This window comes from Soonwooa buanensis, assembly GCF_900167905.1.
In the GTDB taxonomy this organism is placed as follows: domain Bacteria; phylum Bacteroidota; class Bacteroidia; order Flavobacteriales; family Weeksellaceae; genus Soonwooa; species Soonwooa buanensis.
Genome location: NZ_FUYZ01000001.1, coordinates 576,716 through 634,386 on the forward strand (window position 1 = coordinate 576,716; position 57,671 = coordinate 634,386).

General features: G+C 35.1%; 52 protein-coding genes (2 of these 52 running past the window's edge). 26 read left to right on the plus strand and 26 right to left on the minus strand.

Going from position 1 to position 57,671, the window contains the following annotated elements; translation table 11 throughout:
* Positions 1 to 929, plus strand: the 3' portion of a protein-coding gene (locus B5X62_RS02740) for a DUF7948 domain-containing protein (RefSeq protein ID WP_079665839.1). It extends 3,022 nt beyond the left edge of the window; the window shows 929 of its 3,951 coding nt (coding positions 3,023–3,951); its start codon lies off the left edge, out of view; its stop codon occupies positions 927 to 929.
* Positions 930 to 971: 42 nt separating this feature from the next.
* Here the strand turns inward: B5X62_RS02740 and rluF are convergent, their stop codons facing one another.
* The 5 genes from rluF to ggt form a co-directional block, all read right to left on the minus strand.
* The gene (gene rluF / locus B5X62_RS02745) at positions 972 to 1,694 is read right to left on the minus strand and encodes a 23S rRNA pseudouridine(2604) synthase RluF (RefSeq protein ID WP_079665840.1); all 723 of its coding nucleotides are present in this window, start codon (positions 1,692 to 1,694) and stop codon (positions 972 to 974) included.
* A gap of 2 nt (positions 1,695 to 1,696) precedes the next feature.
* A complete protein-coding gene (locus B5X62_RS02750) occupies positions 1,697 to 2,260 on the minus strand; it encodes a hypothetical protein (RefSeq protein WP_079665841.1) in 564 nt (187 codons plus the stop codon).
* Complete coding sequence (gene truB / locus B5X62_RS02755) at positions 2,261 to 2,962, minus strand: tRNA pseudouridine(55) synthase TruB (RefSeq protein ID WP_079665842.1); 702 nt, start codon at positions 2,960 to 2,962, stop codon at positions 2,261 to 2,263.
* A 246-nt stretch (positions 2,963 to 3,208) separates the two neighbouring features.
* Positions 3,209 to 4,036: a 50S ribosomal protein L11 methyltransferase gene (gene prmA, locus B5X62_RS02760; RefSeq protein WP_079665843.1), complete on the minus strand. Its 828-nt coding sequence runs from the start codon at positions 4,034 to 4,036 to the stop codon at positions 3,209 to 3,211.
* Between the two features lie 196 nt (positions 4,037 to 4,232).
* Positions 4,233 to 5,924 carry a gamma-glutamyltransferase gene (gene ggt / locus B5X62_RS02765; protein ID WP_079665844.1) on the minus strand — a complete coding sequence of 564 codons (1,692 nt, stop codon included), beginning with the start codon at positions 5,922 to 5,924 and terminating at the stop codon, positions 4,233 to 4,235.
* A 189-nt stretch (positions 5,925 to 6,113) separates the two neighbouring features.
* On the opposite strand from ggt, the gene B5X62_RS02770 reads away from it, so the two are divergent.
* Positions 6,114 to 7,091, plus strand: a complete 978-nt coding sequence (locus B5X62_RS02770; RefSeq protein WP_079665845.1) for a T9SS type A sorting domain-containing protein — start codon at positions 6,114 to 6,116, stop codon at positions 7,089 to 7,091.
* A 34-nt stretch (positions 7,092 to 7,125) separates the two neighbouring features.
* Here B5X62_RS02770 and B5X62_RS02775 read toward each other — a convergent pair whose 3' ends face one another.
* Entirely contained in the window at positions 7,126 to 7,686 is a 561-nt protein-coding gene (locus tag B5X62_RS02775; protein ID WP_079665846.1) for a pentapeptide repeat-containing protein, read from the minus strand.
* A gap of 117 nt (positions 7,687 to 7,803) precedes the next feature.
* Here B5X62_RS02775 and B5X62_RS02780 point away from each other — a divergent pair, with 117 nt between their 5' ends.
* Positions 7,804 to 9,114, plus strand: coding sequence for a glycosyltransferase family 4 protein (locus B5X62_RS02780; RefSeq protein ID WP_079665847.1), 1,311 nt, complete (start codon positions 7,804 to 7,806; stop codon positions 9,112 to 9,114).
* Between the two features lie 246 nt (positions 9,115 to 9,360).
* On the opposite strand, the gene tpiA is transcribed toward B5X62_RS02780, so the two are convergent.
* The 4 genes from tpiA to B5X62_RS02800 are packed head-to-tail and all read right to left on the minus strand — an operon-like array spanning position 9,361 to position 12,139.
* Positions 9,361 to 10,122 (minus strand): triose-phosphate isomerase, encoded by a 762-nt coding sequence (tpiA, locus tag B5X62_RS02785; protein ID WP_079665848.1) that lies wholly within the window; start codon positions 10,120 to 10,122, stop codon positions 9,361 to 9,363.
* A gap of 22 nt (positions 10,123 to 10,144) precedes the next feature.
* A complete protein-coding gene (locus B5X62_RS02790; protein ID WP_079665849.1) occupies positions 10,145 to 10,495 on the minus strand; it encodes a tellurite resistance TerB family protein in 351 nt (116 codons plus the stop codon).
* A gap of 5 nt (positions 10,496 to 10,500) precedes the next feature.
* Positions 10,501 to 11,589 (minus strand): BT_3928 family protein, encoded by a 1,089-nt coding sequence (locus tag B5X62_RS02795; protein WP_079665850.1) that lies wholly within the window; start codon positions 11,587 to 11,589, stop codon positions 10,501 to 10,503.
* 13 nt (positions 11,590 to 11,602) lie between these two features.
* Positions 11,603 to 12,139, minus strand: coding sequence for a DUF1599 domain-containing protein (locus tag B5X62_RS02800; protein ID WP_079665851.1), 537 nt, complete (start codon positions 12,137 to 12,139; stop codon positions 11,603 to 11,605).
* Between the two features lie 124 nt (positions 12,140 to 12,263).
* Between B5X62_RS02800 and folP the strand changes: the two genes are divergently transcribed.
* From folP to rplI, 7 genes are all read left to right on the plus strand, one after another.
* Entirely contained in the window at positions 12,264 to 13,097 is an 834-nt protein-coding gene (gene folP / locus B5X62_RS02805) for a dihydropteroate synthase (protein ID WP_245797122.1), read from the plus strand.
* A gap of 3 nt (positions 13,098 to 13,100) precedes the next feature.
* Positions 13,101 to 14,462 (plus strand): chloride channel protein, encoded by a 1,362-nt coding sequence (locus B5X62_RS02810; protein WP_079665852.1) that lies wholly within the window; start codon positions 13,101 to 13,103, stop codon positions 14,460 to 14,462.
* Between the two features lie 169 nt (positions 14,463 to 14,631).
* Positions 14,632 to 16,269, plus strand: a complete 1,638-nt coding sequence (locus B5X62_RS02815) for a T9SS-dependent choice-of-anchor J family protein (protein ID WP_079665853.1) — start codon at positions 14,632 to 14,634, stop codon at positions 16,267 to 16,269.
* 318 nt (positions 16,270 to 16,587) lie between these two features.
* Complete coding sequence (locus B5X62_RS02820; protein ID WP_079665854.1) at positions 16,588 to 19,008, plus strand: GEVED domain-containing protein; 2,421 nt, start codon at positions 16,588 to 16,590, stop codon at positions 19,006 to 19,008.
* Between the two features lie 127 nt (positions 19,009 to 19,135).
* A complete protein-coding gene (rpsF, locus tag B5X62_RS02825; RefSeq protein ID WP_079665855.1) occupies positions 19,136 to 19,477 on the plus strand; it encodes a 30S ribosomal protein S6 in 342 nt (113 codons plus the stop codon).
* 26 nt (positions 19,478 to 19,503) lie between these two features.
* On the plus strand, positions 19,504 to 19,806 hold the full coding sequence (rpsR, locus tag B5X62_RS02830; protein ID WP_027382072.1) for a 30S ribosomal protein S18: 303 nt from the start codon (positions 19,504 to 19,506) through the stop codon (positions 19,804 to 19,806).
* Positions 19,807 to 19,991: 185 nt separating this feature from the next.
* Positions 19,992 to 20,510, plus strand: coding sequence for a 50S ribosomal protein L9 (rplI, locus tag B5X62_RS02835; protein ID WP_079665856.1), 519 nt, complete (start codon positions 19,992 to 19,994; stop codon positions 20,508 to 20,510).
* A gap of 46 nt (positions 20,511 to 20,556) precedes the next feature.
* Here rplI and B5X62_RS02840 read toward each other — a convergent pair whose 3' ends face one another.
* Positions 20,557 to 21,357 carry a helix-turn-helix domain-containing protein gene (locus B5X62_RS02840; RefSeq protein WP_079665857.1) on the minus strand — a complete coding sequence of 267 codons (801 nt, stop codon included), beginning with the start codon at positions 21,355 to 21,357 and terminating at the stop codon, positions 20,557 to 20,559.
* 136 nt (positions 21,358 to 21,493) lie between these two features.
* Here B5X62_RS02840 and B5X62_RS02845 point away from each other — a divergent pair, with 136 nt between their 5' ends.
* The 3 genes from B5X62_RS02845 to B5X62_RS02855 all read left to right on the plus strand — a co-directional run bounded on the left by B5X62_RS02845 (position 21,494) and on the right by B5X62_RS02855 (position 25,624).
* Positions 21,494 to 22,825 carry a TolC family protein gene (locus B5X62_RS02845; RefSeq protein ID WP_245797124.1) on the plus strand — a complete coding sequence of 444 codons (1,332 nt, stop codon included), beginning with the start codon at positions 21,494 to 21,496 and terminating at the stop codon, positions 22,823 to 22,825.
* A gap of 3 nt (positions 22,826 to 22,828) precedes the next feature.
* Positions 22,829 to 23,878 (plus strand): HlyD family secretion protein, encoded by a 1,050-nt coding sequence (locus B5X62_RS02850; RefSeq protein WP_079665858.1) that lies wholly within the window; start codon positions 22,829 to 22,831, stop codon positions 23,876 to 23,878.
* Positions 23,879 to 24,058: 180 nt separating this feature from the next.
* Positions 24,059 to 25,624 (plus strand): MFS transporter, encoded by a 1,566-nt coding sequence (locus B5X62_RS02855; RefSeq protein WP_144038279.1) that lies wholly within the window; start codon positions 24,059 to 24,061, stop codon positions 25,622 to 25,624.
* A 2-nt stretch (positions 25,625 to 25,626) separates the two neighbouring features.
* Here B5X62_RS02855 and B5X62_RS02860 read toward each other — a convergent pair whose 3' ends face one another.
* The gene (locus B5X62_RS02860; RefSeq protein ID WP_144038280.1) at positions 25,627 to 26,196 is read right to left on the minus strand and encodes a hypothetical protein; all 570 of its coding nucleotides are present in this window, start codon (positions 26,194 to 26,196) and stop codon (positions 25,627 to 25,629) included.
* Between the two features lie 95 nt (positions 26,197 to 26,291).
* A complete protein-coding gene (locus B5X62_RS02865; protein WP_079665861.1) occupies positions 26,292 to 27,098 on the minus strand; it encodes an SDR family oxidoreductase in 807 nt (268 codons plus the stop codon).
* Between the two features lie 91 nt (positions 27,099 to 27,189).
* On the opposite strand from B5X62_RS02865, the gene B5X62_RS02870 reads away from it, so the two are divergent.
* Positions 27,190 to 28,551, plus strand: coding sequence for an aldehyde dehydrogenase (locus tag B5X62_RS02870; protein WP_079665862.1), 1,362 nt, complete (start codon positions 27,190 to 27,192; stop codon positions 28,549 to 28,551).
* 4 nt (positions 28,552 to 28,555) lie between these two features.
* On the opposite strand, the gene B5X62_RS02875 is transcribed toward B5X62_RS02870, so the two are convergent.
* Positions 28,556 to 29,755, minus strand: coding sequence for an oxygenase MpaB family protein (locus tag B5X62_RS02875; RefSeq protein ID WP_079665863.1), 1,200 nt, complete (start codon positions 29,753 to 29,755; stop codon positions 28,556 to 28,558).
* A 108-nt stretch (positions 29,756 to 29,863) separates the two neighbouring features.
* Positions 29,864 to 30,418: a thioredoxin family protein gene (locus B5X62_RS02880; RefSeq protein ID WP_079665864.1), complete on the minus strand. Its 555-nt coding sequence runs from the start codon at positions 30,416 to 30,418 to the stop codon at positions 29,864 to 29,866.
* An 89-nt stretch (positions 30,419 to 30,507) separates the two neighbouring features.
* Between B5X62_RS02880 and B5X62_RS02885 the strand changes: the two genes are divergently transcribed.
* From B5X62_RS02885 to B5X62_RS02895, 3 genes are all read left to right on the plus strand, one after another.
* On the plus strand, positions 30,508 to 31,395 hold the full coding sequence (locus B5X62_RS02885; RefSeq protein ID WP_079665865.1) for a lysophospholipid acyltransferase family protein: 888 nt from the start codon (positions 30,508 to 30,510) through the stop codon (positions 31,393 to 31,395).
* On the plus strand, positions 31,392 to 32,354 hold the full coding sequence (locus B5X62_RS02890; protein ID WP_079665866.1) for a glycosyltransferase family 2 protein: 963 nt from the start codon (positions 31,392 to 31,394) through the stop codon (positions 32,352 to 32,354). The genes B5X62_RS02885 and B5X62_RS02890 overlap by 4 nt, the downstream gene beginning before the upstream one ends.
* A gap of 76 nt (positions 32,355 to 32,430) precedes the next feature.
* A complete protein-coding gene (locus B5X62_RS02895) occupies positions 32,431 to 32,985 on the plus strand; it encodes a 3'-5' exonuclease (protein ID WP_079665867.1) in 555 nt (184 codons plus the stop codon).
* On the opposite strand, the gene apaG is transcribed toward B5X62_RS02895, so the two are convergent.
* From apaG to pyrH, 10 genes are all read right to left on the minus strand, one after another.
* Entirely contained in the window at positions 32,982 to 33,368 is a 387-nt protein-coding gene (gene apaG / locus B5X62_RS02900) for a Co2+/Mg2+ efflux protein ApaG (protein WP_079665868.1), read from the minus strand. The genes B5X62_RS02895 and apaG overlap by 4 nt on opposite strands.
* A gap of 75 nt (positions 33,369 to 33,443) precedes the next feature.
* A complete protein-coding gene (gene odhB / locus B5X62_RS02905; RefSeq protein WP_079665869.1) occupies positions 33,444 to 34,676 on the minus strand; it encodes a 2-oxoglutarate dehydrogenase complex dihydrolipoyllysine-residue succinyltransferase in 1,233 nt (410 codons plus the stop codon).
* A gap of 60 nt (positions 34,677 to 34,736) precedes the next feature.
* Positions 34,737 to 37,532 (minus strand): 2-oxoglutarate dehydrogenase E1 component, encoded by a 2,796-nt coding sequence (locus B5X62_RS02910; protein ID WP_079665870.1) that lies wholly within the window; start codon positions 37,530 to 37,532, stop codon positions 34,737 to 34,739.
* Between the two features lie 128 nt (positions 37,533 to 37,660).
* Positions 37,661 to 38,698 (minus strand): SRPBCC family protein, encoded by a 1,038-nt coding sequence (locus B5X62_RS02915; protein WP_079665871.1) that lies wholly within the window; start codon positions 38,696 to 38,698, stop codon positions 37,661 to 37,663.
* A 108-nt stretch (positions 38,699 to 38,806) separates the two neighbouring features.
* Positions 38,807 to 41,281: a tetratricopeptide repeat protein gene (locus B5X62_RS02920; protein ID WP_079665872.1), complete on the minus strand. Its 2,475-nt coding sequence runs from the start codon at positions 41,279 to 41,281 to the stop codon at positions 38,807 to 38,809.
* A gap of 150 nt (positions 41,282 to 41,431) precedes the next feature.
* Positions 41,432 to 45,121, minus strand: a complete 3,690-nt coding sequence (locus tag B5X62_RS02925; RefSeq protein ID WP_079665873.1) for a phosphoribosylformylglycinamidine synthase — start codon at positions 45,119 to 45,121, stop codon at positions 41,432 to 41,434.
* 125 nt (positions 45,122 to 45,246) lie between these two features.
* Positions 45,247 to 46,674 carry an adenylosuccinate lyase gene (gene purB / locus B5X62_RS02930; RefSeq protein ID WP_079665874.1) on the minus strand — a complete coding sequence of 476 codons (1,428 nt, stop codon included), beginning with the start codon at positions 46,672 to 46,674 and terminating at the stop codon, positions 45,247 to 45,249.
* 102 nt (positions 46,675 to 46,776) lie between these two features.
* Positions 46,777 to 48,285: an FMN-binding glutamate synthase family protein gene (locus B5X62_RS02935; protein WP_079665875.1), complete on the minus strand. Its 1,509-nt coding sequence runs from the start codon at positions 48,283 to 48,285 to the stop codon at positions 46,777 to 46,779.
* Positions 48,286 to 48,515: 230 nt separating this feature from the next.
* A complete protein-coding gene (gene frr, locus B5X62_RS02940) occupies positions 48,516 to 49,070 on the minus strand; it encodes a ribosome recycling factor (RefSeq protein ID WP_079665876.1) in 555 nt (184 codons plus the stop codon).
* A gap of 101 nt (positions 49,071 to 49,171) precedes the next feature.
* Positions 49,172 to 49,876 carry a UMP kinase gene (gene pyrH, locus B5X62_RS02945; RefSeq protein ID WP_079665877.1) on the minus strand — a complete coding sequence of 235 codons (705 nt, stop codon included), beginning with the start codon at positions 49,874 to 49,876 and terminating at the stop codon, positions 49,172 to 49,174.
* Positions 49,877 to 50,041: 165 nt separating this feature from the next.
* Here pyrH and porQ point away from each other — a divergent pair, with 165 nt between their 5' ends.
* From porQ to B5X62_RS02970, 5 genes are all read left to right on the plus strand, one after another.
* Complete coding sequence (porQ, locus tag B5X62_RS02950) at positions 50,042 to 51,061, plus strand: type IX secretion system protein PorQ (RefSeq protein ID WP_245797126.1); 1,020 nt, start codon at positions 50,042 to 50,044, stop codon at positions 51,059 to 51,061.
* Positions 51,062 to 51,152: 91 nt separating this feature from the next.
* Entirely contained in the window at positions 51,153 to 51,824 is a 672-nt protein-coding gene (gene cmk / locus B5X62_RS02955) for a (d)CMP kinase (protein WP_079665879.1), read from the plus strand.
* Between the two features lie 108 nt (positions 51,825 to 51,932).
* Positions 51,933 to 52,310 carry a YtxH domain-containing protein gene (locus tag B5X62_RS02960; protein ID WP_079665880.1) on the plus strand — a complete coding sequence of 126 codons (378 nt, stop codon included), beginning with the start codon at positions 51,933 to 51,935 and terminating at the stop codon, positions 52,308 to 52,310.
* Between the two features lie 87 nt (positions 52,311 to 52,397).
* Positions 52,398 to 52,706, plus strand: coding sequence for a phage holin family protein (locus B5X62_RS02965; protein ID WP_079665881.1), 309 nt, complete (start codon positions 52,398 to 52,400; stop codon positions 52,704 to 52,706).
* A 2-nt stretch (positions 52,707 to 52,708) separates the two neighbouring features.
* Positions 52,709 to 53,203, plus strand: a complete 495-nt coding sequence (locus B5X62_RS02970) for a phosphoribosyl-ATP pyrophosphatase (RefSeq protein ID WP_079665882.1) — start codon at positions 52,709 to 52,711, stop codon at positions 53,201 to 53,203.
* Positions 53,204 to 53,216: 13 nt separating this feature from the next.
* Here the strand turns inward: B5X62_RS02970 and B5X62_RS02975 are convergent, their stop codons facing one another.
* Positions 53,217 to 53,954, minus strand: coding sequence for a TrmH family RNA methyltransferase (locus B5X62_RS02975; protein ID WP_079665883.1), 738 nt, complete (start codon positions 53,952 to 53,954; stop codon positions 53,217 to 53,219).
* Here B5X62_RS02975 and tamL point away from each other — a divergent pair.
* The 4 genes from tamL to rny all read left to right on the plus strand — a co-directional run.
* Entirely contained in the window at positions 53,940 to 56,555 is a 2,616-nt protein-coding gene (tamL, locus tag B5X62_RS02980; RefSeq protein WP_079665884.1) for a translocation and assembly module lipoprotein TamL, read from the plus strand. The genes B5X62_RS02975 and tamL overlap by 15 nt on opposite strands.
* A gap of 178 nt (positions 56,556 to 56,733) precedes the next feature.
* On the plus strand, positions 56,734 to 57,036 hold the full coding sequence (locus B5X62_RS02985) for a hypothetical protein (RefSeq protein ID WP_079665885.1): 303 nt from the start codon (positions 56,734 to 56,736) through the stop codon (positions 57,034 to 57,036).
* 3 nt (positions 57,037 to 57,039) lie between these two features.
* Positions 57,040 to 57,327 (plus strand): cell division protein ZapA, encoded by a 288-nt coding sequence (locus B5X62_RS02990; protein ID WP_079665886.1) that lies wholly within the window; start codon positions 57,040 to 57,042, stop codon positions 57,325 to 57,327.
* A gap of 232 nt (positions 57,328 to 57,559) precedes the next feature.
* Positions 57,560 to 57,671: the beginning of a ribonuclease Y gene (gene rny / locus B5X62_RS02995; protein ID WP_185116705.1), read on the plus strand. Its footprint extends 1,460 nt past the window's final position; only the first 112 of its 1,572 coding nucleotides appear in the window; the start codon lies at positions 57,560 to 57,562; its stop codon lies beyond the right edge, outside the window.

The following is a 57,671-nucleotide window of genomic DNA, read 5'->3' on the forward strand; positions in this document are numbered from 1 at the left end:
CTAGCAATTATGTTGAACCTACATTTTGTAATGATACAACGGATGATTTTAAACTTATTAATTTAAACGATTATAGAACTAAATTAATTACTAACATAACTGGTTTACAATTCACTTTTTATGATAGTAACAATCAATTGGTGCCTGATTTTACAAAAGCCAAACTCAATATTGGGCATAACCTTTTTAATGTCGAAATTAAAAACACAGTTGGTTGTTCGCAGTGGTTTACTTTAGAATTTAATTTAAATAAAAAACCAAAACTGAGCCTTCCTTCTGAAGTTGAATTTTGTAGTGGCATCGATGCAGAACTTAATGCTGGCGACTGTGCAGGCTGTACTTTCTTATGGAACACTGGAGAAACTTCTCAAATTATTAAAACCCAAACTGAAGGCACTTACACTGTTACTGTAACTACTGAAAAAACTTGTCAAAACTCGGCATCAGTCGTTGTTAAAAAAGCAAAACTTGCGACGATTAAGAACATCCAAATAGAAAATAATTTGGTAACAATTACGATGTCCGAAGCTGGCGATTATCTTTATTCTGATGATAATATCAACTGGCAGACCTCTAACCAATTTAAATTAGAAAACGGAAATTACACCATCTATGTCAAAACAAAAATGGGATGCCTAATCGACCAACGTACAATTAGTATTTTCGAAATTCCGAATAGTTTTTCGCCGAATGCTGATGGTATTAACGACACATGGAAAATCAAAGGTTTAGAAAACTACAAAGATTCTCAAGTCATTGTTTTGGATCGATTTGGAAAGAAGCTTTTCGAAACCAAAGTTAATGGCATTTTTGAATGGAACGGAAAAATCAATGGACATCCATTACCGACAGATACTTATTGGTATATCATTAATGTTAGTGATGGTCGAAGTTTCAAAGGATTTTTGGTTTTAAAAAATCGAAACTAATTTTTAGTTTTTAACAAAATTAATTTCTAATTCCTAAAAAATTTATTCAAAAGTTTTGGAAGAACCCTCGAGAAGTTGATTAAGTTCTGCTAATTCTTCTTTTGTTAGATCACGCCATTTACCGATCGGAAGATCGAGTTTGATATTAAGAACTCGAATACGTTTTAGTTTTTTAACATCGTAGCCAAGATACTCGCACATACGACGAATTTGACGGTTAAGACCTTGCGTCAACACGATTCTAAAGCTCATGGTATCGATTTGCTCGACCTCACATTTTTTAGTCACTGTGTCCAAAATTGGTACACCACTTCTCATTTTATTTAAGAAAGCTGGCGAAATTGGCTTATCCACTCGGACAATATATTCTTTCCCGTGATTGTTTTTAGAACGGAGGATTTTGTTAACAATATCGCCATCAGAAGTCAACAAGATCAAACCTTCACTAGGTTTGTCTAAACGACCAATTGGGAAAACACGTTTTGGATGTTGGATGTAGTCGATAATGTTGTCCTTTTCGCGCTTTGTATCTGTAGTACAAACAATGCCGACAGGTTTATTAAAAGCGATGTAGACATGTTCTTCTTCAGTTTTCCTGATTGAAACACCATCCACACAAATTTCGTCTTCGTCAGAAACTTTAGTTCCTAATTCTGGTTTTACACCATTTATTGTAATTCGTCCTTCTTCCAAAAGCTTATCAGCTGCTCGACGTGAGCAATATCCAACTTCTGACAAATACTTATTAATACGTGTTTTTTCCATTTTTAATATCTTTTATTCGAAAACAAAATCAAACCATAAGTTAAACCTACAAAAAAAGTTCCTTCGCCATCCAAAACTTGATTCTCCAAATTAACCGAAAAATATTGTCCTAGATTGTTAGTCATTGGTTCTATTTTTCCTAAACTTAAACCAATAAAACCTGCATTTTTCGCAGCCGTTTGATTGATTTTATTACCATATTTTGCACTGATAAAAAAGAAATCATCATCCGTTTTATCATTTACAAAAAAGTAAGGCTGAATTGTAAAATACAACAAATGATAATTGGGATCGATATAACTGTAACGTAAACCTCCCGCCAAAGCAAACCAACTTATCGGCTGATAACCAACTTGCGAAGAAAATCCATAATTATACTTCCCAGGTGGAACTTGACTCAATTCATAATCTGTTTTTGCTTGACTATTTCTAACAATGGAAGCCAAATCGAAACCGACACCAGCATCCAAAGTTGTAAAAAATCCCAACTTCTTCCTGGGCGGATAATCTTGCGAAAAAACAAAACTTGAAAATACAAGCAGTAAAAAAAATAAATGCTTTTTCATTTACAAATCTTCAAAATGATAGTCGTTGTCAAGGAATTTTTCGGAGGCATTTTCGATGCTGTAATCGCCGATTTTGGTACGACGCAATTGCGTGAGATATGCACCGACGCCCAAATCTTGACCAATGTCATGCGCTAAACTTCGGATGTAAGTCCCTTTGCTACATCCAACGATAAAGCTAACCAAAGCGCCATCAATTTTAATATCATTAATGTAATGAATCGTGGTTTTTCGGGATTTCATTTCGACTTCTTCGCCAGCGCGCGCGAGGTTGTACGCACGTTCGCCATCGATTTTTAAAGCTGAAAAAACAGGTGGTTTTTGGTCGATTTCGCCAACAAATTTTTCTAAAGTTTTATGAATATCTTCTTCTGTAATATGTGAAAAATCCTGATGTAGAATTTCGGATTTTTCCGTGTCATAAGATTCTGTCTGAACACCGATTTTTACTTCTGCCCAATATTCTTTAGGCGCATCTTGAATTTCGGGAATTCTTTTCGTAAACTTTCCTGTGCAAACAATCAAAAGTCCAGTCGCACGTGGATCCAAAGTCCCAGCATGACCAATTTTGAATTTCTTAGGAAGTTCTCTATATTCTCGTTTCAGTTTGTATTTTAGTTTGTTAACCGCTTGGAAGGAAGTCCAATCCAAAGGTTTGTCCACTAAAAATATATATCCTGATTGTAATTGTTCTGATGTCACAAAATTGTGTTTAGTTGATGGTTGACAGTTGTTGGTTTTTAGTTTTGGGTTTAAGGTTTAAGGTTTAAGGTTTAAGGTTTAAGGTTTAAGGTTTAAGGTTTAAGGTTTAAGCAAAGTTAATTCCTAATTCCTAATTCCTAATTCCTAAAATCTAGACCTAAACCCAAGCCGAATACTCTCGCTTTGATTAATTCAACGAACAAAAAAACGAAATTGTATCGCTCTTTTGTCAAGATTTGAAATTAACTATTTTCTCAAAAGAAGACTTACCCACTCTTCTCTTTGCAATTGTCTTTCTAAAGTTAAATTTTCAGCTTTACAAACTTCCAGAATATCATCAACATCAAAGAAGCAAAGTCCTGACAACAACAATTCGCCGCCATCATTCAAATCTTTAACATAAGTCGGAATATCAGAAATCAAAATATTTCGGTTGATATTCGCCAAGATAACATCAAATTTTTCTTTACCAAGATTTTCGGCAGTTCCTAATTCAATTTTCAAATCAACATTGTTACGTTCTGCATTCTCGTGAGAGTTTTCTACAGACCATTCGTCGATGTCAATTGCTAAAGTTTCGCCAGCACCACGTTGTTTAGCAAAAATCGCCAACACCGAAGTCCCACAACCCATATCCAAAACTTTTTTGTCCTTGAAATCCATATCATACATCTGCTGAATCATCAAATGCGTTGTCGCATGATGACCTGTCCCAAAAGACATTTTTGGCTGAATAATAATTTCGTAAGGAAGATTTTGACTTTCATGGAATTCTGCTCTTATCAACACTTTGTCATCAATATTAATAGGTGTAAAGTTTTTTTCCCATTCTTCATTCCAGTTGATATTTGGCATTTGTCGGTATTCATAAGAGATTTCGACATCTGGAGAATTAAGTAAGTTAAGCTCTTTAAGCGTTTCTTCACTATACAAATCCTCTTGGATATAAGCCAAAATCCCATCATGTTCTTCCGTAAAACTATCGAATCCAATACCGATAAGTTCTGCCATTAATATCTCGCTCCAAGGTTGTACCGGATTTATTTTGAATGTAAATTCTAAGTAAGAAGTCATATTTTAATTTTAATAATGCAAAAATAAGAATTATGCTTTTAAATAAGTTATGAGTTGTGAGTTATAAATCATGAATTTTAATAAAATACAAACATTAAACTTAAAACCCCTAATCTTGAAACTCATCGGAGTTTTAATAAAAAAAAGAGCTCAGATTTAAAATCCAAACTCCTTTTAAAAATATTTTTAAAAAAAACTATTCCACGCCAACAGAGTCGTCACCACGGCCATCAGCCACCGCATGAATGTTTTTATTATCGTCAACAAGGATAATTTCTGTTCTTCCGATTTGCTCACGACGTTCGATTTTGTAACCCATTTTCTCTAAAGATTTTACCGTTGTTTCTGGGAAGTTTTTTTCAACAGCCACAGTTTCTGGCAACCATTGGTGATGGAACTTCGGAGCATTAACTGCAAAGTTGGCATTTAATCCAAAATCTACAACATCTACAATCGCTTGGAAAACCGAGGTCGGAATTGTTGTTCCTCCAGGTGTACCAACTACCATTTTCACTTTGTTATCTTTCATTAGAATAGTTGGTGCCATGGACGATAACATTCTTTTCCCAGCTTTAATTGCGTTAGCTTCTCCACCAACTGCGCCATACATATTTGGCACGCCAGGTTTTACAGAAAAATCATCCATTTCATTATTTAAGAAAAATCCAGCACCCGAAACGACTGTTTTACTACCATAAAGTCCATTAAGCGTCGTCGTCACCGAAACCGCGTTTCCTTCTTTATCCAAAATCGAAATATGTGTCGTCTCAGTACTTTCCTTTCCTTGCTTTATGATTTTACCAACTTCACTACTCGGCGTAGCTTGATTTGGATTGTAGGATTTCCAACGGTTTTGCAAATACACGTCGCTTACTAACTTTGTCGTTTCATCTTTAATAAAATCTGGATCGCCCATATATTCGGCGCGATCCGCATAAGCACGACGCTCAGCCTCAACCATAGGCTGCACAGTTTCTATCGCATTTTGTTGCGGATTTTTAACATCAGCATAACTGTACATTTTTAACATTTGTGCTAACAAAATTCCACCACTTGATGGTAAAGGCATAGTAACAACTTCATGACCTTTATAGCTAAAAGTCATTGGTTTTCTTTCCTTGGTTTTATAATTTTTAAGATCGGCTTCAGTAATAATTCCGTTTCCGAGTTTCATCTCGTTAACAATCATTTTTGCCGTTTCACCTTCGTAGAATTCCTTTTCACCATTCTTTTGAATACGTTTCAAGGTTTCTGCCAATTCTTTCTGAATCAAAATATCACCAGCTTTCCATTTTTCATTTTTTATAAAAACGGGGATATTTTTGTTATGTTTCGCAAATTCTTCTTTATGCATATTAAGAAGTCCCGCTTCTTGCTCAGTAATCGCAAAACCTTTTTCCGCTAAATCTATCGCTGGTTGAATTAATTTATCAAAACTTAATTTAGCATAAGGCATCGTCGCAAACATCCCAGAAATACTTCCAGGAATACCAACCGCCAATCTTCCATTCTGTGACAAATCGGTATTTGCATTTCCTTTTTTGTCCCAATACATATCGAATGTAGACTTTGCTGGTGCCGTTTCGCGATAGTCAAGTGCTATTTTTTTTCCATTATTGGTTGTAGCAACTAAAAATCCACCACCTCCGATGTTTCCCGCTTGTGGATAAACTACCGCCAAAGCCAATTGTGTAGCAACAACCGCATCAAAAGCATTTCCTCCTTCTTTAAGGATTTTAGAACCAGCTTCACTGGCTAAAGGATGCGCCGAAACAATTACACCTTTTTGTTTGACCTTAACTTCTTTAACAATATTAATATCTGTGTATTGCGCCGTAATATTACCAAAAGCCAAAACTGTGGCAAGTGCGAGTAGTTTAATTTTCATAGTATAATTCAATAAAAAAGCAAAGTTAAAGATTTACTTCAGGTAAAATAAACAAAATATTAAAATAATATTTCACAAGCATTCCCATCAGCCATTTAATATTTTTACAAATTTTAATATTTTTTTATACATATTATTCAAATATTATTTACATTTGATAAACAAATAACAAAAACAAATTTTAACCGTATGAAAAGAAAATTATTCTCTGTGATGACTTTAATCACAATCGCTGCATCAGCTCAAACCTACGACAATGGCTCCATGAGTACAGGGTCAACTACTGCGAACGGATCGAATCCCGCACCAACTGGCTACAATTGGAGCGAATTACAAAGTGTAAATAATTTAACTAGCACTAGTCTTGGATTTGCTGCTATTTACAATAATGCAGGTACTACTAATTATACAATAGCGGACGACTTTGTCGTACCGAGTAATGAAAAATGGACAATAAGTTCGATAGATGTTTTCTTATATCAGACCAGTTATACTGGGACTGTACCACCTATTGACAATTTGAGGCTTAAAATCTATAACGGAGATCCTGAAACCGCTACGGCAGTATTAGGTAATATGACAACTAATACCTACAACGCAGCACAAAGCTCCGATGCTAAATTATACAGAATTGGAAACAATAGTGCTGGTACAACTAGAAAAATTTGGAAAGCTAAAGGTAATCTAAGTGGTGAACTACAGCCAGGTACATATTGGGTAGAATATCAAGTACATGCAACAAATGACTCTTCTATATTTTTTCCTCCTGTAACAACTGCAGGTATATTGGATAAACCAACTTACAATGCAAAACAATTCGCCTCATCAGGTTGGCTACCTTTAACAGATGCTGGTTCGGGTGCAAAAATTGACATGCCTTTTATTATAACCTATACAGCTACTAATTTAGGAACTTCAGAAACCAGACAGTACGATAGTAGAATTACGGTATATCCAAATCCAACAGCAGAATCTTTTAAAATTAATTTACCAGAAGAATCTTTAAATAAAGATACAAAAATAGAACTCTACGACGCTTCTGGAAAATTGGTTAAAACTTTTGACTTATCAAAAGAATACAATATTTCGAACCTAAAAAAAGGTATTTATATGATCAAAATCAACGACGGTAAAAACATTAAAGTAACCAAACTTATTAAAAATTAAACAAAGAAAGAGCTGGGAGATTTCCCAGCTTTTTTTATTCTATATTAATCTCAAAAACATCTAAAAGTCCCGAAATATTCTCTCTTGAAAATTTGGATTTTTTAATTGAATTATCAACGGGGTTAATCGAAAATCCTGACGCAGTACGAAAATCTGCAGCTTCCAAAATACTTCTCTCAAAATGAGCGTGATCGAATCGACAATCCGCCAAAATAAGTTTTGAAAGATTAGCTTCTGCAAACTCACACTCGTGGAAATCAACATTTTTAAACTTTGACTTTCGCAAATCGACCTGATAAAAAGAAGAATGATTGAGCAATGAATGCTTAACATCTATCGAAAATCCGAAGTCATTACAATCTTCAAAATGAAGTCCTAACATTTTACACTCCACAAATTCTACATCGCGAAAAGCAGTATCTCCCAACTTTACAAGACTCAAATTACAATTGACAAAACGACTTTCTGAGAACTTATAGCCTGAAAAATCAAAATCTGAGAAATCACAATTTTCGAAAATACATTGGTCAAAATCGCCTTTTTCGATTTCGGAAAAGTTGCTTGGACTAAATTGTTGGTCAAAAAAGGATTTCATAATTAGAATTTAAAAGTTTATTAAAAAAGAAAAGTTTTATTTTCAGTTTTAAATTAGGGACAATATTAAAAAACGGGTAAATTTACAGAATCGATTTTGATGACGAAAAGCGCTTGAATGAAAATCTCAAAAAAAGTTTTAATAATCTCTTATTATTGGCCTCCAGCTGGCGGTCCAGGTGTACAACGTTGGTTAAAGTTTGCAAAATATCTTCCCGATTTTGGTTGGGAACCAATTATCTACACACCCGAAAATCCGAGTTATCCGATTGTTGACGAAACGCTTCTTAAAGAAGTTCCTGAAAACATAAAGATTGTTAGAACGAAAATTTGGGAACCTTATCAACTCGCGGAAAAATTCAGTAAAGGCAATAAAAAATATAAAGCTGGTCAATTTGACGTTGGCAAAAACCAATCTTTTATGTCGAAGCTTTCCATTTTTGTGCGAGGCAATTTCTTCATTCCCGATGCGCGAAAGTTTTGGGTAAAACCATCCATAAGTTTTCTAAAAAATTATCTGAAAGAGAATAACATCGATGTTATCGTGACAACTGGTCCACCACATTCTTTACACCTTATTGGACTTGGATTAAAAAAGGAAATCCCAAATCTAAAATGGATTGCAGATTTCCGTGATCCTTGGACAGAAATATCTTATTACAAACATCTGAAACTTACAAAATCTTCTGACCAAAAACATCGCAATCTCGAAAAATTAGTTTTTAAAACAGCTGATTTGACTTTAGCAACGAGTTATACTGATGCTGAAAATTTTAGAAAAATGGGCGCCAATTCGGTGTGTATCACTAATGGTTTTGACACGAGTAGTTTTGTTGAAGCTGATAGATATAAAAGCACCAAAAAGAAATTCAGTTTGAGTTATGTTGGGGTTTTGGAGCAACTGCGAAATCCAGAAAATCTTTGGAAAGCCATCAATGAGCTTCTTACAGAACATCAAGATTTTGAAAAAGATTTCGAAATGAAATTTGTTGGTCGCCTCGATGATAAAATTCTTGAAAATCTAAAGGCTTCAAAAGTTGGAAAACATTTGCAAATCCTCGGTTATCTAGCTCACGGCGAATCTTATCAGGAAATGAAAAACTCAGATTTATTATTGATTACAAACTTTCCAAATGATTCGTCAAAAGGTATTATTCCCGGGAAATTGTTTGAATATTTATCAACTGGAAAACCAATTTTGTCATTTGGTCCAAGAGAGGCTGATGTTTCAAAAATTTTGGAGGAAACGAAGGCTGGAAAACATTTTGATTATTCGGAAATTGAAAGTCTAAAATCCTATATTCTAAAAATTTATCAGCTTTGGAAATCTGGAAATAGCAATTCTGAAAATGCTAACATAGACGCTTTTTCGCGAAGAAATCTGACAAAAAATTTGGCTGAGAAATTGAATATTTTGGTTACTGAATAATTCTTTTTTGTCATTAAATTTTTAGCTTTCTAAAAAATAAAATTCGTTTTTCTAAATCTTCTAATTATCCCGCATCTGCGTGAGGGCGAAGCGCATTGTTGGAGCTCGTGATGTGAGGCGGCGGAGCGCAGCGGAGCCGACCGAGCATCACAGCGACTGCGCGTAGACCGACCGATAAAACAAAAAACGCGGACGACAATGTCGTCCGCGTTTTTGTTTTGAGGGCACGCCCAAATTAAAAATATGTTATGGATTAAAACCTTCGATAATTTTCGAAAAATCTTCGATTTTAAGCGCTGCTCCACCGATAAGTCCACCGTCGATATCTGGCTGCGAGAAGATTTCTTTTGCATTGTCAGGTTTAACAGATCCGCCATACAAAATCGAAATTTCGTCCGCCACTTCTTGACCGTATTTGGCAGCGATAAGACTTCTGATGTGCGCGTGAATCTCCTGTGCTTGCTCTGGCGTCGCAGTTTCGCCCGTACCAATCGCCCAAACTGGCTCGTAAGCGATAACCACTTTTTTGATTTCGTCCGCAGAAAGCGTGAAAAGCGCCACTTCGGTTTGGTTTTTTACCACTTCGAAATGTTGACCAGCTTTGCGTTGCTCTAAAGTTTCGCCATTGCAATAGATCGGCGTAAGACCCACATCCAACAGAGCTTTCACTTTTCTATTCGCGTGACTGTCGGTCTCACCGTGGTATTGACGACGCTCTGAATGCGACACCAAACTCCCGTCAATGCCAATAGAATTGATCATCTCAACAGAAATTTCGCCTGTGTATGCGCCACTTTGGTATTCTGAAACGTCTTGTGCGAAAACCTCAACTTCAGCATTTTTGAAGATGTCTTTAGCCATTGTTAAATACAAAGCCGGCGGCGCGATATAAACTTCGCAATTGGTTGTATTGTTTTTTTTGTATTCTAAAAGTTGGATCATTAAAGCCTCTGCATCCGCAAAGTTTTTGTTCATTTTCCAGTTGCCTGCAACGATGTTTTTTCTCATTTTATTTTTATTAAATTTAATATTAATCCATTTTCCAGATGGTCTTCATCATCGTGTAATATTGATGTTCTACACGCGATACATCTTGATCCGCCTTGATCAACTTCTTCGCAAAAGCACGGAATTCCTCACGCTCTGCAGGCGTCGAATCGTCATAAAAACATCTCGCATGAAACTCGAAATGATCCTTCCAATCGCTTGGCTGAAGACTCGCAATAACATCCAACTCATTGTCCAAATTTAAACGAAACGGAAATTCTTCCGCCAGATATTCTAAAATAACTTTTTCTTCTTCTGGACTAAATTTGTAATCGACAGCTGACAACAACATCAACATGTGATATCCTGCGATTGATTTATTTGATTTTTGCATTATTCTTATTTTTTATATTCTTCTAAATAATCTTTAGCTCCCAATTTTTCAACGATTTTTCCTTTTTCTAAAACCATTACAAAAGGATTACTTCTAGCAATTGTTTTAATTGCGATTTCGTCCATCATAAGATTCGGAATTTTGTTGAAAAAATCTGGTTGCGTCGACACACCGTAGACTTTCACCGAACGCTCGTGCATCATCATATTCTGAATCTCAGCAACCAATTGCGTTGACGCTTCTTTTGGTTTATAAACGAACACTAAAATCGCTTTTGGTTCGTTAAGGATTTCGGCGGTTTTATCTTCGCCAGTCGGCGTTTCTAATTTTAATTTTTTGATTTCGGAATCGTAACCTTGCTTAACAATTTCGGATGTTGTTTTACCTTCTTCAATCTGCCAAGTTTCGTCCTTCCAATAGTTTTTGTTGATATATTCATCTTGATCAACCTTCTTCACTTCTCCAGTTTTAGAATTTTTAAGTGAATAAAAAGTCTTGTAAACCGATGGATCTTGTTCGATTTTTTGACGCTCGGCATTTAGGTCAGTTCCGATTTTATAAGCTCTAAAATCTATTAAAGGTTCATGTGTAATTCCGCGATACATTACATAAATCATCACTAAAACAAAAATACCAAGAACAGGCATTTTGACACAACCTAAATCTGTTTTTTCGTGATAATTCTTATTTAATAACAATAAAATTAACAAGCCTACAAGAAGTGCAATATCCTTCCAAAAGGATTGCCATGGCGTCATCTTCATCGCATCACCAAAGCATCCACAATCGGTTACAACATTATAAAACGCCGAATAAAATGTTAGAAACCCAAAGAATACACAAAGCGCAATAAGTGCAACAAGTGTGGCTTTTAGTTTAATCTTCATTAAAAGCATAAAACCTAAAGCCAGTTCTAAAACCACAACAATTGTCGCCAACTCTAAGGCATATTGTTCAAAAAATGGCAAGTTGAAAACAGACGGAGAAAAATATTCCTCCAGCTTAAAAGAAAAACCTTTTAAATCAACGGCTTTTACAAAACCCGATGCAATAAAAATTACCGCAATAATATAACGTAAAAGTCTTTTGATCATATGTTATTTAATTTTAGGATGAATATTTTATCAAGCAAAAAACAGCATAATTGAGCATATCAAAATAGTTAGCATCCAAACCTTCTGACACCAAAGTTTTACCTTGATTATCTTCAATCTGTTTGGTTCTCAAAACTTTTTGATAAATTAAATCCGTAATCGAACTAATTCTCATTTCGCGCCAAGCTTCGCCGTAATCGTGATTTTTGCATTCCATCAAGGCTTTGGCTTCGTTGGCGTATTTGTCATACAAACTCATAATTTCGGTTTCGTCGGCATTTAATTCATCCGAAAAACCTTTTTCTAATTGTATTAAACCAATGATGGAATAATTGACAATTGCCACAAATTCGTCTTTTTCGTCTTCGTCCACCATTTTGACATCCGTCATCTGCAAAGTACGAATACGATTGACTTTGATGTAAATTTGATCCGTAATCGAACTCGGCCTCAAAACACGCCAAGCCGAACCATAATCGCTAAGTTTTTTCTGAAAAAGATCTCGGCAGCTTTTGATAACTTCCTCAAACTGCACCGATGTATTCGCCATAAAAATGAGTTATTGGTCAAAGATACAAATTTTAGCCAATCGCAGAGGATGACAATTATCGCAAAAAATAAAGGAATTTTAATAATTGGTTGGCGTTCCGCATCTTGTTTTATAAATTTGTGAAATGAAGTTTTCCAATTCAGCATTTTCCGTAGATAAACAATTCAGTATCAATTGCAATGGTAGATTAATCGATCTGAGCCAGACCAAGATTATGGGGATTCTTAACCTGACACCAGACTCTTTTTCTGATGGTGGAAAATTTAATTCTGAAAAAAACGCACTACTTCACACCGAACAATTATTAAAAGATGGTGCACACATTATTGACATCGGTGCACAATCGACGCGACCAAACGCCGAACACATTTCTGCACAAGAAGAAATCAAACGAATCGGGAACATTATTTCTTTAATTAAAAAAGAATTTCCTGAGAGTTTAATTTCCTTAGATACATTTTATGGCGAAGTGGTGAAATTCGGCTACAACGAAGGCATCGACATTGTTAATGATATTTCGGCTGGACAATTTGACGACCAGATGTTAAATGAAGTTGCGAAAACTGGACTTCCATACATTTTGATGCACATTAATTCGAGTTACGACAACATGCATGAAAAACCGCATTCTGACGATATTATTCTTGAATTAAATAAATTCTTTTCGAAAAAAATTGATGAACTTAACCAACTTGGGATAAAAGATATTATTCTCGATCCTGGTTTTGGATTTTCGAAAACGCAAGACAATCAATTACAAATCATTAACGAATTAGAATACATTGGTTTTGGCGACTTCCCTATTTTAATCGGAATTTCAAGAAAATCTTTCATTTACAAACCTTTAGGAAAAAGTCCTCTAGAAATCCAACAAGAAGTTGAAAAAATCCATCAACAACTTTTCGAAAAAGGTGCAAAAATTTTCAGAGTTCACGAACCAGCCTTGCTAAAATTTTAAAACATGAAAAAGATGCTTAACACCCTTCGTCTCATGTTAAAACGTTCTTTCGACAACATCCGAAACGAACAACTAAAAAATAATCTTTTACAAGCAATTCCTTTTTGGATTGGATCGGTTATTACGGGATTTTTCGCAGTGATGTATGCCAAAATTTTTGCTTGGGGCGAAAAACTTCTCGAACTCATTATGAACTGGCATGACTGGATGATTTTTATTATCGCACCAATCGGTTTTGTATTGTCATGGTGGCTAGTTAAAGCATTTGCGCCTTATTCCAAAGGATCTGGAATTCCGCAAGTTATGGCAGCAGTCGAAATGGCAAATCCTAAAGAGCACAACAAGATTAAACATCTGTTAAGCATTAAAATTTTAATTTTAAAAATCATCTCATCAGTCGTTTTAGTCATTGGTGGTGGCGCCATTGGGCGCGAAGGTCCGACCATCCAAATTGCAGGTTCCATTTTTAGAAAAGTTAATGAATATCTTCCTTCTTGGTATCCGAAAATTTCTAAGAAAAATATGATTATGACTGGTGCCGCAGCAGGTCTAGCAGCGGCATTCAACACACCTTTGGGCGGAATTGTATTTGCAGTTGAAGAGTTGACAAAGACGCACATCAACTATTTTAAAACAGCTTTATTCACAGCTGTAATTATTGCAGGTCTAACCGCTCAAACATTAGCTGGTTCTTATCTTTATCTTGGCTATCCAAAAACAAGTGACATCTCATTAAGTGTTATTTTCCCTGTGATTTTGGTAGCGTGTATTTCAGGAATTTTTGCTAGTCAACTTTCTGTGATTATGTTAAAAATAAGTGCTTGGAAAAAAAGATTTAAAACCGACGTTTCTAATATCATTTTCCTAGTTATTAGCGCCTTGATTATTGCGAGTATAGCTTATTTTATTAATCGTGAAATTTTAGGATCCGGGAAAGAAATTATGGAACGCGTCCTATTTACCGACAACAAACACGAAGAATGGTACGTCCCGCTTCTTAGGATGATCGGCCCTGCATTAGCTTTCACATCTGGTGGTGCAGGCGGAATTTTTGCACCAGCACTTTCTGCGGGAGCAAGTGTAGGATCGGTAATTTCTGGTTTAATACATTTATCTCCGCACGAGACCAATGTCGTTATCCTTGCAGGGATGGTTGCTTTTTTAACCGGAATTACGCGAGCGCCCTTTACTGCAGCTATTATTGTTTTGGAAATGACCGATCGACATTCTTTGATATTTTATTTGATGTTAGCAGGTATGATGTCTTCTATTGCATCGATTTTGGTGAGTCGCCACTCTTTATATGAAGAATTAAAAATCAATTTTTTAAAAGATTTAAGAAGTAAAAACCATGTTAATGATTAATTTTATTCTTAAATAAACTTATACATAGGAAATAAAAGCTAAAACAAAGGCCTTAAAAAGACGTTTTAAACCACCGACAACTATTTTTAAAAATATTTTAACTTTTATATTACAAAATTGTAAATTTTTTTCATAGTTTTGAAACCAAACCAAAACAATTTTAAATAATATGACAAAAAATTTACTTAAGCTAGCCTTTTGCACTCTTCCGCTATTAGGCTACAGTCAAATTTTTCAAGAAAACTTTGATGGCAACGGCCCTGGAATCGGTGCTTGGACGGTAATTGATGCCGACGGCAACGTACCCGCTCAACATGTTTCTTTCATTAATGGATGGACTGTGTATGACAGATCTGGTCCTGATGGAGAATTTCAAGAACCAGCAGGCAACAATGCTGCAATGAGTACATCTTGGTACGAACCTGCGAATAGCTCTAACGACTGGCTAATCTCGCCAAGTGTAGCAATTTCCGGAAGTAGCCCATCATTGGTATGGCAAGCTAAAGCTGAAGATCCACAATTCCCAGATGGTTACAAAGTAATGCTTGCGCCAAATGGAGGTAACACCATCGCAGACTTCACCGTTGAACTATTCAGTAAATCTGCAGAAAATGCTAGCTGGACAACGCGATATGCGGATCTTACACCTTATATTGGTAAAAATATTCGTTTTGCATTTGTTAATAACTCTAACGATATGTACGTTTTGGCAATTGACAACATAAAAGTTGTTAATGATTTTGTACCGCCAGTTTTACCTACTTGTGTAAATCTTTTAACGCCAACCAACAACCAACAAAATGTACCAACTTCTAACAATCAATTTAGTTGGGAAGCGTCTCCATCCACTCAAAATGTAAGTGCTTACAATTTCTATTTAGGAAATTCAGCAAACGACCTGCAATTTATTGGTTATGCGCCAGGAACCAACATTACTTTAACTAATTTAGAATACAACAAAACATATTACTGGAGCATAAGACCTGTTAACGACGCAGGAGAAGCAGCTGGATGTACAGTACAATCTTTCAAAACAGAAGGTAGTCCATTCAACCCTTATTGTGGTCCACTTAAATTTGGTTTTGAAATTCTTGGGACTCAAGTAAATGGTGTTGAACCAATTACAAAAGTAGAGTTGGCTGACCTGTCTAACACTTCACCTGCGGAGATTGGACAAAATAATGCACACGAAATATTCGTTGATAAAATTGCACACGTTAACAAAGGGCAATCTTATGATATTAAATTATTTGGAAATACTAATGGGCCATACGAAGCAAAATTCGCAGTATATTTTGATTGGAACCAAAATGGCAGTCTAAATGATGCAGGCGAAGTGTATATAATAGATAATGCGCTAACTGATTCAAACGGAGAAGACGAAAAATTTGTAAGTCAATCTATCACTGTACCTGCATCTGCGTTGTTGGGCAATACTAGAATGCGTGTTAAAAAAATATTTAATGATAATGCAACAGATCTTGGAGCATTAAACGACCCTTGTGCTAGCGCACGTTATGGCCAAGCGGAAGAATATACTGTTAGCGTAGGTAATTTAGCGGTTAGCGATTTACAAAAAAACAAGTCGGTTATCTATCCAAATCCGGTTAAGGACGTAGTAACAATAAACTCAGCATTAAAAATTGAAAACATTAAGATTTTTGATTTTGCTGGAAAATTAGTTTATAACATAGATGTCAATGCTAGTAAAAAAGAAATCAATCTTTCTAAATTACAAACTGGCACATACACCATGAACATAAAATCTGAACTTGGCACCGAAACAACCAAGATTATCAGGAAATAATAAAATAAAACAATTAATTAATGGAAAAGGCCAGCATATTCTGCTGGTCTTTTTTTTATGAAAAATAAAATAACATATTCACAAAATAACAAATACTTTACCTGCTAAATAACTTTAACATAAATTAAAAATCTATTAAAATCTAAAATAACGAATTTTATCAATTATTTCAATTAATAATTAATACAATACAAATTAATCAACAAATAACACATAAAAATAATAAACAATTATTAATATCATTTTTTTCATATCAAATTTGCATTTTAATTTTTTTTTAATATATTTGAAAATCACAAAATCAAAAAATAAATTATTATGAAAAAAGTTTTACTATCATGCTTTGTCGCATTGGGCGTGAGCGCATCCGCGCAAACGGTACTTTTCCAAGACAGTTTCGAAAGTTACACCGACTTCGCAATTGCAAATGTTGGAAGTTGGACTCTTACAGACGTGGATCAGTCTACGACCTATGGTTTCTCAGGAATCCAATTCGCAAACTCTGGAGCAAAAAAATCTTTCCAAGTTTTCAACTCCACAACCACAACACCTCCAATTACACCAGGTGCTACATCGGATTGGACAGCAAGAACAGGAAATAAAATGATGGCTGCTTTTGCTGCAACTACTCCTAAAAACAATGACTGGATGATCTCACCACAAATCCAGTTAAACAACGGTACTATAGAACTTAGCTTCTGGGGAAAATCGTGTGATGGCCAATATGGTAATGAAAAGTTTAAAGTACACATTTCAACAACAGGTACTGCAGTAAGTAATTTTACAGCTATCACACCTAACGAAGTATCCTCCCCTGCGGACATTACTTGGCACAAATATACGTACGACTTAAGTCAATACGCTGGTCAAAATGTATATATTGCAATTCAATGTACATCCAATGATCAATTTGGATTTGCGGTAGATGATTTCGTGGTAACTAGTTCTACAGCGCAAACAGAAGCACCTGGCTGTGCAACTCTAACTGCTCCAGCAAATGGAAATCAAGCTGTAGGCGTTAATCCTGCACCAACCTTATCTTGGACAGCGCCAACAACGGGAGGTACTGCTAGTAGTTACGACGTATATCTAGGAACATCTCCTAACCCAACAACATTATTAGGTAACTACACTTCTACATCAACAACTGCTGCTGGACTAAGTCCTTTAACTACATATTATTGGAAAGTTGTACCTAAAAACACAATTGGATCAGCTACTGGATGTACAGAATTTTCATTCAAAACTTTAGATACAAATCCACCTGGATGCGTTACAAACGTAACACCAGCAGACGGTGCAACAGGAGTTCCTGGAGGAACAACACCATTATCTTGGGTTGCTCCTACAACAGGAGGCACTCCAGTATCATACGATGTATATTGGGGAACAGATGCTGCATCTTTAACAAAACTAGGTAGCACAGCCAATACGGCCGTTAATATTACTAACACACAATATAGTACAACATATTATTGGAAAGTTGTAGGAGTAAACACTGATGGCACAAGTGCTGCAAGTTGTCCTTCTTATAAGTTAACAACAGGTCCTAATCCATACGAGCCATATTGCGGTCCACTTGCTTTTGGTTATGTTGAACCTATTACAAAAGTAACTTTTGCTGATTTAACAAATGCAACTTCAGCTGCAACATCAGCACCTGCACACGAGACATTCCTTGACAAAGTTGCAACAGTTACTAAAGGAGAATCTTACACTATGACTCTTGAAGGTTATACTGGAGGTAATTATAAAAACAGATTCGTTGTTTTTGCTGACTGGAATCAAGATGGAACTTTTGATCCAACTACTGAAACTTATGTAGTAGAAGGCATCCTAGAAGCTTCAACTGGAGTAGATGGCAAAACTGTATCTGTAAGCATCCCAGTACCAGCTGATGCTACAACAGGAAATACTCGTTTAAGAATCAAAAAGACATACGGTGCAACGCCATACGTTGATCCTTGTGTTGTAGGAACATCTTTTGGACAAGCTGAAGACTACATATTAAAAGTTAACTCTTCTACGCCGCCAGTAACTTATTGCGAAGTAGCACTTAACTGTGAAGATGGTGATCTTATCACAAATGTAACTTTTGCTGGTATTGATAATGACTCAGCTTGTGGAACAGACGGATACAGTGACTATACTTCTTCAGTAGCACCTGCAAATGTGATGGCTGGTGAAACTTACCCAATGTCAGTAACAGTTGGTGACGGTTGGTATGAAAGAGTATCTGCTTGGATCGATTATAACAATAACGGTGTATTTGAAGCAAATGAGTACTTAGGAGAAATTGGTGATGGAGGAACAGGTGTAGTTACATCTAGCGATATCACAATCCCAGCTACAACAGCTGCAGGTACTTACAGAATGCGTGTTCAAGTTCTAGCAGCAGGTAGTAACAACCCAGCTTCTGAAGACCCTTGTATGAATGATCTAGACCAATTCGGAGAATACGAAGACTATAGCGTTAAAGTTGGAACATTAGCAGTTAGCGATATTAACAAAGCAAAAGTTCAGGTATTCCCTAACCCAGTTGTAGATGTATTAAAAGTTACAAGTGCTTCTAATGCTAAATCTATCAAGGTATTTGATATGAATGGTAAATTAGTAACTAACCAAGCTGCAAAAACAACAGCTAACGAAGTTAACATGTCAAGAATGACACCTGGTGCTTACGTAGTAGTTGTTGAAACAGACAATGGTTCTGAAACTATTAAGGTTATCAAAAAATAATCAATTATAATTTAACTTAACAAGAGCTGCTTCAGAAATGGAGCAGCTTTTTTTCTTTAATACTTTCTATTTTAAAAAATAATTATATCTTTGCAACTCGAAATAATTAACCAATTAATTAATCATTATGAACAATTACGAAACTGTTTTCATTTTAACTCCCGTTCTATCTGATGCACAGGTGGAGGAAGCAGTGCAAAAATTTGAAAACCTTTTAAAAGAAAAAGGTTGCGAAATCGTTGCTAAAGAAAAGTGGGGTCTTAAGAAATTAGCTTACCCTATCCAATTGAAAAAAAATGGATTCTACACTTTAATCGAATTTAAAGGTGAAGGTGATGTTGTAGCTGAGTTAGAATTAGCTTTCAAACGTGACGAAAGAGTTATCCGTTATTTAACAACAAAATTGGACAAGCACGCTGTTGACTACGCTGTAACTAGAAGAGCTAAAGTTAAAGCTGCTAAAGCTTAATTATTAATCCCTAAAACAAAAAAGACATGGCAATAGATGATATGGCTAAACAAGCCTCAGCTGGTGGAGAATCTGAAGTAAAATTCTTAACACCACTTGATATCAATACAAAATCTGAAAAGAAATATTGTAGATTCAAAAAATTCGGAATTAAGCATGTAGATTATAAAGATGCTGATTTCTTATTACAATTCGTTAACGAGCAAGGTAAAATCTTACCAAGACGTTACACAGGAACTTCACTTAAATATCAAAGAAAAGTATCTGCAGCTATCAAAAGAGCTAGACATTTAGCTTTGATGCCTTACGTAGCAGACCTTTTAAAATAAGATAAAAAAGCAATACGCTATAAGCTTTAAGTATTATACCTAAAGCTTATAGCTATTTTTAGTTGCTGAATAAATTAATTAATTCTAACTGTTTTAGATAAAAGACAAAAGATAAAAGATGAAAGACATAACTCTTTTTTCTTTGCTCTTTCTTCTTTCCTCTAAAATCTAAACAAGACAACAACATGGAAATTATCCTTAAAAAAGACGTTGAAAACTTAGGACTTGAGTTCGATACAGTAAACGTAAAACCAGGTTACGCACGTAACTTCCTTATGCCTCAAGGTATCGCAGTATTAGCAACGCCTAAAAACAAAGCTATCCTTGCAGAAACTCTAGAAGCTAGAAAAGAAGAAGAAGCTAAATTAATCGCTGCTGCTAATGCTATCGTTGACAAATTGAAAAAAACAACGACAACTATCGCTGCGAAAGTTGGTACAGGAGACAAATTATTTGGTTCTATCAACAACATTAACCTTTCTGAAGCTTTGGCTAAAGCAGGTGTTGAAGTAGATAAAAAATACATCAAAATCCCTGGTAACACTATCAAAAGAACAGGTAAGTTCGAAGCGCTTATCAGACTTCACAGAAATGTTGAGTACAACTACGAATTCGACGTTGTATCTGACGCACCTGTTGAAGCTGCTCCTAAAGCTGCTCCAGCTCCTAAAAAAGAAGAAGAAACTCCAGCTGAAGAAGCTTAATATTTTTTCTTTAATAAATATAAAACCTCCGACTTCGGAGGTTTTTTTATTTTGATTTCAACCGCTGTTGATAATCCGTTGGCGAAATGCCCGTTACACGTTTGAAAATATTACTAAAAGACGACAAAGAATTATAACCAACGAGCATCGCAATTTCATACATATTATACTTCTCCTCGCCCATTAATTCTAAAGATTTTGTAATACGCAAAGCACGAAGAAAACGCACATAATTCATTCCCAATTGTTCTTTAAATTTCCTGGATAAAGTGCGGCTGCTAACTCCAAAATTTTTTGCGACTTCTTCCAAACCAAGATTTTTATCTAAATTGGTGTTCAAGAATTTTGCAATTTTTAAAAGCATTTCGTCTTTCGGGAAAGGATGTTGTACAGGAAAAGCCAGCTTTCTTTCTCTCCCAGTTGGCAAAATATACTTCATGGCTTTTAGAAAATAAAATTTCTGCTGGTCAATTTCTGTAATTTTGCCATTCCAATTTTTGGTAAAAAGAATCATTTCACGCAAAAGATGACTTACGGAATAGATATTCACTTCCGAGAAAAAATCGTCTTCTTCTTTTTCTGGTTTAAAATAAAAATTAAACAAACTCACTTTTGAACTAAAAGACAAAATGTAATGCGGAATTCCCGCCGGAATCCACATAAAACAGCGAGCAGGCAAATACCAATGCTTTTCTTCCGTAAAAATGTGAATAATTCCACCTTCGGCGTAAATCAACTGCGCCGAATGATGAGAATGCTTTTTCGTTTCTACATTTCCCGTTAAAAGATGGTAAACATAAAAGCTTGCATCCGCTTCTTCAAGCTCATCGTAATGACTTTTTCCCATTTCGCAAATTTAGTAAAAATATCAATTTGGCGTAAATGCGCAAATAATTTTCATTTTTCACAAAGTCGGTCACATACTTTGCGTCGTAACTTTGTGGCATCAAAATAAGAATCCCTAAAAATACATTTATAAAATTATGAAAATGATATTTCAATTCAGAAAATATCAACTTTTAAGTTTGTTCTTAATTTTTTTAAGTTTAAACTTAAAAGCTCAAAACTACAATCAACTTTCTTTGAAGGAAGCTTTAGAAATAGGACTTAATAACAATAAAGCTGTGCAAATTAGTCATTTAAAAAATTCGATTTCTGAAACTAAAGAAAAAGATTTAAAAATGGAAAAATTGCCGAATATTGAGTTTCATACCAATTACACGCAAGTGAGCAATTTGCACCAATATCAAAACGGAATCTTCGATAAATCCATGAAATATGACGCAATTAATGGCATGTATGATTTCACATTATCGGCTTCCATTCCGCTTTACCTTGGAGGAAAATTAAAAAATAACGAAAAAAAGGCAAAAATTAATACAGAAAATTCAAAGCTCAAAACACAGTTAGACGAACGTGAATTGAAAATGCAAATCATTACTGCTTTTCTACAAATTCATCATTTGAAAGAGCAACAGTCTTTAATTCAACAAAAAATGAAAGAAGACAGCGCCAATATTAAGGAAACAAAAATTCTAAAACAAAATGGCGTGGTGACTTACAATGAAGTTCTGAGAACGTCTTTGCAACTTTCTAATCACAAAATGTCTTGGACAGAATTGGATAACGATATTCAAATTGCAGAACATCAACTCAAAACACTTTTATCCTTGCCCGACAATCAGGAATTGCATGTAGAAACCACAGAATTGGTTTCAGAACAAGTAAAAATCCCGTATTTGGAAGATTTGAATTCTCAAGCCATCTCAGAAAATGAAAATATTGAAGTTTCTAAAAATAACATTCGTTTGGCAGAAATCGACAAAAAAATTGTGAAAGGCAATTATCTCCCGAACATCACAATGGGCGGCGAATATTGGTTAAAATACCCGAACATGATGTTTTTTCCGCCAGAACCTTATGCGTACAGACTCGGCATGTTGGGCGTGACACTCACCTATCCTATCGAAAATTTGTATAAAAATAAATACAAAATGCAGGAAGCCAAACAACATATCGACTTGGCAAATCTGGAATTGGAGGAAAAGGAAGAACAGCTAAAACACGAGGTTTTTCAGGCTTATAAAAAATATGAAGAAACCGAACAAAAAGTAAATATTGCACAAGAAGCAATTGCCCAAGCTGAGGAAAATTACAGAATTGTAAAAACAAAATATGCCAACAAATTAAGTTTAATAACAGAACTTATCGATGCCGACAATGCTTATTTGGAAGCAGAATCTAATTTAATTTCGGTAAAAATCAATAGACAACTCAAATATTATCAATTACAATACATCATCGGAAAGCTTTAAAATATGGCAACAAAACAACTTACAAAAAGAGAAAAAAGAATCAACAAAAGTATCTCGCTTCTGGCTTGGATTCTCATAATTGCGGGCGTTGTAGGAATGCTGAGCTTTTACCTTTTTAGTCGAAAAAATGTGACGACCAACGATGCACAAATTGAGCAATATATAACGCCAGTTTCTAGCAAAGTTTCTGGTTTTATCAAGGAAATTAAGTTTAAAGAAAATCAGTTTGTGAAAAAAGGCGACACTTTGTTGATTATTGATAATCGTGAGTTTAAAAACCAAGTCAACATTGCAGAAGCCAATCTACAAGCGACAACGGAAACTGTAAAAACCGTGCAAAGTGGCGTGAATACGAAGGAAAGTGATTCAAAAATTATCGATGCAAAAATTGCTTCTGCGAAAATTGACATTTGGAAAACTGAACAAGATTATAATCGTTACAAAAATCTTCTTGAGCAAAATGCCGCAACAGAACAGCAATTCGAAAATATAAAAGCCTCTTACGAACAAGCAAAAGCCAATCTTCTTGCTTTGCAACAACAAAAAAATGCGATAAAAGCAAGCGCTAACGAGCAACAGACGAGAGTTGCGCCAGTGCAAAGCCAGATTCAGCAAAGTTCGGCAAGTCTTAATAATGCGAAACTTTTTCTTTCTTATACGGTTGTCACTGCTCCTTACGACGGTTGGGTTGGCAAAAAAACAATTCAGGAAGGTCAATTGATAAAAGAAGGTCAGGCTTTGGTGCAAATTGTTTCTAAAGAAAAATGGATTATCGCCAATTTTAAAGAAACGCAACTTGGAGAAATCGACCAAAATAAAGAGGTTACGATAACTGCCGACGCATTCCCGAACATTGAATTTAAAGGAAAAATAGAAAGTATTTCGCCTGCTTCGGGTTCGCAGTTTTCTTTGGTAAAACCTGACAATGCAACTGGAAATTTCGTAAAAATAGAACAACGTTTTCCCGTAAAAATTATTCTTGAAAACAATCAAAACAACGACAAACTCCTTTCTGGAATGAATGTTTTGGTAAGTGCTAAGAAAAATGAATAGTTGCTGGTTTATGGTTGATAGTTGTTGGTTTTTGGTTTTTGGCTTTTAGCTTTTAGCTTGAAACCTTAAACATGAAACTTTAAACGATAAACCTAAAAACTTTAAACCTAAAAACTCGAAACTTTAAATCCCGAATCTCGCATCTCAAATCTCAAATCTCAAATCTCAAAACATAAATCCTTGTCACACAATACAATATATCATAAATGGGTTCCGCAATGGTTGAAACTTCCGTTGCTGATTATGGCGATGTTTCCGCATTTGATGCTGATGTCGTTGTTTCATTCCAACAGCGCGTTTACATCATCATTTTTAGATGTAGATTCAGACGATTTGCAATATCTTTTGATGTTGATGTACGGTACAATCGTGGTTACACTTTTGGTTTTACCAAGATTTCTAGCCTATTTCAGTGTCAAATATTACATTTTGTTGATGTCATCGGTTTCCATCATTATATTATATGTCGTCTCGGTAACCAACAACTATCACGTGATTTTGGTAATGCGATTTTTGGAAGGAATTTTTGGGGTTTTGGAAGGTGCTATTTTTTTACCATTAATCACCGCCGAACTAAAAACCAAACACGCGAGAATCGTCGCTTATCTTTTTCTTTATGCCATAATGTTGACTGGAGGTACGATTACAACAAGTTTACTAAAAACCAGCATCGAAAATTACAACTTTCAACACATGGTTTTAATGATAGTTTACTTCCACATTTTTGTGTTGATTGTTGCGTTTTCAATATTTAATACCAACAGATTTTTTGCTAAAATTCCGTTATACCAATTGGACCACGTAAGTTGTTTTTTACTTTGGTTGAGTTTGCAATCTGGCGCTTATGCCATTATTTATGGGAAAAGATTGATGTGGTTAGAATCTAATCAAATTGTTTTTTGTCTATTCCTTTTTATGATTTCGTCGGGTTTATTTATTTTAAAACAGAAATACAGCAAAAGACCGATTTTCCATTTAGAAGTCTTTTCTTACGTCCATATTTTAGTCGGAATTTTGTTATTTTTTATATTTTATGTTATTCGTGCAGGTCTTAACAATGTGTACAGCATTATGGCAAACGTTTGGAAATGGCCTTGGGAATACATCAATAATATTCAATATTTCAATGTTGGAGGAACAATTTTGGGTATTTTAATTTCTGGAATTTTGTTGGTACGCGCAGTCTCTTCAAAAACGATTTTCGCTTCTGGATTTGCAATTTTAGCCATCGATTGTGCTTGGTTTACTTACGTATTTTATCCTGACACAACTTTATGGACAATTGCGCCACCTTTGTTTTTACAAGGTATTGGACAAGGACTTTTGTTTACGCCACTCGTTATGTACATCATCACGGGACTTCCTCCAAATTTAGTTTCAAATGGCGCTGTAATGGGAACAACGGTTAGGTTTTGGACGACTGCAATTGGATATTCAATTATGCAAAATGCTATTTTGTATTTAAGTTTAAAACACGCTGATTCTTTGAGTATGAATTTTTCACCAACCAACCCTATTTTTAGCACTTTATGGAATAGTAATTTTAACTCAAATCTTAGCAAATTAACTTACAATGACGCTGTCAGCGTAACGATTGGTGGTTTTAAATCTAAAATTTCAGCGCAAGCACTTTTGCTTTCAAACATGGAAATCTTCACAATTTTATTCTGGATTGCTCTTGCAACTACAATTATCATTTTGCTTTATAAACCTGCAAAAATTGGTGTGAGAAATATTTTTTATTGAAATTAAAATTTCTTCGTTTTAAATGAAAAGGAGGTTATTCCACCTTTATAATCTTTCAATTTATCTTGAATATAAAACTCAAACCAAATCCAAAGCGAGAAATAAACAATCCAAAAATACATTACAGTTTGCGGTTTATCAACGAGCATTCCACCAGTTTTGGCATTTTGCCATCTAAAACCTGATGTATTAAGATAAACTTCTGTCAATCCAAATTGCGGAATCCACTTTTCCAAAACTGCCATGCTGATTCCCGCAATTAAAAAGAAAATAGCACCTGCAATCGAATAAGCAATATTTCTAATGAAAAACAAAGGATTACTTCCTGCAAAACCAGCACGCATTCGGTTCATAACAATCAGCAAATAAAAGTAAAAATAATAGTTGTTATGAAAAGATTTTGCCAAGCCATAAATGATAAACCCATACAGTAAAGCAATAAGAATGAATTTTTTACTTCTTGCAAAAACTGACAGAAAAACGCCAGAATGAATCATTAGAAACTCCACAACAAAAAGCTGAATTCCATTGGTAATAAAAGTTGCATCACCTTGACCAGGAACTAGCCACACTTTTATGTAAAAAAATAAGGATAAAAAATAATTTAGAATTTGTAAATTCTCAAACTTTAAATCATATTTCTGTAAAAACTGACTTAGCTTCTCCATTAGTTTCTTCCTTTAAAATCTTTCATCGTATCATAAATCCCGAAAACATTGCGCATTGTCCAATCAAAGATGGCTAAAGGCAAAATCCCTTGACTTAGTCGGATAAACCAATACGGAAGCGGCATTGCCAACATTTTGGTTTGCTTTTCGATGGCACGAATAATTTTTTCTGAAGTTTTTTCTGGGTCAAGAATCGGCAAAAGTTTGGATTTTACGCCATCAAACATTCCTGTATTAATGTAGAAAGGCATAATGGTTGTCACAGAAATATTCTTTTTCAGTTCTTCCATTTCTAGTCGAAGACTGTCGCTCCAGCCAACTGCTGCCCATTTAGAAGCCGCGTAAACAGACATTTTCGGATTTGAAATTAGGCCTGCCGATGAACAAATATTACAAATAGAACCCGAATTATTTCGCATCATTTCGGGAAGAAATTCTAAAGTAATATGCATAATTGCATCGGCATTTATCGCCATCGATTTAGAAATATTCTCATGCGAATGTTCGTGAAAATATTTTCCAACAACAATTCCAGCATTATTGATTAGCACGTCGATTGCACCAACATTTTCTTTGGTTTTAGAAGAAATTTCAATCAAATTTTCAACATTAGAAACATCAACTTTATAACCAATAATATTTCCTTTTAAAGAAGAAAATTCTTGTTTCACCGCTTCAATTCCAACTTCGTTGATGTCCCAAATTATCAAAGTTTTAGCACCTCTTTCGAGGACTTTTCTACCCATAATTTTTCCAATACCCGAAGCGCCACCCGTTATTAAAACCGTTTTCCCATTGAAGTTCATAAAGTGAATTCTATTTTCAATAAATATAATTAAAACCTACAAAAAGCAAGTCTTATTTCCTTATTTTTATATTCGAAAAATATCAGTTAAAATGTCCATCCAAAATATTCTAGAAAAGCAACGTGAGTTTTTTAATAGTCAAGCCACCAAAAGTTTAGACTTTAGAAAAACACAATTACAAAAGCTGAAACAAGTTATTTCTGCTAACGAGAATCTTTTCTACGAAGCTATTCACAAAGATTTTGGAAAATCACAGTTCGATACTTACACAACCGAATTATCGATTATTTATGGTGAAATCAACTATTATTTGAAGAATTTAAAAAGTTTGATGAAACCGAAATCGGTAAAAACAAACTTGCCGAATCTTCCAGGTTCTTCTAAAATTTACCAAGACCCTTTGGGTTGCAGTTTGGTGATTGGCGCGTGGAATTATCCTTATCAACTTTCGATTTGTCCGATGATTTCTGCGATTGCTGCAGGAAATACTTGTATTCTGAAACCGAGCGAAGTTGCAGAAAATACCATGAAATTGATGGTAGATTTATTCAATAAAAATTTTGATGAGCGAGTTTTTCACGTAGAAACAGGCGGCGTTGCAGAAACTACCGAACTTTTAAAATTAAAATTTGACAAGATATTTTTCACAGGAAGTCCGCAAGTTGGAAAAATCATTTATGAAGCTGCGGCAAAAAATCTAACGCCCGTAACTTTGGAATTGGGCGGAAAAAGTCCAGCTTTGGTCACCGAAAACGCGAATTTAGAAATCGCTACAAAACGGATTATTTGGGGGAAATTTTTAAATGCTGGACAAACTTGTGTTGCACCAGATTATATTTTGGTTGATAAAAAAGTAGCAACCAAGTTTATTGAAATATTAAAAAATCAAGTTCAGAAAAACGATTATCAACCGAATAGCTCTCACTTTACAAGAATTATCAACGAAAAGCATTTTAATAGACTTCTAAACTTGATTGATGACACAAAAATAATTTTTGGTAGAAAAACAGATTTAGAAAAGCTTTACATCCAGCCAACACTTTTGTATCCTATAAATTGGAATGATAAAATTATGCAAGAAGAAATTTTCGGACCGATTCTTCCGATTTTGGTTTATGAAAATTTTGATGAAGCTTTGAATCAAATCCGAAATCACGAAAAACCTTTATCAGCTTATCTTTTCAGTAATAATTCAGACGAAATAGAAAAATTCGCCAACCAAATTTCTTTCGGTGGCGGTTGCATCAACGATGTCGTCATGCATTTAACCAATGAAAATCTGCCATTTGGTGGCGTCGGAAATTCAGGAATTGGAAATTATCACGGAAAATTTGGTTTTGAAGCTTTCACACACCAAAAATCGGTGTTAAAAAGAGCAACTTGGGGAGAACCTAACATTAAATATCCGCCGTATTCAGACAAAAAATTGAATTGGATAAAGAAATTGATGTGAAAATTTAATGATGTTTATTTCGCGGAGCAGTTTTAAGATAATCATCTAGCACTTTTTCTTGTGCACTTGCGCCAATTTGTATTTGCTTTTCGCGACTAGCAAAACGGAAAAACAATCGATTTCTTAGTTTTAAAAACTTTGCAAACGCAAAAGGAAACTTAACCTCTTCAATTCCGAGGCGCTTGTTAGTCTCGTCATCCAACAAAAACCAATTAAGTCCGACGTGCAAATAACGCAAATTTCTCCTTTGGAACTGATATTTTAGTGTTGGTGTTTCTAGATTTTCATCCAACAAAGATTTTGCTAAATGCTTAGAATCCTCATCAGAAGCTGGTTGGGTTGCCGTCCACATATAGAAAAATTCCGTAGCTTCTTTTTTGTCATTTGGTAAAATATCATCAGGAATCCCGATGAGATAACCAATGTACTTCCAAAGATGAAATAAGCCAGCTTCATCTTCATCGGTAATTTGTACTTCCAATTTTTGTAATCCGTGCAAAAACATCAACGAAAATCCAATATAAGTCGCCATCATATCCCAAGAATTAATCGGAAGTCCCCAATTTTTGGTATCCCAATTTTTGGTTTTTTCTAAAATCATCAAACGAGAATACGAATGAATTAATCGCGTCGTAATACAGAATCCATAACCTTTTTTATGAACATGTAAAGCATCTTTTCTCGTGACATTTACCCAAAAATTCAGCGTGTCCGCTAATCTTTTGACCGCACCTTTCTTTAGTGCACCTGTCAAAATAAGCGGTTTGTTAAGATATGCATAATCGTAACCGCCCATTAACACGTAATCGCGAAGAATTATCAACGCATTGAGACCAGCAATTTGACACAATTCCGAACCTTTTTCGATAAGATTCCAATCAAGCCAATCAGGAATACTTTCTGTTTGTTTAAATAAAACTTTTAGACTTTCTGCAATTTCGGGATCATTAAAATCAACACCATTCTCAATGTAATTTTTTATCGTCGATGTTGCGTCCGAAAAGGAAGATTTAAAATAAACATCTTTTACAACCTGATCGCCAACTTCGTCACATTGATAAAAATATGGCGCAAATTTACCCCAATCTTTGAAAGACAATTCTGCTCCACTCCATTCTTGAAGTAACTTCCCATTGCCGTTACTCCAAAAGGTTTTGAAATGTTCTGAATCTTGAAAATTTGGTTTTGCTTGAAAATCTTGCATAACTTAAAAATACTAATTATCACGTTATCAAAATTTTAATTCGATATGATTTTAATCTTGATTTTATTTAATTAAACAAAAAAGCCAAGAAAAATCTTGGCTTTGTATCTAACTTTTCGGTTTCCAACTTTCAAAAAACTCTTTGACTTTCTCCAATCCATAACCTTTATCAGCTTCTAAAACTGAGCTATCTTGTACATGAATCATTTTTCCGTTTTTATCTAAAACTATGAAAACAGGATAACCGTATTTGTCACCAGGATTTCCGTACGCTGCAAAGACCTTTTCATTTTTATTATCTGGCGAATAATTGAGGTGATAATACAAATAATTGTCATCAACAATTGACTTCAACTCAGGTGTTTTCTCAACAAAATCGTTGAACCTCAAACACCAAATACACCAGTTACCACCAGCTTGTAGAATAATATTTTTATTTTCTTTCTTTGCAATTGCCACCAAAGCTTTTATATCTTTTGCAGCATCCGCCTTAGGATCGTAAGGTTTTTTGAGACGTGCTTTTTCCTCATCCGCAGCTTTCTTTTTTGCTGCTGCATCTTGAGTTACAGCAGCTTTTGCTGTGTCGGTAGTTTGCGCTTTGAAAACTGTGCTTCCTAACAACAACACACCAACGCCAAGCACTAGACTTTTTACTTTTCGCATAATTTCAGTATTTTAATCGCTTTACATTTACAAAACTAAAGAATAAATCGATAGCTTTTCCTTAACTTTGTCGTTATTCTTTTTTACAAATTTTGAACCAAATATTATTCAGCATATTATTATTGTTATCAAAACTGCCTTTACGGGTTTTGTATGCTTTTTCGGATGTGATGTCATTTCTCAATTATCACATCGTTGGCTACAGAAAACAGGTCGTTTATGACAATCTAAAAAATTCTTTTCCAGATAAAACGCATGACGAATTGGTGAGCATTCAAAAACAGTTTTTCATCAATTTCTGTGATTATATTGTGGAAATGTTAAAAGCATTTACTATTTCTGAAACCGAGCTAAAAGTTCGCGTTCAGCATCTTAACCGCGATTTGTTTTCAGAAATACAAGCCGAAGGCAAGAATATTATTTTACTCTCTGGACACGTTTTCAACTGGGAATGGTTCAATGCTTTGGCGACAATGGTTCCACAAGAAAATTGTCATCCCGTTTATCGAAAAATGAATAGTAAATTTTGGGAAGAGAAAATTAAATTCGTGAGAAATCGTTTTAACAACAAATCTCTCGAAGCCAACGAAGTGATTAAACAAATCTTGAAAAGTCCTAACGATGGTAATTCGATTTACATGTTTGTTGCGGATCAAACACCACATTTCTCGCATGTGACTTATGGTTTAAAATTTCTAAATCAGCCAACACCAGCTTTTATCGGTTATGACCGATTATCTCAAAAATTAAATTTAGCCTTTATCTATTGCGATATGAAAAAGGTGAAACGCGGTTTTTATCAAGTTAATTATTACAGAATTTATCCTGATGGTGAAAAATTTGAGCAATATGAAGTGGTGAGAAAATTTCATAAATTGTTAGAAAACACCATCCAAAAACGTCCTGATAATTGGCTTTGGTCGCACAGACGTTGGAAATATCAAGATTCTATTAAACAATACGAAGCAAACCCATGAGATTAGCAATTGCAATCCTTAATTGGAACGGAAAATCATGGCTAGAGAAATTCTTACCAACTTTAATTAAATACAGTCAACAAGCTGAAATCTACGTGATCGACAATGCATCGACAGATGATTCTGTAGCTTGGATTTCGGAGAATTATCCGCAAGTAAAACAAGTTTTAAATGAGAAAAACTTCGGATTTGCTGGTGGTTACAATGAAGGTCTAAAAGAAATTTGTGCCGACATCTACTGTCTTCTTAATTCTGATGTTGAAGTAACAGAAAATTGGACAGAACCGATTTTAGATTTATTTAAAAAAGATGAATCTATTGCGGCGATTCAGCCAAAAATTTTAGATTTTAATAATAGAAATAAATTTGAATTTGCCGGTGCTGGTGGTGGTTTGATCGACAATCTTGGTTATCCGTATTGCCGTGGTCGCGAATTTGAAACTATTGAAGAAGACAAAGGACAATACAATGATATTGCGGAAATTTTTTGGGCGTCGGGTTGCGCATTGTTTATCCGAGCTAAAGATTTTTGGAATGAAAAAGGATTTGACGAACGATTTTTTGCACATCAAGAAGAAATTGATCTTTGTTGGCGTTTAAAAAATGAAGGTCGCAAAATTTATTATTGTGGACAGTCGACAGTCTATCACGTTGGAGGCGGAACTTTGAAAAAACAAAATCCGCAAAAGACTTACCTCAACTTCAGAAATAATCTAAGTATGATGTTGAAAAATCTTCCGTCTAACAAATTGTATTTAATCTTTTTCCGTCTTTGTTTGGACGGCATTGCGGGAATTTACATGATGTTCAAAGATGGATTTTCGCATACTTGGGCAATTGTCAGATCACATTTTGGATTTTATGGACAATTTGGAGAAACATTAAAACGTCGACAAAAACATCAAATTAAAGACTATTATCAAACTAAATGGCTTATTTTTAAACACTTTTTGAAGTAAAGCTTGTTTGGTTGTTGGTTTTAAGTTGATGGTTGATGGTTTTTAGTTTAAAACCTAAAATTTAAAAAAGAAAAAAATGGATTTTGTTGCAATAGATTTCGAAACCGCTACACACGAACGGAATTCCGCTTGTGAAATGGGAATTTGCGTGGTCGAAAACGGAGAAATTGTAACAACTAAAACTTGGTTAATAAAACCGCCTAGCTTCCCCTACTTCCATCCTAGAAATATCGATGTCCACGGCATCACACCAGACGATGTTGCTGATGCACCCGTTTTTGAAGATATTTGGCACGAGGCTGAAGAACTAATGTATGGCAATTTGATGATTGCGCATAATGCGTCTTTCGATGCTGGTGTACTGAGAAGTTGTCTTGATTATTATGGTTTTTTTAAACCGAAAATCAATTATTTGTGTAGTATTTCTTTAGCGAAAAAATCTTGGAAAAACCTAAAAACTTATGGTTTGCGAAGTCTAGCGGATCATCATCATATAAGCTTTAATCATCACAGAGCTGGCGATGATGCAGAAGTTTGTGCTAAAATTTCGTTGTTAGGTTTTGAGCGTTTGATGCTAACAAGAAATGACGAAATCAACGATTATTTCTTAAAAAACATTAAGCAACTTTAATTACTCAAAACTTCTGAAACTAAACTAAACTTAGGGATTTCAACCTCAAATTTTTCGTTGGTGTTGACATTTAGGAAAAGATATTGACCTTTCATATTTCCCATCCCTGACAACAAAACCACATTCGAAAAATACTTAAACGTTTGTCCTGCTTCAATAACTGGTTGCAGGCCGATAACACCTTCTCCTTCGACTTTGGACTGACCATAACCTAAATCATAAATCTGCCATTTTCGACTAAGAAGTTGCACGGTTTCTTGACCTATATTTTCGATAATAATGTAATAACGAAACGTGAAACGATTATCCAACGGAAAACTGTTCTTGAAATCGTACTCTGTATGAACCGTAACCTGAATCTGAGAAGTCGTTTTTGAAACCATGGCTTAAGTTTATAAATGCTATAATACAAAAATCCCGCCGAAATGGGCGGGATTCTGTATATCTAAAGTTTGATATTAAAGTTCTAGGGCTTTTCTCTCATCGCCACCCATTAAGAATTCTACTGGATTGTCAATTGCTTCTTTAACAGCAACTAGGAATCCTACAGACTCTTTACCATCGATAATACGGTGATCGTAAGACATCGCAACGTACATCATTGGACGGATAACTACCTGACCATCAATAGCAACTGGTCTTTGGATAATATTATGCATTCCCAAAATTGCAGATTGAGGTGGGTTGATGATCGGTGTTGACATCATCGATCCAAAAGTACCACCATTAGTTACTGTAAACGTACCACCAGTCATTTCGTCAACCGTGATTTTACCATCTCTAACTTTAGTTGCTAAATCTTTGATATTAGCTTCAACGCTTCTTAAAGTCATATCTTCTGCATTTCTCAAAACTGGCACCATAAGACCTTTTGGCCCAGACACCGCGATAGAAATGTCGCAGAAATCGTAATTGATTTTATAATCGCCATCGATAGATGCGTTAACATCTGGATACAACTTAAGCGCTCTAGTTACAGCCTTTGTAAAGAAAGACATGAAACCAAGACCGATACCATGTTTAGCAGCGAATTCTTCTTTGTATTGTTTTCTGATTCTGAAGATTTCTGACATATCAACCTCGTTGAAAGTTGTCAACATTGCAGTTTCATTTTTAACAGAAACTAATCTTGCAGCGATTTTTCTTCTTAATACAGATAGTTTAGTTGTTGTTTGTGCTCTGCTTCCGTTAGTTGAAGATGCAGAACCCATTGCAGGAACAGCTTTAACAGCATCATCCTTCGTGATTCTACCATCGCGACCAGTACCTTGTACTTGTGCAGGTTCCATTCCTTTTTCGTCAAGAATTTTCTTAGCAGCAGGAGACGGTGTATTGCTAGCATAAGTTGCAGCAACTGGCGCTTCTTTCTTCGGTTCTTCTTTTTTCTCTTCTACTTTTGGAGCTTCAGCTTTTGGAACCTCAGCAGCAGGAGCAGCACCTTCCGGTTTTGCAGCACTCATATCGATAAGACAAACCACTTGTCCTACTTGTACCACATCACCTTCTTCAGCTTTCAAAGTGATAATACCACTTTCTTCAGCAGGAAGTTCAAGCGTCGCTTTGTCCGAATCTACTTCTGCGATAGGTTGATCTTTCTCAACATAATCGCCATCTTTAACTAACCAAGTTGCAATTTCAACTTCTGTGATAGATTCTCCCGGTGAAGGGACTTTCATTTCTAATATTGACATAGGAGTAATTTTTTTGTTTTAAACAGAGTTAAACTCTGGAAATATCGTTAGTTTTTAATATTAAGCTGTTACTGGTCTATTACTTGGTGCGTCATCACAGTTAAATACTTTGTTGATAATCGCAGTTTGATTTCTTTCAAACATCTTATGACTACCCGGTGCTGGTGTGCCTGATGCTACTGGCGAAATAACTTGGATACCTGTATCTCTAAAGTTTCTCAATATATAACTCCAAGCTCCCATATTTTCAGGTTCTTCTTGTGCCCAGATAAGATCTTTTCTATTTTTATATTTTTCAAAAATAGCATCAATCTTTTCAAAGTTAAGTGGATATAATTGCTCCAATCTTACCAAAGCAACAGACTCGTCGCCACTTTCTTCTTTCTTCGCTAATAAATCGAAATATAATTTACCAGTACAAAGAACAAGACGTTCTACTTTGTTAGGATCAGCCGTTGGATCGTCCAAAATCGGTTGGAATTCTCCGTTTGCCATATCTTCTAAACTAGAAACCACTTTTGGATGTCTTAACAATGATTTTGGTGTAAATACAACCAATGGTTTTCTGAAATTAAATTTCATTTGTCTTCTCAACAAATGGAAATAGTTAGCTGGCGATGTGATGTCTGCAACAATAATATTGTCGTTAGCACACAATGTCAAGAATCTTTCCATTCTTGCAGAAGAGTGTTCTGCACCTTGCCCTTCTGATCCATGCGGTAGTAACATTACTAAACCATCTTGGATTTTCCATTTTTCTTCAGCAGCTACTAAATATTGGTCGATGATGATTTGTGCACCATTCATAAAGTCACCGAACTGTGCTTCCCAAATCGTTAATGTATTAGGAGAAGCCATCGCATAACCATAGTCAAATCCTAGAACTGCGTACTCTGACAAGTGTGAATTGAAAATATCAAATTGTGCGTCAGAAACATGCTTAAGCGGCGTGTATTCCTCCTCCGTATCTTCAGTTTTAATAACAGCATGACGGTGAGAGAAAGTTCCTCTTTCTACATCTTCCCCAGAAATTCTGATTCCGAATTGCTCTGTTAAAAGTGTTGCATAAGCCAACAACTCTCCCATTGCCCAATCCAAAGAATCGTTATCTACCATTTTGATACGGTTATCAAACAATCTTGTGATTTTGTTCAAGAATTTTTTATCAGCCGGAAGTGTTGAAATTTTAATAGCTAATTCTTTAAGCTTCGCTAAATCATATTTAGTATCAAAATCTTTAAGAACCGAACCTTTTGGCGCCATTGGGAAATCTACCCAATCTTCAGCCATAAAAGGTGTCATTGCATTACGCGTAATTTCTTTAGAAGCATCAAAATTTTCATCTAACAACTTTTTGAAATCTTGCTCCATTGTTTTAAGAACTTCGTCAGAAACAATGTTCTCCTGAATCAACTTTTGCTTATAGATTTCTCTTGGATTAGGATGTTTAGAAATGCTTTTATAAAGATTCGGTTGCGTAAATCTTGGTTCGTCACCTTCGTTGTGACCATATTTTCTATAACCTAAAAGATCGATGTATACATCTTTTCCAAATCTTGCACGGAAGTCTGCAGCAAAACGAATCGCATGTACAACTGCTTCTACATCGTCAGCATTAACATGCATCACCGGAGATTGCGTTACTTTTGCAATATCTGTAGAATAGATTGATGATCTCGCGTCTAAATAATTGGTCGTAAATGACACTTGGTTGTTAACAACGATATGTACTGTACCACCAGTTTTGTATCCGTCCAAAGTCATCATTTGTGCAACTTCGTACACGATACCTTGACCAGCAATCGCACCATCACCATGAATGATGATTGGCAATACTTTGTTATAATCTTTGTATTTGTGATCAACTTTTGCACGGCAAATACCTTCTACCAAAGCTGCTACAGTCTCTAAGTGCGAAGGGTTAGGTGTTAAATTAATAATCACTTCTTCGCCGTTAGCTGTTGTAATAGTTTTAGATGAACCTAAATGGTATTTAACGTCTCCAGAAAACACATCTTCTTCGAATTCTTTTCCTTCAAATTCTGAGAAGATTTCTTTGTATGATTTTTGGAAAATGTTAGTCAAAACATTAAGACGACCTCTGTGTGCCATCCCTAATACAACCTCGTCAACACCAAGTTGAGATGATCTTGTAATTAATTGATCAAGTGCAGGAATCAAAGATTCTCCACCTTCCAATGAAAAACGTTTTTGACCAACAAATTTTGTATGTAAATAATTTTCAAAAGCAACCGCTTGGTTAAGTTTGAAAAGGATTTCAGTTTTTTCTTCCGCAGATAACTTCGGATGATTTTCGTTAACACTAACCCACTCTCTGATAAATTGCTTTTCATCAACATCGTTAATGTGCATGTATTCTACACCGATAGAGTCACAATAGATCTCTTCTAGATGCTTGATAATCTCAGCCAAAGTCGCCGGACCAGACATCCCAGTTGTTGTTGCAGAATTGAATTTTTTAGAAAGGTCAGCTTGTGACAATTCAAAATTTTCAATATCCAAAGTTGGTACAAAGTGTCTTCTTTCTCTAACCGGATTGGTTTTAGTGAAAAGATGTCCACGTGTTCTGTAGGCTTCGATTAGGTTAAGAACTTTGAATTCTTTACTAATATCTTCCGAAGCTTGACCATTGTTAACACTTTGCTGTGCATATTGTACCACTGGAGACGCGTCAGTATAGCTATCGTCATCACCATAATATTCTCTTGCAAAGTCAAAACCTTGGAAAAAAGCTTTCCAAGATGGTTCTAAAGAATCTGGGTATTTCAGGTACTGCTCGTACATGTCGTCAATCAACTGAGCATGCGCGGCATTTAGAAACGAAAATTTATCCATTATTACAGATTATCTGTTTATAAAAATTATCAAATATTGCCAACAAATTTACTAAATTTTTATCTATTAAGTGGCAATCGAATTTGCTTTTTAACAATATGTTAAATATCAGTTTTTCAAGTCTTCAATTATCGATAAACGGGAAGTTGCAATTTTAGTTTTACGTCAGATCCAGCATCGGGTTCTTCCAAAAATTGTTCTTGCAAATCGTTATATCGCATGGTATCTTTTTTGGCTTTTTGCATCAGTTGTTGGACGCTTTTTATCCTACCAGCATAACTTCCTTGATAATAAATAACATAAGTTTTCCCGCCATTAACTGTACGGAATGTATAATTATTGTCTTGAACGCCTATTCTTTTTGGTAAAGCAACGCCATAATAATACGACACTTCTTTATCCTTAAAATTATTCGGATTGGTGATTAACATTGGACTTCCGAACTCGTCATCTTTCTTGCCCAAATCTTGTTTAACAAAATTTACGACTTTGTTATGGTTAATCACAATATTCTTGATAAGCGCATCTTTTTTGTTAGATGTACTTACGTTAACGCCCAATAACAAAGCACTTTCCTGATTTTCGATCATAATGCTATCGTATTTAATAGACGCAATCAGGTTTTCTTTATCGACTTTATTTCCTAAAATTGCAGTCAAATGTTTAATACTTTTATCGATTTTATCAACGAAAACACCTTCGGTCATAAGGTTAATCGAACGCTTTAACAAAGGTTGTTTTGGCGTTTGAATTTTCCAAATAATATCTGTCGATTCTCCTTTACCAACAAATTTAACATCGATTAAATAAGGATAAGATTCGTCCTCCAAAAACAATTGATAGCGCAAGGTTCGCATCGGGTTCTCGTACCGAACAAACATCTCGCCAAACTGATCTTGTTTCTTTTTGTTAAAGAATTTCATCGATGATCCTTGCCCAGAATAAGGCGTAAAAAAACTGAATCCCAAGTTTTTATCACTCGTGAAGAAGTCATTCCAATGCGAAAAATTTTGTAAATTGTTAAACTGCGGAAACACCTTGTCAATCGGATAACCGACTTTAGATTGTACAGTGTACTCTTTTCGTTCCTCAACAAAAGTCATCGAAACGGCGTAAATCCCGAAAAGTATTATTAAAATTAAAACTCCAAATTTTATCCAGCGCATATCTACGAATGATTCAAGTGCAAATATAGCAATTGTATGTGGTCTATATTTCTATGTTTGTAAGTTTCTTTAATCGAACAAATCTATTTTTTGATTTAAATAAAAGCATTAAATATCGATGTCGTTATCCTCCGCATATTGTCGCCATTTCTCATAAAGCTTCGGGTTTGCAAGCTCCCCATCCTCCGAATAATAAGCCAAAAGTCGCTCGGTCGCATAAGGATACACGTCATAATTATTGGCTTTTTCGTAGTATTTAACTGCTTTTTTAGAATCTTGTTTTACACCATAACCAAAGTCGTAAAGAATCCCATAATAAATATTTGAGTAAGAATCTTCGTAATCTTTTTTAAGATGCTTTAGCAGGTTTTCATAATCTTCCTTTTCGTAGTAGATTTTAACAACTTTATCATTATTGCTGTACAATTTTTTACTAGCTTCCTTGTAATATTCCAAAGCTTTGTCATAATCTTGATCAACATGCTCCGCATAAAAATACAAATCTCCGAGATTGCTCATCGCCATTCCTTCGCCTAATGCTGCGGCTTTTTCATACATCTCAAACATTTTCGAAACATCAAAATCATAACCAATTTCACTTTGATAAAAATAACCAAGATTGTTAAACGCGACAGCATTATTGCTTTCAGCAGCTTTTTCCGTCCACATTACTGCCTCTTTTGGTCGGTAATAATTGGCGTCTTTATCACTTAACAACAACCCCAATTCTATCATCGAATCTATGTCACCCAATTTTGAAGTATGCGTGTAAAGTCGTATAGCGTCGTCAAACTGAGCATTTTTTGCATAATTAATAGCCAACTTAAAAATGGTCTGTAAATCAAATTTTAATTCATAATCTTCACCAGAATTTTTGCTCCAATTTTCAAAAAACTGATTCCAGAAATTAAGATCTTCTCCACGCAAATTGTAACGCTGCTCGTTAATTTCACCAAATTTTTCTTCGGAAATCAACTGCATTTCTTGATTTTCTAAAACACGAAAAACTTGATTATTATTAAACAAGACAAAATTTTCGCCCAAATCACTATCTCCATTTAAACTAAAAAATGGCGTACAAACGAAATCATATTTATCGCTCAAAGTTCGTTTTTCAACATCAAAAAACTGATTATAATTTTGTGATTTAATTCTTAAAAATTTAGCATTCAAAACTTCGAAAGTATTGTAGTCAGAATGTGGTTCAATCCAAAATTGATGTTCCAAAGCATGATACAATCCTTTCCCAGAACTCATTTTAATTCCCCAAGTTTCTTTAAAAGCATATTTAAAATCATCAAGAAATATTTCCTCAATTTCTTCATTTTCTAAAACATAAACATGTTGAACGCCATCAAAAAGTCGCCATTTTTTATCTTTTTTAAAAGCAAAAGATTGATAATCGTCTAACACAATGACTTTATCGATTTCAGTTTCTAAAATTTCTCCTTTAGAATTGATGATAGAAAACTTAGTCTGGAATTTATTTGGTTTTATTTGATAATAATTTTCTCCGATTTTAGAAATTGATTCTTCAACATATTCACCAACAAAAAAGCCTTTTTTAGTATAGAATTTTCTCTTCTGAGTTCCTTGTTCTTTTGTAAAAAACAAATCTGACCAATAATCAATATCAAAAATGTTAGAACCCGAAACATTCAAAAGTTGCTGATTTTCAATATCAAAAACATGCCACACTCCATTTTTAGAAACATTAAAATAAGCATAATTCAAAATCTCCAATTCATCGTATTCACAAGGCAAAATCAATTGATTCGTATTACAATTAATAATCCCGATTTTGTTATTCATGTGGACTTCCGCCACCGAAATTTTATCAAAAGAATTAACATCGAAAGCGTCTTCGTAAATCGTCGGAACTAAAACTTTTCCATCCATTGCGATGTAACCAAAAAACCCATCCTTTCTAACCAAAGCAATATTCGTCTCACTCCAATCGTAGATTTCGTCATAGATTGGAGCGATGATTTTAATTCCTTTACTTGTTTCTAAACCAAATTTCCCATCAACTTCATAAACATTAATGTTGTTTTTTAAAAACAAATCGTACTCAAAATAGCCCAATCCATAGTTAATCCAGTCGGTTTCCATAATTTCTTGAAACGACTTGTAACCTGTCATGAAGAACTGTGGATTTAGGAAATTAAGGTCTTGATGCTCAATCGCTGTTTCAAAATTTTTCCATTTGTTATCGATTTCCAAAACCCAGTCTTTGGCCTGTTCTTTCGGAGATTTTTCATTCATCGTGAAGACGTCGCTGCCATCAATCAGAAATGTATCAAACGGCAAATCCTCCAAAAACTGGAACATTTGGTTGACAGGCTCGTAATAAAACTTCCTGTAATGCCATTGGTAAGTGTCCGCGATTAGGTTAAAAAAACTTCGCAAACGACTGATGCCTTCTTGTTTATCCGCAAACAATTGCTTGCCTTTTGCGCGCAAATTCCCAGAAACAAGCGGAACCAACAGCAACGGAATTTCGTAATTCCACTCCCCGAGATAGTTAGGAAAAGTTTCTTTGCTTTTACTGTCGAGATTGTATAAATAAATGCGATGTGCCAATGTCTAAATTTTAAGTTTTAAAAATAAGAATTCCTTTTTCAAAAAAGCTAAGAACTGTTTAACAATCGATGTTAAAGAAATTTTAAATTTCATAAAAAACAAAAATCCGCCTTCGAAAAGACGGATTTTGATATCATTTAAAAACTGATTTTACTTAAAATACTCCACACCATTTTTGAAAATGTTGTGGTAGTTTGCAGTTGGAATGTTTTTCATTAAACCTTCTGCAAAACGTTCTGGATGTCCCATTCTTCCGAATATTTTACCATCCAAACTCGTGATTCCTTCAATTCCGAATAATGAATTATTTGGATTGAACGGCATTCCGTGAGCGATGTTTCCATCAAAATCAATGTATTGTGTCGCGATTTGTCCATTTTTGTAAAGTTCCGTCAACACCTCTTCCGAAGCCATAAAACGACCTTCACCATGAGAAATCGGAATCGTATATTCCAAACCTTTCATACCTTTTAACCAAGGAGAATCTTCGTTAACAACTTTCACATTCACCATTTGAGAAATGTGTCTTCCAATGGCGTTGTGCGCCAATGTTGGAGAATTTGCGTCCAAATCACGGATTTCACCGTAAGGAAGCAAACCAGATTTCACCAAAGCTTGGAAACCGTTGCAAATTCCTAAAATCATTCCGTCGCGTTGTAACAAAGCGTGAACAGCATCTTTCATCTTTTCGTTTTTCAAAACATTCACAATGAACTTTGCTGAACCATCTGGCTCGTCACCCGCCGAGAAACCTCCCGAGAAAACCAAAATTTGAGATTGTTCGATTTCTTTTACCCAAGCATCGATACTTTCATTTAATTTATTAAAATCAAGATTGATTAACGGCAAACTCGAAACTTCCGCACCTTCTTTTCTGAAAGCATTTTGCGTTTCATATTCACAGTTCGTTCCAGGGAAAACTGGAGCAAAAACTTTAGGCTTAGCAAGATCATGTTTCTTAATATGAATCGTTCTTGGGTTTGTAGAATTTAAGCTTTCATCGATATTAACAACGATTTTTTCATTCTCCGAAGTTGGGAAAAGATTTTCGAAAGTTCCAGTGAAAACAGATACTAGAGCCGAGACGCTAGATTCAAGACCATTTATTGTGAGTGTTGAATTTTCAACAACATTTCCGATTTTTTGTATAGTTGGATGCGATAATTCCTCAACAGATTCAATGATTAATCCACCAATATTTTTTTCTAAAATTTGATTTTCATTTAAAGAAACGGTCGCTCCAAGATTATTTCCAAAAGCCATTTTAGCCAATGCAACTGCTACTCCACCTTCTTTGATGGTTTTTGCAGAAACAATGGTTTTTCGTAAAATTCCATCATGAATAAACTCGTAAATGTCTTTTAAAACCTCATAATTAGGAAGTCCATTTTCGTCCGCTTGATGGTAAAAATGATACAAATGATTTCCTGCCAATTTGAATTCTGGCGAAATAATATGACGCTTCACGCCGTTTGCACAAGCAAAAGAAATCAAAGTTGGCGGAACATTAATGTTCTGGAATGTCCCACTCATGGAGTCTTTTCCTCCGATTGCAGCCAATCCAAGATTCATTTGAGCATTGTAAGCTCCCAACAACGACGCCATTGGCTTGCCCCATTTATCAGCTTGATTTCCTAATTTCTCAAAATATTCTTGGAAACTCAAACGTATTTTTTTGTAATCGCCACCCATCGCAACGATTTTAGAAACGCTTTCTACAACAGCATTTGCAGCACCAACCATCGAGTTTTGACTCGAAATATCGGCATCAAATCCCCAACTCGCCAAAGAAACGGTTTCTATATTTTCAGCGTTCAAAATTGGAAGCGTTTGCACCGAGCCTTCCATTTCTGTCAACTGATATTTTCCTCCCAAAGGCATCGCAACCGTCGTCGCTCCCACCGAAGCATCGAACATTTCTAACAAACCTTTTTGAGAAGCATTATTTTTATCTTTTAAAATATTTACAAAATTGTCTTCTGTAAAGGCTATTTTTTCTGTTTTTACAGGCTCTAAGTGAGAAATCTCAACCGTTTGTGTTTTCGCACAACCGTTCGTATCCAAGAAATCACGACTTAAATCCACAATCTTGTTGCCTTTCCAGAACATTTGCATTCTTCCAGAATCGGTCACTTTTGCAACGACAACCGCTTTGATGTTTTCTTTTTCGCAGAACTCAATGAATTTAGCTTCGTCTTTCGCTTCGATAACAACCGCCATTCTTTCTTGAGATTCAGAAATCGCCAATTCAGTTCCGTTCAAACCTTCATATTTTAAAGGCAAAACATCCAAATTAATTTCCAAAGAATCTGCAATTTCACCAATCGCAACAGAAACGCCACCCGCTCCAAAATCGTTTGATTTCTTAATTAAAGTCGTTACTTCAGGATTTCTAAACAAACGTTGAATTTTACGTTCCTCAACAGCATTTCCTTTTTGAACTTCCGTAGAAAGTGTATGAATAGAGGTTTCGTCTTGCTCTTTTGAACTTCCCGTTGCTCCACCAACACCATCACGACCCGTTGCACCGCCTAAAAGCACAACAATATCACCATTTTCAGGCTTTTCACGACGAACCCACGTTTTTGGAACCGCACCAACTACGAAACCAACTTCCATTCTCTTGGCTTTGTAACCTTCATGGTAAATTTCGTTCACTAAAGTTGTCGCCAAACCGATTTGGTTTCCATACGATGAATAACCGTTTGCAGCTTGTTTCGTAATCGTTCTTTGGGGAAGTTTTCCCGCAATTGTATCTGAAATTGGTTCTAAAACATTTCCCGCACCCGTCAAACGCATCGCCTGATACACAAACGCACGCCCAGACAAAGGGTCACGAATCGCACCACCAAGGCACGTTGAAGCTCCACCAAAAGGCTCAATTTCCGTTGGGTGATTGTGAGTTTCGTTTTTGAACAACAAATACCAAGGTTCTTTTTTTCCGTCGTATTCAGCTTCGATTTCAATGGTACATGCGTTGATTTCGTCTGAAACCACAAGGTTTTCTAAGTTCCCCGTTTTGCGGAAATATTTGGCAGCGATAGTTCCCAAATCCATTAAAGAAATTGGTTTTTCTTCGCGTCCTAAGAATTTTCTTTTTTCTAAATAATCATTGAAAATAGTTTCCAAAGTCGATTTAAACTGACCTTTGAATTCAATTTCTGTTAATTCTGTTTCGAAAGTCGTGTGACGACAATGGTCGCTCCAATAGGTATCCAAAACTTTAAGTTCGGTTTCGGTTGGATTTCTGTTTTCTGATTTAAAATGAGCTTGAATAAACTCTAAATCGTCCAGTCCAAATGCAAAACCTATCTTATCATAAAAGTTTTTCAATTCCTCTGAACTCCAATCTTTAAAACCATCATAAACAATAACTGGTTGTGGCTCGTTCTCAGCAGGAATTTCTAATTTTGATAAATCTTTTTCTTTAGATTCTACTTTATTAATCAACAAATCCTTGATTTTTATCAAATCTGAATCGTTGATTCCCGAAAGTTCAATTAATTTTCCACTTCTAACTGTTGCGTTGCCATTTTGCGTCAACAAAGCGATGCATTGCTCCGCAGAATCGGCTCTTTGGTCGTATTGACCTGGAAGAAATTCGGTTGCGAAAAATGTATTCTTCACAGGATTTTCTTCGTGCAGAATATCAGTAACCGGATCCACAAAAGTAGAATTCACCACTTTTTGAAAATCGGCATCTTCAATTCCGAAAATATCGTAAACATTATAAACTTTCACGCTTTCGATGTTGGGAACGATGTTCAAGATTTCCGAAAAAATCTTTAGACTTTCCACATCAAACAAGCCTTTCTTTTCTACAAAAATTCTTTTATTCATTTTTTATTAGATGTTAGATATTAGACATTAGATGTTAGACAAGAGACAACCCTCTAAATTCTAACTTCTAATCTCTAACTTCTATTTTGTTAAAACAAAATGCAGCCGACAAGACTGCATCAAATTTATACTTTTAAATCTGCTTCAAGACCAATTAAATCCGAGTATTTATCCGTAATCGGCTTCGCCTCGTTTTGGATAAATTCTTCAGTTTGTATCGGTGCAAATCCGATGAAGTTTTTCGGATCCATTACTTCCGCAATCTTCGATTTATCCATTTTCAGGGAAGAATCGTTCATTAATCTTTCGATTAAGTCGTTTTCCTTGCCTTCCATTTTCACTTTTTTGGATGCTTCCATTGAGTGAACGCGGATGATTTCGTGAATTTCTTGACGGTCGCCACCAGCTTTCACTTCTTCCATAATCACATATTCGGTTGCCATGAACGGCAATTCTTCCATAATGTGTTTGTGGATGCGGTTTTCGTACACAACCAATCCGTCCATAATGTTATTCCAAATCAACAAAATAGCGTCAATCGCTAAAAATGCTTGTGGAATGGTTAAACGCTTGTTTGCAGAATCGTCCAAAGTACGCTCAAACCACTGCGTAGAAGCTACCATCGCCGAACTTGACGACAACGACATTACGTATTTTGCCAAAGCTCCGATTCTTTCAGAACGCATAGGATTACGCTTGTACGCCATCGCTGATGAACCGATTTGGTTTTTCTCGAATGGCTCTTCAATTTCTTTTAAGTTTTGAAGTAAACGTAAATCGTTCGTGAATTTATGGGCAGATTGAGCAATGTTTGACAATAAAGCCACCACTTTTGCATCAATTTTTCTATCATACGTTTGTCCAGAAACGCCGAAAACTTTTTCGAAACCGAATCTTCTTGACAATTCTTTATCTAAATGTTTTACTTTGGAATAATCGCCATTGAAAAGCTCCAAGAAACTTGCTGCTGTTCCTGTAGTTCCTTTCACACCGCGGAATCTCAAAGTTTCTAAGAAAAATTCTAATTCTTCAAAATCCAAAATCAAAGATTGAAGCCACAAAGTTGCTCTCTTCCCAACCGTCGTTAATTGCGCAGGTTGGAAATGCGTGAAACCCAAAGTGGGCATATCTTTATATTTAATCGAGAAATCCGAAAGTTTTTTGATCACGTTCACCAATTGTTTTCTAACAATTTTTAAACCGTCACGGATTTGAATTAAGTCAGTATTATCTCCAACAAACGCCGAAGTCGCTCCCAAATGGATGATTCCTTTCGCCAACGGTGCAACGTCGCCATACGTGTGAACGTGCGCCATCACATCATGACGGAATTTTTTCTCGTAAGCCGCAGCAGCGTCAAAATCGATGTTTTCAGCTTGTTCTTTCAGTTGGTTGATTTGCTCGTCTGTGATGTCTAAGCCTAAATCTTTTTCGATTTCTGCCAATGCAATCCACAATTGTCTCCAAGTTCTGAATTTATTATTCGGGGAAAAATTGTAAAGCATTTCCTCACTTGAGTAGCGTTCTTCAAGAGGATTTTTGTAGGAATTCATTCTTTCTTTTTACTTTTTTAGATGTACAAAAATAAACAAAAAAAACCTGAATTAAAAGAATTCAGGTTTTATATATTGCTATCAAACAGTCATTAATATCAATTATCTTTTTCTTACATTTCCTAAAACATCAGGGAAGTAAGTGTCTGCTAAATGTTCGAACTCGTCACCTCGCATAAACATTGAAGCATCAACTTGGTCATAAGATGTTCTACCAGCCGCAGCAATCAACTCATTGCAAGTATGTAATGTATTCTTGTGGAAGTGATAAACACGTTCTGCTTTATCCGTAACATCAAGACCTTTGATCAACATTTTATTTTGCGTTGCTACACCCGTTGGACATGTGTTAGAGTTACATTGTAAAGCTTGGATACAACCCAAAGCAAACATAAATCCACGTGCATTGTTACAAGCATCTGCACCCATCGCAACTGCTCTCAAAATATCTAAAGACGTCAATACTTTTCCAGAAGCGATAATTTTAACTTTATCTCTAACATTAAAGTTTTTCAGTGTCGAGTTTACAAAAATTAAAGCAGGTTCTAATGGCATACCAACACCATCCGAAAACTCTGGCGGCGCAGCACCTGTACCACCTTCAGCACCATCAACGGTAATAAAATCTGGGTAGATTTTAAGAACATTCATCTGTGCACAGATTTCTTCAAATTCTTTAGTATCACCGATACAAAGTTTGAAACCTACTGGCTTACCACCAGATAAATCTCTAAGTTGTTTTACGAATTGTAATAATCCCGCAGCCGTTGAGAATGCGCTATGCCCTGGAGGCGACAATACCGTGATACCTGGCTTTACGTGACGGATTGCAGCAATCTCTGGTGTATTTTTAACACCTGGAAGTACCCCACCATGACCTGGCTTAGCACCTTGAGAAAGTTTAATCTCAATCATTTTTACATTATCGATTGTCGCATACTTCGTAAACAATTCAGGGTTGAATTTCCCTTCATCATCACGACATCCAAAATATCCTGTACCAATTTGCCAACACAAATCTCCACCTTCCATATGATATGGAGAAATTCCTCCTTCACCAGTGTTATGATAGAATTGTCCTTTTTTTGCACCTCTGTTAAGCGAGATATGCGCTCTGTCAGACAATGCACCAAATGACATTGCAGAAATATTAAATAAAGACGCACTGTATGGTTGCAAACAATCTGGTCCACCAATTGTCGTTCTTGGCAATTCGTGCGACGGCGATTTAGCATAAATAGAATGCTTAATACCTTCGTATTTTCTATTGTTGATTTCTAGTTGAGTACCGAAAGCTACCGTGTCGCTAATATTTTTTGCACGACGATAAGCTGCCGATCTTTGATTTCTTGGGAAAGGTTTACCATCGGTTTCTCTCTCAATGAAATACTGTTGAATTTCGGGAGAAATCCCTTCCAGCATATAACGGAAAAGTCCTAATACAGGGAAGTTTCTCAAAATTGCATGTTTGGTCTGCGTGGCATTGAAAATACCTAAAATGTAAATAGCAGCCAACGTAATTGGAATCCAATAATGGGCTTTGATAAGAACAGCAATAACTGTCGTTGCAAGGACTAATACCAGTCCCCATGTAAGGAATTTATCTCTCATTTTTAAGGGAAATTAAATTCCAGCAAATATAATATTAATATTTAATAAATAGTAAATAATTACATCATCTTAGACAAAAAAATCGATTGTGAATTTCAAAAAAATTCATAAATAAAATTAAGAATATGTAAATAATTTAAATCTTTAAAATCTTTTTGAAGAAAGTTTAAATAAACTTCGTTTTTAGTACAAAAAAAAGATTTAGAAAATTTCTAAATCTTTTAATTTTTTTAAACTTTTAAGATCTCTGCTTCTTTAACTTTGAAAGCATCATCTACTTTTTTAATATATTGATCTGTAAGATCTTGAATGTCTTTCTCAGCACCTTTTATTAAGTCTTCAGAAACGCCATCCAACTTTTTAAGATCCTTCATACCTTCTTGACGAGCATTTCTAACAACAATTTTACTTTGCTCTGCTTCGCCTTTAGCTTGTTTTGCTAAATCTCTACGACGCTCTTCTGTTAAAGGCGGAACGTTAAGGATGATAACATCACCATTATTAGAAGGTGCAAATCCTAAGTTAGAGTTGATAATAGCTTTTTCGATAGCACTAACCGCTCCTCTATCCCAAGGTTGAATAGAAATAGTCATCGCATCTGGCACAGATACGTTAGCAACTTGGTTAATAGGTGTCATAGAACCATAATATTCTACCATAACATCTTGTACCATACTTGTTGACGCTCTACCCGCTCTGATTTTTTGAAAAGCATGATCCAAATGCTTAAGCGCAGCATCCATCTCTTCCTTTACCGATGCTGTGATGAGTTCTAATTCTTCCATTATTTATTTAAAGTTTGATAATTAACAATTTTGTTTTAAAATTTGAAATTCTGCAATAATAATTGTTTTATTACAAAAACTCCAAGTTTATTGATTTATTATTAGTTAACCAATGTACCAATCATTTCTCCATCTACAAGACGCGCAAGATTACCTTGTTTGTTCATATCAAAAACGATGATTGGCAATTTATTCTCATGACTCAAAGTAAAAGCAGTCATGTCCATTACTTTTAGATTTTTCTCGAAAACTTCTTCAAAAGAAAGACTATTAAATTTAACAGCATCAGCGTTTTTTTCTGGATCGCTATCGTAGATACCATCAACTCTTGTCCCTTTCAAGATAACATCAGCATCGATTTCGATAGCACGAAGCGTCGCTGCTGTATCTGTCGTAAAATATGGATTACCAGTACCTGCTCCAAAAATAACAACTCTACCTTTTTCAAGATGACGAACTGCTCTTCTTTTAATAAAAGGTTCTGCAACTTTATCCATTTCGATAGCAGATTGAAGTCTAGTTTTGATACCAGCATCTTCCAAAGCGCCTTGCAAAGCCATACCGTTGATAACCGTTGCCAACATCCCCATATAATCGCCTTGTACACGATCCATACCTTTTGCAGCACCAGCCAATCCTCTGAAAATATTTCCTCCTCCGATAACAATTGCTACTTCGCAACCTTTGTCTACAACTTTTTTAATTTCATCCGCATATTCCTTAAGACGATCGTTATCAATACCGTATTGACGTTCTCCCATCAAGGCTTCTCCACTTAGTTTTAAAAGGATTCTTTTATATTTCATCTTTTCTTTTTTATGAATTTTTAATTAAAAAATGATACGCTGATTATAAGGTTTCATTTTTTTTAAATTTTTACTGCTGCAAATATAAGGAATGCAACAGAATTACGTTATGAAGAAATAAGTTTAACGTCTAAATATTTTGTTAAATTTTAAAAAAATCTATTTTTGCAAATAAGAGAAGTGATTTTGAAGAAGATTTCTATTTTAGCTTTAGCGATATGCAGTAGTTTGGTGTATGCACAGTTAGGTACCAATGTATATCCTTTTCTAAATATCCCTGTATCTGCCCGACAATCTGCTTTGGGCGGCGATGCTGTATCCATAAGGGATTACGACGTTAACATGACCGCAGCCAATCCATCTTTGATGAATCTGGAAATGGATGATATGGTGTCTGTAAACTACGCTTCATATCTTGCAGATTCCAAAATAGGAACCATTAGCTATGTTAAAGATCTGGAACAAGGCCATCTTGTTTCTATTAATGCACGCTATATGGATTACGGAAAAATGCCGCGTACCGACGAAGCAGCCAACATTCTTGGAGATTTTTCTGCGATGGATGCCTCGATTGGAGCTGGTTACGCTTATCAATTCGAAGACGAATGGACTATAGGCGCCAACGTTAATTTTGTAACATCTAAAATTGACACTTATAGTTCGATGGCGGTTTCTGCAAACGCAGGTGTTACCTATCACAATCCTCGCTCTAATGAGACTTTGACTTTAGTTGCTCGTAATTTTGGTTATCAATTTAAGCCTTTTAATGGCGTTCGAGAAGATTTACCTTTTAGAATAGATTTAGGTTATACCAAAATTTTGGATCAATTTCCAGCTGCTATTACTGTGACATTACACGATTTACAAAAATTTAATATTTCGCAAGACTTCAATGTTAATGGACAACCTGTCAACTTTGGAAGAAAAGTCTTAGATCATTTATCTCTTGGTGTTGAATTGTTTCCGCAACAAGCATTTAACTTAAGATTTGGCTACAATGTTAAACGTGGTAACGAAATGGCAATTCTGGATCAAAGAAATTTCTCAGGACTTTCGGCAGGATTTGGAATTAAAATTTCTTATTTCAAATTTGATTATTCGCACGCGAGATATCATAACTCATCCAATGTCAATATGTTTGGGCTAAGTGTTGATCTTATCGAAATAAGTGGAAATCGTCGTTAAAATTTTGAACAAATTCTCAAAACCAAATTTCTTTAATCTGCAATAGTTTTTTCCTTTTTAAAATTTCTAAATTTGTATCAGAAATTCAGAAATGACAAAAAATTGGGTAATCGCCATCGATGGCTATTCTTCGACTGGAAAAAGTTCTATCTCCAAAGTTATCGCAAAACGCCTTGGCCTTATCCACATGGATACTGGCGCGCTTTATCGTGGTATTACTTTTTATGGACTTAGCCATTGTCAAAATGCAGATGACAGTATCGATCTTCAACAATTAATAGATGATCTTCCGAACATCAATTTAGTTTTTGAAAAAAAGAATGACGAATTACAATTATTCTTAAACGGCACTAATATCGATAAAGAAATACGTCAACCACAAGTATCAGCCAACGTTAGTCAAGTTGCAAAACTTCCCGAAGTGAGAGCTTTCTTACTTGATACTCAAAGAAATATTGCTAAAACTGGAGGCGTTATTATGGATGGTCGCGACATTGGCACAGTGGTTTTACCAAATGCGGATTTCAAGTTTTTCTTAACCGCAAGCACTGATGAACGTGCAAAAAGAAGACATCTAGAACTTTTAGGTTTTGGAGAAAATATCAGCATCGAAGAAGTGAAACAAAATCTTATCGAACGTGACAAAATAGATTCTGAAAGAGAAATCGCGCCACTTCGTCAGGCAGACGATGCCATATTGATAGATAATTCTGATCTTACAAAAGAACAAACTATCGAATTAATGCTTTCATATATAAAGTAACAATAATTTAACAAAGTTTATACAATCTTAAAATCCTTTGGTACATTTGTTGTAACTCATAAAAACATAATTAATCAAGTTAAACGTTAATCAAAAAAATCACACATTATGTCTAGAAAAAATAATTCAGCAGGAATTTTAGCAGGTCTATTAGCAGGTGCAGCAGTTGGTGTAGTAATGGGACTTCTTTACGCTCCTGAAGAAGGAAAAGAAACAAGAAAGAAAATTAAAAAGAAAGCTGAGGACATCAAAGACCAAGCTAACGAACAATATCACAAAACTTCAGAAAAAGTTAAAGAGCAATACGGAAATGTTTCTGACCAAGTGAAAGACAAATACAACACAATCTCTTCTCAAGTTAAAGATACTGCTAACAACATCGCATCTTCGGTTAAAGAAGGTTACGATAAGTACAAAGATCAAATGGTGTCTAAAGCAACTGACGTTGTTAAAGATGTAGAGACAGAACTAGACGGAATGAAATAATCCCAAATCTAGAGTGAATTATAAAGGAACTTAGTCCACTAAGTTCCTTTTTTTGTAAATTTTTGTAACTTTACTAAAACATCTATTATGATAGATCTACTTAAGGAATATATTAATAAGAGAATCGACCTTGCAAGACTTGAGTTGATAGAAAAATCGTCTTTGTCAACAGGTATAATTACCTTTATTATGACGATGGTTATTGTATTTGCGTTCTTTATTATTTTATTTAATTTCGGAATTGCATTCCTTATTGGGCAAGCATTAGATAATTTTTCGTACGGATTTTTGATCGTTGCAGGATTCTATCTTTTAATTATGATCATCGTGCTTAGCATGAGAAAAAAAATCATAAAAACCGTTGCTAATAATGTACTTAACTTTTTAAACCGTTAATTATGTCACATCAATACAATAATCTAGATGAGTTGAGAAGAAAAAAGGCACTTCTAAGAGATGATATCAAAAACATGGAAGAACTTTTAACTTTTAAAAACAAAAAAGAAAGTTTGAGCGTACTGACTAACGGCATTACAGATAAATATCTGAAGGAGTCCGAAGACGATGAAGGCAACCAAACGCTTAGCCTCAACACCAAAAACATTATGCGCGAAGTATCAGAAGGTATCCGAGAAACAACTTCACCAAAAAGTTTGGTAGGATTAGCTAACAATACCGTAGATTCTGGACTTTTGGAAACTGCAGTTCGTCTAGGAGCCGTCACTTTAGTTGGTAATTACGCCCGCAAAAATCTTAATAACTCTAACTGGAACAAAAAAATAATTGGTCTAGCTTTAGTCTACGTTGCGCCTTTCGCTCTTAAATTTATTCGAGAAAAACTTGAAGATTATCAACGTCACAAAACCGCTTCTAGCCTAGAAAAATTGATTTAGTTTTAAATTAAATTTAAACTTGATCCGAAAATATTTGACCAAGAATAATCCCTGTTGCCATTGAGACATTAAGACTTTCGGTAGATTGTTGCTTTCCAAATCTTGGGATGGTGACAACATCAGTCAATAATTGTTCAACATTAGGACGCATACCATTCCCTTCATTACCTAGTACCAAACTAAATTTTGACGGGAATTCTTTTTTATAAATACTTTCGCCCTGCATATCGGTCCCGATAACTGGATGTTGATAGGTTTTAAGATAATCTTCCAACTCCACATAACACACATTAACTCTTGTGAAAGAACCCATGGTTGACATCAAAACTTTTGGGTTATGAAGATCCACAGTATCCTGACTACAAACGATTTGTTCAATCCCAAACCAATCCGCCAATCGGATAATTGTGCCTAGATTTCCAGGATCTTGGATACCGTCTAATATTATTTGTCGGTCTTTAGAATCGTCAATTTTTGCAGTTTCGAGTGAGCAAACCGCCACCGAATCTTTAGGATTTTGCAAGAAACTTATTTTTCGAAGTTCTCTTTCGTCAATTTCAAAGATATCGACATTTTTGAATAAACTTTTCAATTCTTCAGGCTTTGTAGAATAAATTTCTAAAATTTTAACACGAGAATTCGCAAGTTCTTTAATAATCTTGTTACTCTCAACCAAAAACAAATTGTATTTTTGTCTAAATTTCTTTTTATCGAGAGATTGTATTATTTTTATTTTATGAGAAGTAAGCATTTTCGAAAATATTCCCAAAAGTATTATATATTTTGTTTATCAGCAAGTCTGATGTTGTTATTGCTGCATGCATGTAGCACAACGAAGAAGGTCCCAGACGGCGAATACTTGTTGACCAAAAATGATTTCAAATACCAAGATGGGAAAATCCTAAGTGATAAAATCCCAAGTTTTGCAGCACAAAAACCTAATAAGAAAACTTTTTTCTTGTTTCCTTTAGGCCTTCTTGCCTATAATGCGGCTAATCCCAAATACGACAGTATTCTGACCGAGTATATGACTTATCCTAATGAAATGAGAAATCAAAAACTTCGTGATTCTCTTTTCATAAAATATAATCATCCAGAGTATGTTGGCAGAAATCTATTTTGGAACAGATTCTGGCATACCGTTGGCGAAAAACCAGTTATCTATAGCGATGGTAAAACTAAAGCTAGTGTTGAGAATATACAAAACTTCTTAGTCTACAAAGGTTATTGGGATTCTGAAGTTGCACACTCTGTAAAAAGAGATTCGGCTGCTAAAAAAGCGGAAGTTAAATATAACATCATCCACAGAGATCCGACTTTTATTAAGGATTATTATTACAATATTACCGATTCGGGTGTTAGAAACATTTACGAAAGAGACATTAAAAAAAGTCTTATTAAAAAAGGAAATATTCTCGATCAAACCGTTCTTGAAGACGAAGTAAAACGCATCACGCAATTAATGAAGGACGAAGGTTATTATAAATTCAATGCGTCTGGAGAACAAATTTACTTTACAGCAGATACACTTTCTAGTCGCAAAGATGTGCCTGTGACAATGGATATCCACAAAGACACGCTTGATGGAGGATTTATTAAACCTAAAATTGGCAACATAGACATTGCTGTTGTCGACAACATTAAAGAATACGAAGACAAAACTATCCATAAAGACAGCTTGCGTGGCATCAATATTTATAGAGTTGATACGACAGCTTACAAACTCCAATCGCTTTGGCTTCCAATCATTTACAAACCTGGCGACAATTATCAACAACGTGATTTTGACGTAACCAAACGTAACCTAATGGCTATGAACAACTTTACGGTTCTACAAGCCGTTGATGGTCTCCGTAATGAAGGGACAGATAAGCAAAACGATAGCTTAATTGATGTTCGATATATTCTAAAACCGATGCCAAAATATGATTTTAAAGTCGGGATGGATTTACATTATTCCGAAATTCTAAACTTTGGTTTTTCTCCATCTTTAGAATTAACCTCTCGTAATGTTTTTAAAGGTGCAGAAAACTTAAACATCAGTTTTTCCGGTATTATTGGTACAACAAAAGATCCGAAAAAAGACAATGCATTATTTAATGCTTACGAATTATCAACACAAGCGTCGTTGCAAATTCCTCGATTGTGGGTACCTTTCAAACGTTATTGGAAAGTAATCCCTAAAAGATATTCACCAACATCGAGTATATTTTTAGGTGCTGCAATCCAAAATAATATTGGATTAGGACGTATCAATTTTAATACTGGTCTTAGCTATTATGCCAATGTTAATGATATTGTTTCGCATAAGTTGACTTTATTTAATACCCAATTTAGTTTTACACAAAATAAAGAAAACTACTATCAGCTGTTCTTAGCGGACAACGATATTAGACAACAAGTTTTCGATTGGTATTTTGTACAACATCCAAATATTGCAGCCCAATATAACAATGGTCAACTTGGTATTGATGATGTTTCTAGAATTATTATTCGTGATAATACTTTCCAAAGCGGATTAGACCAAACACAGACGGACACATTTAACTCTTATCGACAATCTCTTGCCAACAAAGACAGACAAACGCAAGACGTTGTAATTTCTTCGATTATTTACAACTTCTTGTATAATGAAATTGGTCAAAAAGGTTACAAAAATCCATTTTATTTTAATGGAAAATTTGAAGTTGCAGGTAATGTTGTAGGACTTTTTGCTAAAACCACAACGCAAGATGGCGTTATTGGAAATGACACTAAAACAATTTTTAAAATCCCATATTCTCAGTTTGTAAAATTTGATTTTGATTTTAGAAAATACTTCACATTCTTCCAAGATAAAGCACAACCTCACACGTTAGCGATTCGACAATTTATTGGGATTGGGATTCCGTATGGCAACTCTAACAACATGCCATTTATCCGTTCTTATTTCAATGGTGGATCCAATGACATTAGAGCATGGGTAGCTTTTGGAGGGCTTGGTCCAGCAGATTCGCAACTTGACGAACGTGTAAGATCTTATGCGATGGACAATGTAAAATTAACGACAAGTATCGAATACCGATTACCGATTAACAATATGTTCGAAGCCGCACTTTTCACAGATGCTGGTAACATTTGGGGACTAAAAGATAATGGCTTTGGCGATCAGTTTAAGTTCAGTAAATTTATAAGTCAAATGGGTGTTGGTAGTGGATTTGGACTTAGATTAAACGTTGCTTACATCAAGTTCCGATTAGATTTAGCTTACAAAATGTATGATCCTAACCAACCAGTTGGCGAGCGTTGGGTGATGATGAAAAATAAGCTTCTCCGACCAACTCTTAATTTTGCATTTGGATATCCATTTTAACAACATAAAACTTTCATCAATTGATGAAAGTTTTTTATTTTAAATAAAATCATGTCACTAAATAATTAATTAACAAGCAATTAAAAGCTCTTATTTGAAACATTAAATAAAAGCTAAAAATCTTTCTTTTTGTTAAGTTTTTTTATATTTTTGTAATAGTTAGAATTTATCAAACTCGATGCTATCAGAATTAGAAAATAATTTCGTGCAATTAGAAAAGAAAATCGTTAAGTTGCACAAGACACATATCAGTCTATTAGACAAATATGCAGAGCTTTCTAAGGACTATAAGCAATTGCAGGAGGAATTTGATGAAGAGAAAAAAAGAAATCGAGTTTTAGCAGAAGAGCAAAAAGATTTAAAACTTTATTCAGCTATAAGCGGAAATGCAGATCATAATAAATTGATGAAAAATCACCTAAATAAATTAATAAAAGAGGTTGATTTTTGCATTGCAGAGTTACGAAACAGTGGATTATAAGATATGGATATTAGAAGAATTACCATCAACATTGCTGGAAGAGTCTATCCTCTTAACGTCCCCGCTGCCGAAGAAGAAACCCTACGTAAAGTCGGGAAACAAATTGAAACGATGATTAAGGAATTTGAGGCGAATTTTGATGTACGCGACAAGCAAGATGCTTTAGCCATGTGCGCATTAAAATTAGGAACCAACGCCGAAGTGCACTTAAACAATAATGAAAAGAATTTAACAAATACCAATGACCGTTTGACAAAAATCAACCAGTTATTGGAAGAATTGGAGGACTAAAATCTTCCAAATATACAAGCTGCCTACAATAATTCTAACACAGCAGGTAAACTCAACGCTAAACAATTGCCGAACGAATGTTCATTAGATGGCGCGCTGCCTTGTCGCAGATTACAGATAATGAAAAACAGTTCAAATCGTGTTGATTAGGAGTTTACTCTTAATAATGGATTGTTGTAGGTTTTTTTATGTTTAAAAATTAAAAAAGAAATTAAATAACTCACTATAAATTATGATTGCAACCTACATTACTATCGGTATAGTTGCTTTGGTCATAGGTGCGGTTTTAGGAATTATGTATTCTAAAAGCTCACTAAATTCTAAAGGAAAATTCATCCTAGAAG

Bases quoted from the DNA above. Each gene is read 5' to 3' on its own strand.
- rluF (WP_079665840.1), bottom strand. From the start codon at position 1,694: ATGGAAAAAACACGTATTAATAAGTATTTGTCAGAAGTTGGATATTGC.
- B5X62_RS02750 (WP_079665841.1), bottom strand. From the start codon at position 2,260: ATGAAAAAGCATTTATTTTTTTTACTGCTTGTATTTTCAAGTTTTGTT.
- prmA (WP_079665843.1), bottom strand. From the start codon at position 4,036: ATGACTTCTTACTTAGAATTTACATTCAAAATAAATCCGGTACAACCT.
- ggt (WP_079665844.1), bottom strand. From the start codon at position 5,924: ATGAAAATTAAACTACTCGCACTTGCCACAGTTTTGGCTTTTGGTAAT.
- B5X62_RS02770 (WP_079665845.1), top strand. From the start codon at position 6,114: ATGAAAAGAAAATTATTCTCTGTGATGACTTTAATCACAATCGCTGCA.
- B5X62_RS02775 (WP_079665846.1), bottom strand. From the start codon at position 7,686: ATGAAATCCTTTTTTGACCAACAATTTAGTCCAAGCAACTTTTCCGAA.
- B5X62_RS02780 (WP_079665847.1), top strand. From the start codon at position 7,804: ATGAAAATCTCAAAAAAAGTTTTAATAATCTCTTATTATTGGCCTCCA.
- tpiA (WP_079665848.1), bottom strand. From the start codon at position 10,122: ATGAGAAAAAACATCGTTGCAGGCAACTGGAAAATGAACAAAAACTTT.
- B5X62_RS02790 (WP_079665849.1), bottom strand. From the start codon at position 10,495: ATGCAAAAATCAAATAAATCAATCGCAGGATATCACATGTTGATGTTG.
- B5X62_RS02795 (WP_079665850.1), bottom strand. From the start codon at position 11,589: ATGATCAAAAGACTTTTACGTTATATTATTGCGGTAATTTTTATTGCA.
- B5X62_RS02800 (WP_079665851.1), bottom strand. From the start codon at position 12,139: ATGGCGAATACATCGGTGCAGTTTGAGGAAGTTATCAAAAGCTGCCGA.
- folP (WP_245797122.1), top strand. From the start codon at position 12,264: ATGAAGTTTTCCAATTCAGCATTTTCCGTAGATAAACAATTCAGTATC.
- B5X62_RS02810 (WP_079665852.1), top strand. From the start codon at position 13,101: ATGAAAAAGATGCTTAACACCCTTCGTCTCATGTTAAAACGTTCTTTC.
- B5X62_RS02815 (WP_079665853.1), top strand. From the start codon at position 14,632: ATGACAAAAAATTTACTTAAGCTAGCCTTTTGCACTCTTCCGCTATTA.
- B5X62_RS02820 (WP_079665854.1), top strand. From the start codon at position 16,588: ATGAAAAAAGTTTTACTATCATGCTTTGTCGCATTGGGCGTGAGCGCA.
- rpsF (WP_079665855.1), top strand. From the start codon at position 19,136: ATGAACAATTACGAAACTGTTTTCATTTTAACTCCCGTTCTATCTGAT.
- rpsR (WP_027382072.1), top strand. From the start codon at position 19,504: ATGGCAATAGATGATATGGCTAAACAAGCCTCAGCTGGTGGAGAATCT.
- rplI (WP_079665856.1), top strand. From the start codon at position 19,992: ATGGAAATTATCCTTAAAAAAGACGTTGAAAACTTAGGACTTGAGTTC.
- B5X62_RS02840 (WP_079665857.1), bottom strand. From the start codon at position 21,357: ATGGGAAAAAGTCATTACGATGAGCTTGAAGAAGCGGATGCAAGCTTT.
- B5X62_RS02845 (WP_245797124.1), top strand. From the start codon at position 21,494: ATGAAAATGATATTTCAATTCAGAAAATATCAACTTTTAAGTTTGTTC.
- B5X62_RS02850 (WP_079665858.1), top strand. From the start codon at position 22,829: ATGGCAACAAAACAACTTACAAAAAGAGAAAAAAGAATCAACAAAAGT.
- B5X62_RS02865 (WP_079665861.1), bottom strand. From the start codon at position 27,098: ATGAACTTCAATGGGAAAACGGTTTTAATAACGGGTGGCGCTTCGGGT.
- B5X62_RS02870 (WP_079665862.1), top strand. From the start codon at position 27,190: ATGTCCATCCAAAATATTCTAGAAAAGCAACGTGAGTTTTTTAATAGT.
- B5X62_RS02875 (WP_079665863.1), bottom strand. From the start codon at position 29,755: ATGCAAGATTTTCAAGCAAAACCAAATTTTCAAGATTCAGAACATTTC.
- B5X62_RS02880 (WP_079665864.1), bottom strand. From the start codon at position 30,418: ATGCGAAAAGTAAAAAGTCTAGTGCTTGGCGTTGGTGTGTTGTTGTTA.
- B5X62_RS02890 (WP_079665866.1), top strand. From the start codon at position 31,392: ATGAGATTAGCAATTGCAATCCTTAATTGGAACGGAAAATCATGGCTA.
- B5X62_RS02895 (WP_079665867.1), top strand. From the start codon at position 32,431: ATGGATTTTGTTGCAATAGATTTCGAAACCGCTACACACGAACGGAAT.
- apaG (WP_079665868.1), bottom strand. From the start codon at position 33,368: ATGGTTTCAAAAACGACTTCTCAGATTCAGGTTACGGTTCATACAGAG.
- odhB (WP_079665869.1), bottom strand. From the start codon at position 34,676: ATGTCAATATTAGAAATGAAAGTCCCTTCACCGGGAGAATCTATCACA.
- B5X62_RS02910 (WP_079665870.1), bottom strand. From the start codon at position 37,532: ATGGATAAATTTTCGTTTCTAAATGCCGCGCATGCTCAGTTGATTGAC.
- B5X62_RS02915 (WP_079665871.1), bottom strand. From the start codon at position 38,698: ATGCGCTGGATAAAATTTGGAGTTTTAATTTTAATAATACTTTTCGGG.
- B5X62_RS02925 (WP_079665873.1), bottom strand. From the start codon at position 45,121: ATGAATAAAAGAATTTTTGTAGAAAAGAAAGGCTTGTTTGATGTGGAA.
- purB (WP_079665874.1), bottom strand. From the start codon at position 46,674: ATGAATTCCTACAAAAATCCTCTTGAAGAACGCTACTCAAGTGAGGAA.
- B5X62_RS02935 (WP_079665875.1), bottom strand. From the start codon at position 48,285: ATGAGAGATAAATTCCTTACATGGGGACTGGTATTAGTCCTTGCAACG.
- frr (WP_079665876.1), bottom strand. From the start codon at position 49,070: ATGGAAGAATTAGAACTCATCACAGCATCGGTAAAGGAAGAGATGGAT.
- pyrH (WP_079665877.1), bottom strand. From the start codon at position 49,876: ATGAAATATAAAAGAATCCTTTTAAAACTAAGTGGAGAAGCCTTGATG.
- cmk (WP_079665879.1), top strand. From the start codon at position 51,153: ATGACAAAAAATTGGGTAATCGCCATCGATGGCTATTCTTCGACTGGA.
- B5X62_RS02960 (WP_079665880.1), top strand. From the start codon at position 51,933: ATGTCTAGAAAAAATAATTCAGCAGGAATTTTAGCAGGTCTATTAGCA.
- B5X62_RS02965 (WP_079665881.1), top strand. From the start codon at position 52,398: ATGATAGATCTACTTAAGGAATATATTAATAAGAGAATCGACCTTGCA.
- B5X62_RS02970 (WP_079665882.1), top strand. From the start codon at position 52,709: ATGTCACATCAATACAATAATCTAGATGAGTTGAGAAGAAAAAAGGCA.
- tamL (WP_079665884.1), top strand. From the start codon at position 53,940: ATGAGAAGTAAGCATTTTCGAAAATATTCCCAAAAGTATTATATATTT.
- B5X62_RS02975 (WP_079665883.1), bottom strand. From the start codon at position 53,954: ATGCTTACTTCTCATAAAATAAAAATAATACAATCTCTCGATAAAAAG.
- B5X62_RS02985 (WP_079665885.1), top strand. From the start codon at position 56,734: ATGCTATCAGAATTAGAAAATAATTTCGTGCAATTAGAAAAGAAAATC.
- B5X62_RS02990 (WP_079665886.1), top strand. From the start codon at position 57,040: ATGGATATTAGAAGAATTACCATCAACATTGCTGGAAGAGTCTATCCT.